We start from the raw sequence: 57,671 nt of genomic DNA, 5'->3' as shown, positions 1-57,671 counted from the left end.
GATACGCCGCTCGTCGTCTCCGATCGGCAGATCGGCCTGGTGCTCGGGGTCGACCACAAGACGGTCGGGGCCGTGCGCGTCGAGCTGCTCGATGGTGGGGAAATTCCCCACCATGACTCGATCGTCGGCCGCGATGGCGTCGAGCAGCCGCGTACCAAGGCGAAGCCGGCCGCTGAACCGCAGCGCGCTCCTGCTCCCGCTCCAGCGCCGCTCCTGGAGAAACCGGCCGCGTCCGAGTCCCACAACCCGATCCCCGACGTGCATGCCATGTCCCAGGCCGAGCGCACTGCGCACCGTGCCTGCCGCCAACCAGGCGGAAGTGTCGCTGACGTCGACGCTTTGGGGTTTGCCCGTTCGGCTCGAATTCCGGGCCTACAGTCGCCGATCGCCCTAGCGTGCTATGCAGGTCTCACCCAACCCTCGATCGCTTCCTGGCGGCTCGATTCCGCTGACTGGCGGGTAGACCGCTGGCGCTGCTTGTCCCGATTTGCCTACCCAGGTTCGTCCGCCTCATCTGTAGATTCCGTACAGATTCCGTACTCGACATCGTTGGTTTTTCCAATCAAACCCCGAAAATCCTTATCTGGCGTGGGTTATAGGCCGAAAAAATCGCACAGAAAACTTGCCAAATTTTGTCCTAACAGGGGAGAAATCCATGCGCACAAGAAAAGCCCTCGGCTGGACAGCCGGGATGGTAGCGCTCGTCGCCGTGGCGGGATTGCACGGTTGCGGGAGCGACGACACCAACACCAATAGCAGCAACAACGGTAGCGGCAACGGCGGCACCACGCCACCTACGGTCACGCCGGCCGACGCGGCCACCGCGAGCGCCAACATCCAGGCCGCGTGGGTCGAGATCGGTGACAGCAACCAGGCCATCGCACGTGCGGTCACCAGCTATGTCGCGCCGGCCGACGCCGGGGCCAATGGCGTCTGCCCGATGCTGACCGTCGATGGCAAGGCAACGCGCATGACGCTGCGCGTGGGCCCCGCCACCGTGCCGCTGCGGACCACCGCGAGCGCGCCGGCCGATTCGAAGCCGTCCGAGTTCCCGGTATCGGTGTGCGAGGCCACCGTGGCTTCCAGCGCCACCAGCGCGGCCATCGGCACGCAGACACTGCCGCTGCCCAAGGCATTGCCGCAGCGCATCGTGGTGCTGGCCGACACGGGCTGCCGCCTGAAGAAGGCCGACAACGCATGGCAGGCGTGCAGCGACACCGACGCCTGGCCGCTCTCCACGGTGGCAACCACGGCAGCGGGCTTCAATCCCGACCTCGTGCTGCACATCGGCGACTACCACTATCGCGAGAACGCCTGCCCGCCGGACATCGCCGGTTGCCAGGGCAGCCCGTGGGGCTACGGCTGGGATACGTGGCAGGCTGACCTGTTCAAGCCCGCCGCGCCGCTGCTAGCCAAGGCGCCGTGGGTGGTGGTGCGCGGCAACCACGAGGAATGCGCGCGTGCCGGCCAGGGCTGGTCACGCTTCCTTGATCCACGCCCGTTCGACACCACGCGTTCGTGCGACGATCCCGTCAACGACAGCACCGGTAACTACGCCGACCCCTACGCGGTGTCGCTGGGCGCCGGTTCGCAGGTGATCGTGTTCGACTCGGCCAAGGCTGGCAAGGCAGCGTTGCCGACCACCGATCCGCAGTTCATCGCCTACCAGAAGCAGTTCCAGACCGTGGCCACGCTGGCTGCCAAGCCGGGCATGACCACCACGATCTTCACGAATCACCATCCGATCCTCGGCTTCGCCCCGATAGCCGGCGCAAATCCGGCGCCGGGCAACCTGGCGTTGCAGTCGGTGATGTCGAACCTGAATGCGCAGGCGTACTACCCGACTGGCATTCACGTGGCGCTGCACGGTCACGTGCATGACTTCCAGGCGATCAACTTCGCGTCGGCGCATCCGGCGACGATCGTGACCGGTAACGGCGGCGACAACCTCGACGTCGCGCTACCCGATCCGTTGCCTGCCGGCAGCGTGCCGGCCCCGGGCACGACGATCGATCGGATCACGCACCATGCCAGCTTCGGCTTCCTGGTGATGGACCGCAAGGCCTCGCCGGCCACCGGGTGGACCTTCAAGGCCTACGCGAAGGACGGCAAGCTGATGGCCACCTGCAACCAGACCGGCAACACGGTGACGTGCGACAAGACCGGCTTTATCGCACCTTGATCGCACCTTGATGACACCAGCAAGACCTGCCGTCGCCGCCCTTGCACTCTGGGCGGTGACAGGCCACGCCGGCGCGGTGGGCACCGTGCTGCTGCCCGGCGCACTGCCCGCGCGGGTGGTGGCGACCATCGGCAATGGCACGCCCAAGGTGACCGCGAAGGTCGATGCCACTACCGGCATCTTTCGGCCAGATCCGGCGTTGGTGGCGCTCGGCAAGCGCGCGTTCTTCGACCCGCGCCTGTCGATGCCGCGCGGGCAGTCGTGCGCAAGCTGCCATGACCCGACGCGCGCGTTCTCGCCCACGCTGCCAGACGGTGGAAAGCGTGACCCCGGCGTGCCGCAAGGCAGTCGCCCGGGGCACTTCAGCCTGCGCAATCCACCTTCGTTGCTATACGTGCGCTACGTGCCGCGCCGGCATTTCTATCAGGACGACGATGCCCCTGCGGCATCACCGTTCGGTGGCCTGTTCGCCGACGGCCGCGCAGACACGCTTGCCGAGCAGGTACGCGGCCCGCTGCTCGATCCGAACGAGATGAACAACGGCAGCCCGGCCCGGCTGCTGCGCAACGTCAACGACACCGATCTGGCGCCGGCAATGGCCGCGCAGTTCGGCCCGGCGGTGCGCAAGGACCCGCAGGCAATGCTCCGCGCCCTGGGCGCAGCGCTGCAGGCGTACATGCAAAGCGACGAGATGGCGCCGTTCACGTCACGCTTTGACGACTACCTGCGCCGCCGCACACCGCTGGCGCCGCAGGAGATGCGCGGACTGGCACTATTCAAGAACCCTGACAAGGGCAACTGCATGAGTTGCCATACGCTGTCTGATACCGCGAGCCGGCCGGAGCGGTCGCTGTTCACGGACTTCGGCTACGACGCGATCGCCGTGCCGCGCAACCGCGCCCTGCCCGCCAACCGCGATCCCAGGCACTTCGACAACGGCCTCTGCGCCACCGCGCGCACGTTGCGCTGGCCCGATCCCGACCAGTGGTGCGGGTACATACGCACACCCGGCCTGCGCAACGTGGCCGTTCGTCAGCGCTTCATGCACAACGGAGTGTTCACGACGCTGCGCGATGCCGTGGCGTTCTACAACACGCGATCGATCGATCCGGGCAAGTGGTATGCCAGCGGCAGGACGTTCGACGATGTGCCCGCTGCCTATCGCGACAACATCAACGTCAACTCGCCGCCGATGAACCGGCGGCCAGACATGCCGGCCGCGCTGACGGAAGGCGAGATCGACGACATCGTCGCCTTCCTGCGCACGCTTACGGACGCGGCTTACGTGAACACGATGCCGGCAGTCCGCTGACCCACAACGGCGCGGTGCGCGTCATGAAGGCGCCCGCCGCCCGATGGCAGCTTGAAGAACGCCACAGCATCGTCCAGCGACCGGCTCTGCTCCTCAAGCGCCTTCGACGCTTCCGCAGCCTCGTGCACCAGCGAGGCATTCTGCTGCGTGACCTGATCGATCTGCACGATCGCCTGATTCACCTGCTCGATGCCACGGTTCTGCTCGGCGGACGCGGTGGCAATCTCGTCGACGATATTGGTGACGCGAGCCACGGCCTGCGTGACGTCGGTCATGGTCTTGCCCGCTTCGCTGGCCAACGACGAGCCAGCCTGCACCTGGGCAACCGATGCGTCGATCAACTCCTTGATTTCCTTGGCCGCACTCGACGACCGCTGTGCGAGCCCACGCACCTCGCTGGCCACCACGGCAAACCCGCGCCCCTGCTCGCCGGCACGCGCAGCTTCCACTGCGGCGTTGAGCGCCAGGATATTGGTCTGGAATGCAATGCCTTCGATGATGCCGGTGATCTCCGCGATCTTGGTCGAGCTTGCACTGATGCCTTCCATCGTATCGACCACGCGGCCCACGGTGCTGCTGCCCTGTTGGGCCACTTCGGTGGCGTTGCGGGCCAGTTCGCTGGCTTGTCGGGCGTTCTCGGTGTTGTGGCGGACCGTCGCCGCCAGTTCCTCGATGCTCGCCGCGGTTTCCTCCAGTGACGCCGCCTGCTGCTCGGTACGGCTCGACAGGTCCATGTTGCCCTCGGCGATCTGGCCTGTGGCCACCGCGATGCTCGAACTGCCCTCGCGCACGCGCGCCACCGTTTCGCTCAAGCGCTCGTTCATGTCACGCAATGCGCCGAGCAGCCGGCCGGTCTCGTCGGTGGAATTCACCTCGATGCGCATGCCAAGCTCGCCGCGCGCGACGGTGCTGGCCACGCCCACGGCGCGCTCTATCGGCCCGGTGATCGCGCGGGTCAGCAACATGCCGCCGGTCATGGCAAAGGCCACCGCGGCTAGCGACACGATGATCAGCAGATTGCGCTGCGCGACATAGTCGTCCTGCAGCTTCCGGATCATTTCGTCCTGGCGCTCCTTGGTGAAGCTGGCATAGGTGTTGGTCGCCTTGATCAGCTCGGCCAGCAGTGGGCGGCATTCGTTGTTCATTTTCTCGATGGCGGCGTCACGCTTGCCCTCGAGCGCCAGGGCGACGATGGCCGTGGCCACGGGACCGTAACGCGCCTCGATGCGGTCGACCTCGGCCACCAGATTTCGGGCGGTCTCGCTTACACCCTCGGCTTTGATCATCTCGTTAAGCTGGCCCAGCCGCGCCTTCACGTCGTCGTGCGCCTTGAGCACCGCTTCCTTTTCCAGACTGATGTCTGCCGGCGTGGTGACCAGCACGAGATTGCGCGCGGCGATGGCGCGACGATCGACTGACGTGCGCACCTTGGACGCCATCTCGCCACGGGCGTTGAGCCCGTTGATGTAGGCACTGAACCCGTCGGTCGCCTGACTCAGCGCACGCAAAGACAGCCCCGAAACCACCAGCACGATGAGTGCCAGCGCGCCAAACCCCGCAAGGAGCCTGGTCTTGATCGACAGATCGCGGATTTTCACAGCTACCCCCAGTTGCCGATTCCTCGGCGATATGGATGTTGTTGCATCACAGTGTGATGCATTGAGCACTGAAAATCCCCGTATCACGCGTTACAGGTGTCGTCCGCGCCATCACGCCAACGCCCTGCATGTGTTGTTTGCTGGCTAACGGCTGTGGGCCCCTCGATTTCGCCCTACTCCGGTAGGGGGGCGGGGTAACAGCGCCTAGGGATTTGCACTCATGCAACCCGACGCATGACATCCGAAGTTTTAAATTGCATTTCAGATGCATGTTTCATAGAATCGATTGCGTCACGCGCACCTTCCCCTCCGATCATGTCAGTCCTGCTGCAAATCTCCCCACCCTCCCGCTCCCAGGCCGGCTATCGCGGATTGCCCGTGCTCGCGCTGGGTTTTCGCCCGTTTTATCTGCTGGCCGCCGCATTCGGCGCCCTGGCCGTGGTGGCCTGGGTCGCCATGTACCTTGGCTGGTGGACGCCGGCCAGCCAGCCGTGGGCCGGCACCATGGTCTGGCACGCGCATGAGATGGTGTTTGGTTTCTCGGCAGCGGTAGTGGTCGGCTTTCTGTTCACCGCCGGCAAGAACTGGACCGGACTGCAAACGCCGCAGGGGGCCTGGCTCGGCGCATTGGTCGGCGTGTGGCTGCTGGCCCGTGTGCTGATGTGGAGCGGCCCGGCATGGGCGGCCATCACGGTCGATGTGCTGTTTCTGCCACTGTGCAGCCTGAGCTTCTACCGCATCCTCCGGCGCGCCAAGAGCCAGCGCAACTATGGCCTGGCCATCGCGCTCGGCGTGATGGGGGCCTTCAACATCGGCTTCCACGCCGCCGTGCTGAGCGGCCGGATCGACTGGGCACTGCACGCGTCAGAAGCCGCGATCGGGCTCGTCGCCATCTTTGTCACGGTGATCGGTGGCCGCGTGATTCCAATGTTCACCGCCAATGCGATTCCCGGTATCCGCATTCGCCGCTGGGCGTGGGTCGAACGCTGCGTGATCCCGCTGACGCTGCTGGCGGCGCTGGCCAGCGCAGTGCTGGCACCTGCGATCATCCTGGCGCCGCTGGCGCTCGCCGCCGCCATCGCGCAGGGCGTCCGTCTGGCCGGATGGGATTCGCTGCGCACGGTACGCAAGCCGATCGTCAGCATCCTGCACGCCGCCTATGCATTCCTGCCGATAGGTTTCCTCTTGATCGCCGCAGCGTCGCTGGGCTGGGTGGACCGTTCCACCGCGCTCCATGCGCTGACCGTCGGCGTGATCGGGGGCGCCATCATCGCGATGGTGACACGCACGGCGCTGGGCCATTCCGGCCGCCGCCTGGAAACGGGCCGCATGGAACACCTGGCCTACCTGTGCATGGCGCTGGCCGCCATTGCGCGGGTGGCCGGTCCGATCGCCCTGCCGGCGCTGAAGCCCGAGGCCATCGCCGCGTCGGGCGTCCTGTGGGCGCTGTCCCTCGTGCTCTACCTTGTCAAATACACGCCTTACCTGACGCGCGCACGCATCGACGGCAAGGAGGGTTGAGCGGGGGCTGGGTGTTATCAGGCACTAAGAAGCCGTTTCAAAATGAAGCGAAGCGGTTCGGGCTAGACGCGGGGCCGCAGACAGTACAAGTCGTACGGCAAGACCCCGCAACGACGCCAGAATCGTTTTGACACGGCTTCTACAGTCAAAGGGGGCGATCAACAGTGCTCGATCGCCCCCTTTCTTCCTTCCTTCAGCTTCCTGCCGTCGTATCAACCGCTTCGTCCGCCTTGGTCATCTTAGTCAAAAAGCTCGTTCAGCCAGGACTTCCTGCGTTTATTGCCGTGATGGCCATTGCGACTGCCATAACCGTCATGACCACCGCGCCCGTGGTCATCACCGTGGTAGGCAGGTGATGTCGGCCGTTCGCGCGGCGCCGAGGCCTGTGACACTGGCGTGGCCATTGCAGAGCGCTCCAGGATCTTGTCCAGCTCGCCACGGTCCAGCCAGACGCCCCGGCATCGCGGACAGTAGTCGATCTCCACACCTTGTCGATCCGCCATGATCAGTACCGAGTCGGGGCAGGTTGGGCATTTCATTTGGGGCTCCTTGCAGTGGGGTGCGCGCATGGCGCGTTGCGGCCCATTCTATGGCGCACCCCTGCCACCAAGCGCTGCATGACAGCAATGTCATCTCGGTGTCATCCGCCGTTTATGCACGGGTGCCTCGCACGGCACCGGCCTCCTCCCGCCCCGCGGATCAAGGGCGCGTCGCGCTCCCCAGAACTGGCAGCCGGAACGTGAACACCGTGCCACCGCCATCGCGCGGCGCCGCATCGAGCTCGCCCCCGTGGGCCTCGACGATCGACTTGCAGATGGCAAGCCCCATGCCCATGCCGCTCTGCTTGCTGGTGATGAACGGGTCGAAAAGCCGCTGACGCATGGCGTCGGGAATGCCGTGGCCGGCGTCCTCGACCCGGATCACGACGTCGGCATTCTCCAGCGCCGAAGCAATCACCAGATCGCGCGCATCCGGCGGCGTCGTCGCCATTGCGTCGATAGCATTGGTGATCAGGTTCAGCATCACCTGCTGCAACTGCACGCGATCTGCCGCCACCAGCGCGCCGCCCGTGGACAAGCTCGTCGAGACCCGCACGCCGTGTCCGGCGATTTCCATACGCACCATATCGAGCACTTCGCTCAGAACCTCGTCTGGCTGCAGCGGTGTCATCACCGATGGGGTCTGCCTGGCCAGCGCGCGCAAGGCACGAATGATCTCGGCTGCGCGCAGGCCATTCTTGCGGATATGCGCGAGCCCGTCCTGAACCTCGCCGAGATTTGGTGTGGCGCGGTTGAGCCAGCGCAGGCTGGCATCGACCGACGCCACGATCGCCGTCAGCGGCTGGTTCACCTCATGGGCGATGGAGGCCGCCAGCGTGCCCATCACCGTCAGATGAGAGGTCCGCGCAAGCTCGGCACGGGCCGAACGCAGGCCCATCTCGGCTGCCAGGCGGCGATCGTTCTCGTCGATCAACTGCTCGTAGAGCCGCGCAGTCTCCAGCGCAATCGCCACCTGCGGCGCCAGCACCTCCAGTTCGGCAATCCGGCCAGCACCGAACACGCCCGGCGCCAGGTTGTTTTCAAGGTAGTACGCGCCGATCAACGTGCCGCCGCGCACCAGCGGCAGGCACAACAGCGAGCGCAACCGCCGCCCGGACGCGCCGCGCATCCGGATCGACGGCGCATCGGCCGAGGCATCAGCCAGCGCGAAGGTCTGACGCGTGCGCAGGACGCTGTTGAGGACGGTAAGCGGCAGAAGGTCGTCGTTCGGCTCTACGGCGCCAAGCGTGGTGGAAACGGCGCCATCGACCACGCGCGCGGACGCCTCGATCATCGGACGATCGCCACGCATCAGCAGCAGCAACCCGTACTGCGCACCGGCATGGACCACCACATCGGCCATTAGCGACTCAATCAGCCGATCCATGACGCGCTCGCTGCTCATGGCCTGGGCGGCCCGCATGCCGAGTTCCCAGCCGGCTGCCACCCGCGCCGGCTCGGCTGGCACCGGCTCCGGGCCACCCGCACCGGCATCACCAAGCTCGGGATACTGGCAGCAGAGCTGGTCCGCCTTGTGGTGAGCACCCCAGCGGCGATACGCGTCGCGTGCCGAATGCAGATGGTGCAGCCCTGAGTCCGGCAGCCCGTTGGCCAGACACAGCGCACCCGCCAGCTCGCAAGCGAGCGCCTGCTCGTGCACGAACCCCGATGCCGCCGCGACCCGCGCCGACTGCTCGTAACTCGCCAGCGCCCGCATGGCATCGCCTTGCAGACGCAGCATTTCCGCGTCGATCAGCAGCAGCTTGTTCCGGAACGTCAGCGGATTCAGCGCAGTCCAGCGCGCAAAGCGGTCCCGGTGACCGGCCAGCGCGGCGAGGACTACGGCACGATCGAGACCCTCGACACCATCGACACCATCGACATCGGCCGGCGCGGCATGTGCCAGCGCCAATGCCAGGTACAAGCGGCAATCGGCCACGTTGATATGGGCCGGCGCCGACCATGCCAGCGCTTCCGCCTGCCGCAGGCTGCCGAGCGCGTGCATCCATTGGCCACGGTATGCCCACGCCATGCCGTCTTGGAGCCAGACCCAGAAGCGCGTCGAGAAAGAGGTCGCGTCATCGGCCCGCTGCGCGACCGTCGATGCCGGGCCATCGCCACCGTCGCGCAGGCTGCGCAGGAAGAGCCGCTGTGCAGCCAGAATCCGCTCGATATCGGCATAGCGAACCAGCCGTGTCAGGCCCACGCCACGTTCGATCTCTTCATCGACAAGTGCAAGCGGCTCGCCCATCGCCAGCAAATCCGAGACGATGTGATTGCAGGCATAGCAGGCCATGCCGATATCGCCCGACTCCCGCCCCAGTGCCACGGCCTCCTGGGCAAGTCCGAGCGCGAACGCCAGCGGGCGGGTCCAGACGCTGACCTGGTCCACCGCCACCAACGTGGCAATTTGCTCGGCCTGAAACCCATGCCGCTCCACCAGCGCCATCGCCGCCAGCCCAAAGGCGAGGCCGTCTTCGTACGCGTCATAAAGGCTGGCGATAAAGACGCCGAACCAGGAAAGGCCATAGGGCGTCTCGGGTGTCGCGCCATGCGCGAGCGAGAGTTCCACCATCGTCGCCACATGAAGGAAGCTGATCCCATCGCGCACGAACTGCGAAGAAATCAGCGTCGATAGCAACCCCATGACCGTGTGCATCCGCGCGTCGGCCGTGACGGGAAGCTCGCCAAGACTGTCGATGGACCTTTCGCCAAGCAACACCATGACCGATTCGTAGGCCTCCCGCATTCGCGCGGGCGACGGGTGTCGTTCGAGATGCACGTCCACCAGCGCCAGCCCTGAAAGCGCGGCATTGATCGCCCCTTCGTAGTCGGACCGTACGGTCTGCAGCGTAGCCAGCAGGCGATACACGGCGGCCTTGTCGACCGCCGGCATCGCGCGTTGCAGCAAGGTGTCGATCTCCCGCGCGGCGCGGTCGAGATCGGCCTGCGCCAGCAGGCACTCGCAGCGCAACAGATGCGCGTCGCGCGCCAGCGGGTAGTGGGTGTCCCACCAGGTTGCATCCATCAACGTGAACGCCAAATCCACATGGCTGGCCGCGCGCGTCAGCACGGCCGCACGCTTGGCCCGTCTCGCCGAGTCATTGAGCGCCCGCACGAACATCACCCGCTCGGGCTCGGATAGCGCCTGCCCCGCAGTCCGCTCGATCTGGCTGCCGATCTCGAACGCGTGGTCCGCCGCGTGCTCGCCCCAGTGTTCGATCATGACGCGTGCCACACGTGCATGCGCGGCCGGGCGCGCCTCCGGTTCCACCAACGAATAGGCGGCTTCCAGCACGCGGTCATGCTGGAACGCGAAGCCCTCCGGCACCTCGACGATCATCCCGGCATCGATGAACGGACGCAGCCCGTGGGCCAGTTCATCCGGCCCGACGCCGGCCACGCGGGCCTGCAACGCCGCTTCACCGCGAATGCCCACGCATGCCAGATGCTGCAGCAGCGCGGTGCCCGACTTCGGCAGCCGCGCGAAGCGCCGTAGCATCAGTTCGATCACGTTGTCCGAGTAGCGCCGGTGCGCCAGCGCGGCATCGTCCCAGGCCCAGCCGGCTTCGCCACGCGCAAGCACGCCGTCGTCAATCAGCGCCCGCAGCAGCTGCACGCAGAAGAGCGGATTGCCGCCGGTTCTGGCGTGGATCGCACGGGCAAGTGGCGCCACCTGCGCCACCGGCGCATCGAGCGCGGTGGCCACCAGATCGGCCACGGCCCGCCCGGGCAGTGACTGGAGCGCAATGCTCGACACCGGCAATCCACCGCTACGACTGCCCTGCTGCAACCACGCCAGGCGCTGCGCCATTTCGTGGCCGGGCTCGCGATAGGCTGCGATCAGCAGGATGTTGGCGGGGCGATGTGCCGCGAACGCCTCGAGCAGGCCAAGCGTGGAAGCATCGGCCCATTGCAGGTCATCAATGAACAGCACCAGCGGCTCACCGGGTGCGGCGAACGCAGCAAACGTACGCAGTACCGCGCTTTCGATCCGCGCCTGAGCCTGACGGGCCGGCACTTCCGAGAGCGGCACGGTGGCGCCCAGTACGTACTCGACGACGGGCGCCAGTTCGGCGACCGCGCGCCCCTGCCCGGTCAGCCGATCGAGCCAGCGCAGGCGCACCTGCTGCAACGACGCATCGTCCTGGCCGAGCAACGTCATGGTCAGCGATGTGATGGCCTGCACCACCGGCGCATAGGGAATATCGCGCTGCAACTGATCGCTCTTGCCCGCCGCGAAGCGGGCCCCGGTCTGGTCCGCGTGCCCGCACAGCCATTCGGCCAATGCCGACTTTCCCACACCGGCCGCACCGGCGAGTAGTACCAGTTCCGATACCCCGGTCGCACGGACACGTGCCAACGCGCCATGCAGCACCTCCATCTCCCTGGCGCGGCCGGACAGCCGCCCCTGAAGGCCCGACCCCGTCCCTGGCAACGGCAGCGTGCCCGGCATGTCGAGGCAGAACGGTTCGATACGCCCGCGCTGCAGCCACTCGGCACGGACACGTAGCAGGTCCGCCAGCAGCGCCGCCGCCGAGGTATAGCGGCTACCGGCATCCTTGGCCATCAGCTTGATGACGATCTGGCCAAGCACGGCAGGCAAATCGGGCCGACGCGACTGCGGCGGGGCCGGCTCGATGGCCATATGCGCGTGCTGCCATCCGGACGGCGAGTCCGCAACGAACGGCAGTTCGCCGGTCAGTAGCTTGTATAGCGTGACACCGAGCGCGTAGAGATCGGCACCGACGCTCGGACGCGCGCCATCCTGCCGCATCAGCTCCGGTGCCAGATACGGCAAGACGGTATCGGCCGGATGCCGCAGCGCGGCGCAGGGTTCCTCAACGGCCACGGCATATCCGAACCCCGTGAGCCGCATGCGCCCATCGTCGTCGAGCAGGAAGCTTTCTGGCCGGATCACACCTTGCAGCAGGCCGCGCCCATGCATGGCCGCCACGGCCCTGACCGCGCCGATTGCCAGTTCCAGGCGGGCGGCGATCGGGACGTCTTCGCGCTCGCTGGCGTTCACCATGCCGAATTGGGTGGAGGCCTCGGCGTCGCTGATCAGCACAAGCCGGTCAGGCGTCCAGATCGTGGCCGCCGGTATCGCCGCCCACGATGACTCCATGCGCGTGGCAAGCCGCGCCGCGTTCCGCAGGCGCTCGCACACGGCCGTGGCCGTCAGCGGCGCGCTTTGGGCAAACCAGTGGGTCTGCGAGACCGGGTCAAACAGTCGGCAGGACTGGACGTGATTTCCCGTCAGCAGCACGGTCGATTCGACCCGCGCAAGCCAGACAGGGTCGAAGGCCGGCACGGGAGCATGTTCGATGCGGGAGAGGGAGGTCATGCTGGTGGCGATGGGCTGGCTCGTGGGGGGCGAGTGCGTCGTCACGCATTCTAGCCGTGCCCCGCAATACGTGTATTGCGCGTGTGGTGGTCAACTGCTATGCGTCGGCGAACTGGCGTGCCCGCCGCGCGGCATCCCTGTAAAGGCCGAGTTCCTGACCCATCAGCACGAGATCCGCAAAGGAGCGCGCGTTCATCTTGCGCATGGCCTGGCCCCGGTGAATCTTGACCGTCACTTCGCTGATGCCGATCTCGCCAGCGATCTGCTTGTTCAGCAGGCCGGACACCGCCATGCCCATGACTTCCGCCTCGCGTGGTGTCAGCGTGGCAAAGCCGCGACGGATCGCATCGGTCCTGCGCATCCCACGCCGCCGCGACCTGTCCCTGTCAAGGGCGGCGGACACGGCGGCAATCAGCGACGTCTCCAGAATCGGCTTGGTCAGGAAATCCACCGCGCCCGCCTTCATTGCGGCCGCCGTCATCGCCACATCGCCATACCCCGTCATGAAGATGATCGGCATCCCCACGCCGGACTGGCCGAGCCGCGACTGCAGGTCGAGCCCGCTGGCGCCGCCCAGCCTGACGTCTAGCAGCAGGCAGCACGGCGTATCGGGAAGCGGATAGGCCATCAGCTCGGCTTCCGATGCGAACAGCGCCACATCCATGTCCAGCGAGCGAAAGAGGCCGCCGAGCGCGTCGAGCACCATGGCGTCGTCGTCCAGCACGAGTACCGTGCCAGGTTCGTACTCGGCACTTGCGGCGGGTTCCAGGCAAGTAGAAGTCACGGCAATGTCACAGGAAGTTCATGGTCCATGCGCCGGCGCGCCAATGCGGTGCATTTCAGCATAGCGCCCGGATGCGTGCCACCCATACCAATGTCGTAGTTGCCAGCCCGCCGCTGCCCTCCCCCCCGACCGATGCCGTCCACCTATACGAAAGGTGTATGGCGTAGCCTCCCCGCGGCACCTACGCTGCGCACTGCCTCTTGCGGATGGGGCGGGTGGAGCCGATGGGCGGAACAGCCGATGCGAAGGCACGCGGCCAGCACATCCTCCGCCCGCGCCCCTTCGCCAACCCCGCTACCCAAGGAGCGACCCCATGTCCAACCCCAAGCTCGAAGTCCTGACCCCGCAGAACAGCCAGCTCATCATCATCGACCATCAACCGCAGATGGCCTTCGGCGTGCAGTCGATGGACCGCCAGGCGATGAAGAACAACGTGGTGGGTCTGGCCAAGGCGGCAAAGATCTTCAATATCCCGACCACCATCACCACGGTGGAGAGCGAGTCGTTCTCGGGCTTCACCTACCCGGAACTGCTGGACGTTTTCCCCAACACCAAGACGCTCGAGCGCACCTCGATGAACTCGTGGGACGACCAGAAGGTACGTGACGCGCTAAAGGCCAACGGCCGCAACAAGGTCGTGGTGGCCGGTCTGTGGACCGAGGTGTGCAACACCACGTTCGCGCTGTGCGCAATGCTCGAAGGCAACTACGAGATCTACATGGTGGGTGATGCGTCGGGCGGCACCAGCAAGGAAGCGCACGACTACGCGATGCAACGCATGGTGCAGGCCGGCGCGGTGCCCGTGACCTGGCAGCAGGTGTTGCTCGAATGGCAGCGCGACTGGGCCCACCGCGACACGTATGACGCCGTGATGAAGCTGGTCAAGGAACACTCGGGCGCGTACGGCATGGGCGTCGACTACGCCTACACGATGGTCCACAAGGCAGCGCAGCGCACCGCCACGACGCACGAGTCCCTGGCGCCGGTCCCGGCCCGCTGATCCGCGCCGCAGAGGGACATCCAGGCATCCACCTACCCTTCTCTCCAGGAACAGACCATGAGCTACATCACCGCTGAGGACGGCACGCAGATCTTCTACAAGGACTGGGGCTCCGGCCGGCCGGTCGTGTTCTCGCACGGCTGGCCGCTCAATGCCGACGCGTGGGATGCCCAGATGCTGTTCCTGGTGCAGAAGGGCTTTCGTGTGATCGCGCATGACCGCCGCGGCCACGGCCGCTCGGACCAGCCCGCGCAGGGCAACGACATGGACACGTATGCCGACGATCTGGCTGCGCTGCTCGTGGCGCTGGACATCAAGGGCGCCACGCTGGTCGGCCACTCCACCGGCGGCGGCGAAGTGGCGCGCTACATTGGCCGGCACGGCACGCAGCGCGTGGCCAAGGCCGTGCTGATCGGCGCGGTGCCGCCGATTATGGCCAAGACCGCGTCCAATCCCAACGGGTTGCCGATCGACGTGTTCGACGGTATCCGCAAAGGCGTAGCCGACAACCGTTCGCAGTTCTACAAGGACCTGGCCGTGCCGTTCTTCGGCTTCAACCGTCCCGGCGCCAAGGTCTCGCAAGGCACCATCGACACATTCTGGGCGCAGGGCATGGCGGGCGGCATCGTCGGCGAGTACGCCTGCATCCACGAGTTCTCGGAAGTGGACTACACCGAGGATCTGAAGAAGATCGACGTGCCCACGCTGGTCCTGCACGGTGACGACGACCAGATCGTGCCGATCGACAACGCCGGCCGCCTCTCTGCCAAGCTGGTGAAGAACGCCACGCTCAAGGTGTACCCGGGCGCGTCGCACGGCATGTGCGTGGTCAATGCCGACGCGGTCAATGCGGATCTGCTGGCCTTCCTGAATACTTAGGCCAACGCCACCCAACCCTCTACCCGCGGGCAACACATCGCCCCGACCGCCGCCATCGTGCGGCGGCCTCTTTGGAGCTTTTCACCATGTCATCGACCCCCGACCTCATCCTCGTCAACGGCAAGTTCACCACGCTCGACAAGTCCAACCCGCAAGCCGACGCGGTAGCCATCCAGGACGGGCGCTTCACCAGCGTGGGGACGCGCGACGACATCATGAAGCTCGCGGGCGCGCAGACGACGGTGATCGACCTGAACGGCCGGCGAGCGATCCCCGGCCTGATCGACAGCCACATGCACATCATCCGTGGCGGCCTGAACTACAACATGGAACTGCGCTGGGATGGCGTGCGCTCCCTGGCCGATGCGATGCGGATGCTCAAGGACCAGGTGGACCGCACCCCCGCGCCGCAATGGGTGCGCGTGGTAGGCGGCTTCACCGAGCACCAGTTCGCCGAGAAACGGCTGCCGACCATCGACGAACTGAACGCCGTGGCGCCGGACACCCCTGTGTTTATCCTGCACCTGTACGACCGCGCGATCCTGAACGGCGCGGCGCTGCGCACGGTTGGTTATACGAAGGACACCCCCAATCCGCCGGGCGGCGAGATCGTGCGCGATGCCAGCGGCAACCCCACTGGCCTGCTGCTGGCCAAACCCAACGCCACCATCCTCTACGCCACGCTGGCCAAGGGGCCAAAGCTGCCGCTCGAGTACCAGAAGAACTCGACGCGCCATTTCATGCGCGAGGTGAACCGGCTGGGTGTGACTGGCGTGATCGATGCCGGCGGCGGCTTCCAGAATTACCCCGAGGACTACAGCGTCATCGAGGATCTGCACAAGGAAGGCAACCTGACGGTGCGCCTGGCCTACAACCTGTTCACGCAGAAGCCGAAGGCCGAGCTGAACGACTTCACCACTTGGACGTCCACCGTCAAGCCGGGCCAGGGCGATGACCTGTATCGGCACAACGGCGCTGGCGAGATGCTCGTCTACACCGCCGCCGACTTCGAGGACTTTCGCGTCGAGCGGCCCGACATGCCACCGTCGATGGAAGCCGATCTGGAACCGGTGATCCGTCTTCTGGCCGAGAAGCGCTGGCCGTGGCGCCTGCACGCCACCTACGACGAGACGATCACGCGCGCGCTCGATGTCTACGAGAAGGTGGCGCGCGACATTCCGTTCACCGGCCTGAACTGGTTCTTCGATCACGCCGAGACGATCTCCGATCGCAATATCGACCGCATCGCCGCGCTCGGTGGCGGCATCGCCGTGCAGCACCGCATGGCCTACCAGGGCGAGTACTTCGTCGAACGTTATGGCGCGAAAGCCGCCGAGGCCACGCCGCCGATCCGCAAGATGCTCGACAAGGGGGTCAAGGTGGGCGCAGGCACCGATGCGACGCGCGTGGCGTCCTACAACCCGTGGGTGTCGCTGTACTGGCTAACCACGGGCAAGACCGTGGGCGGCATGTCGATGTACCCCCAAGCCAATCTGCTCGATCGCGAAACCGCATTGCGCCTGTGGACCGAGGCCAATACCTGGTTCTCGTCCGAGGAAGGCAAGAAAGGGCAGATCAAGGCCGGCCAGCTCGCCGACCTCGCGGTGCTGTCTGCCGACTATTTCTCGGTGCCCGGTGACGACATCCAGGACATCACGTCCGTGATGACCGTGCTCGGCGGCAAGGTGGTCTACGGCGACGGCGAGTTCGGCAAGCATTCGCCGGAGATTCCGCCCGCGATGCCCGACTGGTCGCCAGCCCGCTACGGCAGCCAGTATCAGCCGCGGCCAACCGCCAAAGCAAAGACGCTGGCGATGAACACCGCCTGCGGCTGCGCGTCGTCATGCGGCGTGCACGGCCATGCGCACGCGAAGGCGTGGACATCGAACATGCCGACGTCCGACGAGAGCGGATTCTGGGGCGCGCTCGGCTGTTCGTGCTGGGCGTTCTGAACCACGGGCCACTTGCCACGTGCCAATCTGAACGGAGACCGGTCATGCCTTCCTCGATGCCTTCGCTGTCATCCGCCGGCGATAGCCCTCACCGGCTGCCGCGCTGGCTGCACTGGGTCGCGTTGTTGCTGCTGTGCGCGGCCTACCTGCAGGGCGGACTGGTCAAGCTGTTCGACTTTCCCAGCGCGATGGCCGAGATGCAGCACTTCGGCCTGTCGCCGGCTGGCCCGCTGGCGGCGGGAACCATCGCGCTGGAACTGGGCGCATCGGCCATGATCCTGAGCGGACGCGGCCGTTGGCTCGGCGCGCTGGCGCTGGCCGCATTCACACTGGCAGCGACATTCCTGGCCAACAGCTTCTGGAACGCTCCGCCCGATGCCCGTTTCGGCATGGCCAATGCATTCTTCGAGCACCTGGGTCTGGTCGGCGGCTTCGTGCTGGTGGCCTGGCATGACCTGCGAGCGTAGAGACGACAGATAGTCCACATGACGCAATCCGCCTCGACGGCAAACGCTCCCGCCTCCACAGGTACCTTCGCGCCGCTTGCGCAATCGACCTTCGCGGTCCTGTGGGTAGCGACGATCCTCGGCAATATCGGCAGCTTCATGCGCGACGTGGCCAGCGCATGGCTGGCCACCGACCTGTCGACCTCGCCGGCTGCGGTGGCCACCATCCAGGCCGCATCGACGCTACCGGTGTTCCTGCTTGCGATTCCCGCCGGTGTGCTGTCCGACATCCTTGACCGCCGCCGCTTCCTGATCGTGATCCAGCTCTGTCTGGCCTTGGTCAGCGGCTCGCTGATGCTGCTGGCATGGCGACAGTCGCTGACGATCGAACTCCTGATCGCGCTGGCGTTCGCCGGCGGCATCGGTTCGGCGATGATGGGGCCGACCTGGCAGTCGATCGTGCCGGAACTGGTTCCCGCCAACACGCTGCGGCAGGCCGTGGCGCTCAACTCGCTTGGCGTGAACATCGCGCGCGCCATCGGGCCGGCCACCGGCGGCCTGCTGCTGGCTGCGTTCGGCGCGGCCGCAACTTATGGAGCGGACCTGCTCAGCTACGTGTTCGTGGTTGCCGCATTGATCTGGTGGCATCGGCCCCAGCGACCGGTCGACCCGCTACGCGAGCACTTCTTCAGCGCGGCCCGCGCCGGGCTGCGTTTCACGCGGGCGCACAGCAAGCTCCATGTCGTGCTGGCCCGTACCGCCGTGCATTTCGCGTTCGGCAGCAGTGTGTGGGCACTGTTGCCGCTCGTGGCGCGCAAGCTGCTCCATGGCAGCGCGGGGCTCTACGGCGTGATGCTCGGGGCGGTCGGGCTGGGCGCAATTCTTGGCGCGTTGCTCATGCCGCGTCTGCAGAAGCGGCTCGACGCCGACGGGATGGTGCTGCTGTCCGCCATCGTCACGGCCGTCGTGATGGCCGCGCTCTCCGTCGCGCCACCCGTCTGGCTGGCGCTGGTGCTGCTGTTGCTGTTGGGCGCGGCATGGATCATGGCGCTGACCACGTTCGGCGGCGTGGCGCAAGCCATCCTGCCCAACTGGGTGCGTGGCCGCGCGCTGGCGGTCTACCAGATGGTCTTCAACGGCGCGCTGGCCGGTGGCAGCCTGCTCTGGGGCTTCGTGGCGCAGGCGCTCGGCACGCCCCCCGCGCTGCTGATCGCCGGCTCGGGCCTGGTAGTCGCCGCGCTGGCGCTGCACCGGCTGCGTCTGCCGCACGGCGAAGACGACCTTGGCCCGGCCGGCCACTGGCCCGAGCCCGAAATGGCCGACGAGATCGCGCACGATCGCGGCCCGGTGATGATCCTGATCGAGTACCTGATTGCCCCGGCCAACCGGGACGGCTTCCTGCACGCCGTGCACCGGCTCTCCGAAGAGCGGCTGCGCGATGGCGCATTCAGTTGGGGCGTGATGGAAGACCCCACCAATCCCGAATTGATGACCGAGTGGTTTCTGGTCGAGTCATGGGCCGAGCACCTGCGGCAACACCGCCGCGTGCCGAACGCCGATGCCGACCTGCAGCGAGAAGTGACCGCGTTCCATGGTGGCACGACGCCACCGCGTGTGCGGCATCTGCTGGGCGTGGGACTGCCACCGAACAAGCGATGACGCACCTGCCGCCCCCCCCTGTTTCCTATGACCCGTTTCGTATTGCGACATATCGTGAGGCTCGCATGAAGCTCTATCTGATCTCATTGGGCGCCGGCATCCTGGTCGGCATCATCTACGCGCTGATGCAGGTCCGCTCGCCCGCCCCGCCAGCGGTGGCCCTGATCGGCCTGCTCGGTATGCTTATCGGCGAGCAGGTAGTACCGCCGATCAAGCGCATGATCGCGGGGGAGCCCGTCACCGTGGCGTGGTTCCACCAGGAATGCATGCCGAAGATCACGGGCACGCCCGGCCCGACACTGGCCGCGGCCGACACCAAGGAGAGCAAGCCGGAGCAATGAGGGCCCCATTGAGGCCAATGTCCGGAGCACCGTGTGACTGCCCTTCCCCTAATCGCGATCGTTGACGATGACGCCTCCGTCAGGGACGCCATGGGGCAACTGGTGCGTTCGTTCGACCTGGCCGTGGAACTCTACGCCAGCGGGCAGGCACTGCTGCAGTCCGCTTCGATCGGGCGTATCCGGTGCGTGGTCTGCGACGTGCGAATGCCGGGCATCGACGGGTTCGCGCTCTGCACGGCGCTGCGCGCGCTCGGGCTCGATGTGCCGGTCATCCTCATGACCGCCTATGCCCAGGATGGCGAGGAACAGCGCGCCCTTGACGTGGGCGCCACCGGATTCCTCGGCAAGCCGTTTCAGGAGAGAGAATTGCTCCGGTGCCTGGCGCGTGCGCTGGCCAGCGGCGAGAGTGGGTCGGGGATCTGACGCGCGGGCTATCCGGCGTCGTCCTGCACCAGCCCGAGAGACTGGGCCATGATGACCAGTTCGGCGAAAGTGCGGGCCTGCATCTTGCGCATGGCGTGACCGCGATAGATCTTGACCGTGGCCTCGCTGATGCCGAGGTCGTCGGCGATCTGCTTGTTCATCAGGCCACGCGCCGCCAGTTGCATGACTTCCTGCTCCCGGCCGGTCAGGGTGTCGAAATGGTCGCGAAGCTGCCGGCTCTGCGCCTCGGCCTCGCGCTGCGCCCGGTCGCGCTGCAAAGCCTCGTCAACGGCGTCGAGCAGGTCCTGGTCGCGGAATGGCTTGGCGATGAAGTTGACGGCGCCGGCCTTCATGGCCGCCACCGTCATCGGGACGTCACCTCGGCCGGAGATGAATACGATCGACGCATGGCGGCCCGCCCGGTTGAGCGTGGCCTGCAGGTCGAGGCCGCTCGCGCCATGCAGATGCACATCGAGCACGATGCAGGTGGGCCGATCCGGAATGCCGTGCGCGAGCAACTCCTCGGCCGAGGCGAACGACTCCGCCGCTAGTCCCGCCGAGCGGAACAGGCTGGATAGCGCCACGCGCACATCCTGATCGTCATCGACGACCAGCACCGCGCTTTCTTCACTTTCACCACCCTCTTCGATCCTGTCGCGCATCATGGCGATCCTGGGGGCATTTGTTCCGGGAAGTGGGATTATCGGCGCTTTGCCCTGAAATGCAAGCGGCCACGCGATCCGCCCCGGGTGTTCTGCCCCGGGACGCATCGACGTGGCCGTTGCGTGTCACCAGCTACCGGCGAGAAGCCGGTCTGAGGTCTACGGTCAGGTCTCCTTCTTGCCGATGAACACCATGCGTAGCGCCGGCACGATCACCAGCAGCATGATCGGCCCGATCAACATGCCGCCCACCACCACGGTGGCCAGCGGACGCTGCACCTGGCTGCCGATTCCGGTGGAGATGGCCGCCGGCAGCAAGCCGATACATGCCGAAAGCGCTGTCATCAGCATCGGGCGCATCCGCTGCTGGGCCGCCTGCGACATCGCCGCTTCGGACTTCAGCCCCTGTTCACGCAACTGGTTGTAGTAGGTGATCATCAGGATGCCGTCCATGACCGATACCCCGAACAGCGAGACGAAGCCGATGGCCGCCGAGATACTGAAATCCAGACCGGTCACGAACAGCGCGATCACGCCCCCGGCGATGGCGAACGGAATGCCCGCGAGCGTCATGACGCTGTCCCGCAGCGAGTTGAACAGACCGTACAGCAGCACCATGATCATCACGATGCTGATCGGCACGATCAGCGCAAGCCGCTTCTTCGCCAGTTCCAGTTGCTCGAACTCGCCCGCCCACTGGATGCGGTAGCCCTCGGGTAGCTTGATCTTGCTGGCGATACGCGCCTGCGCTTCCGCCACCGTGCTGCCCAGGTCGCGGTCACGCACGCTGAACTTGATCGGGATGTATCGCTGGTTGCGCTCGTGATAGATGTACGACGCCCCGGTATCCAGTGATATGTCCGCCAACGCGCTCAACGGAATATAGGCATTCGCGCCATCCGCTGTCTGGTACGCCACCTTGATGTTGCGGATCGCGTCGATACTGCCGCGATACTCGGGCGCCATACGCACCGTCAGCGAGAACTGCCGGTCGCCTTCGAGCACGGTCGTCGCCTGCGTGCCACCCAGCGCGGCCTCCACCACCGAGTTGACATCGCCGGTGTTAAGCCCGTAACGCGCCGCCGCCTCGCGGTTGATCTTGATGTTCAGGTTGGGCTGACCCAGCACGCGGAACACGCCAAGGTCCGACACGCCCCGGATCTCCTTCATCTCGTGCAGCACCTGGTCGGCCAGCTTCTCGAGCGTGGGCAGGTCGCGGCCGACGATCTTCACCGAGTTCGCGCCCTTCACGCCGGAAAGGCCTTCCTGGACATTGTCCTGGATGTACTGCGAGAAATTCAGCGAGATCCCTGTGAACTCGTTGGCGAACTCCTTCTGCACCTGCGCGACCAGCTTGTCCTTGGTCATGCCCGCCGGCCATTCATCCATCGGCTTGAGCGGTACGAAGAACTCCGCGTTGAAGAAGCCCGCCGCATCGCTGCCATCGTCTGGACGGCCATGCTGGGACACCACCGTCGCCACTTCAGGATGCGACAGCAGGATCTTGCGCATTCGCGCCACTGACGGCACGCCGGCCTCCAGCGAAACGGTTGGCGGCATGGTGGCGCGAATCCAGAGGTTGCCCTCTTCCAACGCCGGCAGGAACTCGGTGCCCAGCAGCGGCATCAACGCCCCCGTCACCGCCAGCACGCCGGCGCCAATCGCCACCGACAGCTTCTTGTTGCCAAGCGACCATTTGAGCGCGGGCTCATAGATACGATGCAGCCAGCGCACCAGGATGGTTTCCTTCTCCTCGATGTGCTTGGGCAGCAGATAGGTGCACAGCACCGGCGTCACCGTGAACGTGGCGATCAGCGCGCCCAGCAGCGCATAGCCATAGGTACGCGCCATCGGCCCGAAGATCTGCCCTTCCACACCCTGCATCGTGAACAGCGGGACGAACGCCGCCACCGTGATGGCCGCCGAGAAAAACACCGCCTTGTCCACCTGCAGCGCGCTCACGAAGATCATGCGGATGCGGTCCGTGATACCCGCGCCCTTGCCGATCGCCCGCGCGTCCCGACTCATCAGCAGTCGCTGCTGATCCGCCAGCGGCATCTGGAAGTTCCGGAATATGTTCTCCACCAGAATCACCGAGGAGTCCACGATGATCCCGAAGTCGACCGCCCCCACCGACAAGAGGTTGGCGGATTCTCCCAGCATCACCAGGATCATGATGCTGAAGAAGAGCGCGAACGGTATGTTGACGCTGACGATCACCGCGCTGCGCAGATCGCCCAGGAATACCCACTGGATGAAGAACACCAGCAGACAGCCGAACAGCAGGCTGTGCAGCACCGTGTGCGTGGTGACCGAGACCAGCGTCGAACGGTCGTAGTACGGCTCCATCTTCACGCCGGCAGGCAGCGTGCCGTCGCTGTTGATCTTGTCGATCTCGGCCTTGACGCGCGCCACCACCTCGTTGGTTTGCAGCGTCCGGTTCATCACGACGATGGCAGTGACCACGTCGTCCTGGTTGTCACGCCCGGAGCGACCCAGGCGCGGCGTGAAGCCGATCTTGACCTTGGCGACGTCCTTGACCTGCACGGGCACGCCATTGTGCTGTGTCAGCACCACCTGTTCGATGTCCTTGGTGTCCTCGATCAGGCCTACGCCACGTATGTTGACCGACTGCTGTCCAAGGTTGATGGTCCGGCCGCCAACGTTGATGTTGGCGTTACCCAGCGCGGAGATCATCTGCTGCAGCGTGATGTTGTACGCGTCGAGCTTGTGCAGGTCGGCCTCGACGTCGTACTCCTTGGTCGTGCCACCCCAGCTCACCACCTGCGCCACGCCCGGCACCGTCTTCAGTCGCCGTTCGAGCACCCAGTCCTGCAGCGTGCGCAGATTTGTCAGCCCGAAGTGCGCCGGCCCCCTGAGCTGGTAGCGGTAGATTTCACCGACCAGGCTCGACGCCTGGATCTGCGGCTGCACGTTGTTCGGCAGGCTGACGTTCTGCTGCAGGTTGAGCGCGGCCTGCGTATAGGCGAAGTAGTAGTCGACGCCGTACTTGAACGTCACCCGCACGAACGACAGGCCGTAAAACGAGGTCGAGCGGATGCTTTCCACGCCCGGCGTGGCGGCCAGCCCCACTTCCATGGGCACCGTGTAGTAGCGCTCCATCTCCTCGGCGGACAAGCCCGGCGCCTGCGCGGTGATCTCGAGAATCACCGGTGCGGGGTTCGGATAGGCTTCGATGTTCAGCTTCGAGTAGGCGAACAAGCCGGCCCCGGCAAATACCAGGAGGAAAAGCAGAATGAGCGGCCGTCGCGTCAGCGACAACCGAAGTACGTTCCTGAGCACGGAGGCCTCGTCTTCGAATTCTTCGGGATGACTGGGGAGCGGTCGATACGCTTACTGAGCGGCCAGTGCCGCGGCATTGCTCAGGAACAATGCCCCTTCGCTCGCCACAAGCTCGCCCGGCGCAAGGCCGCTGAGAATCTGCACCAGACCGTCCTGGGTCTGTCCGACCGTGACCACGCGGCGCTCGAAGCGGCGCTGATCCGTGGTCGTCCATACGGTCATCGTGCCGTCGCCTTCGCGCACCAGACCATCGGCGGCGACCGCCGCGGAATGATCTGGCTCACCGGTGCGTATCGAGAAGGATGTGATCATCCCCGGCCGCAGTTCGTGCTTCGGGTCCTTGACCTCGGAACGGACCATCAGACGGTGCGTGGCGGAGTCGATGGACGCACCCGTCGTCGTGATGGTTCCGGCGAACTCCCGCCCCGGAAAGGCCATCGCATGGACCTTGACTGCCTGTCCCACCTTCAGCAGCGGGCTGTCTGCTTCGGTCACGAATGCCTGCATCCAGACCGTGGAGATATCGGAAACCGTGATTGGTGCCGGGCTGTTGCCGGGCTGGACCAGCAGGCCCGGCTGTGCATTGCGCGCCGTCACGCGGCCCGCTATCGGGCTGAACACGGTCAGGACCGGATCGGTGCGACGTTGTTCGATGATGCGATCCATTTCGGACGCGCTCTTGCCGAAGATGGCGACGGCGTCGCGCGCTGCCTTGTAGGCGGCTTCCGCGGCCTGCTGATCGGAGATGGCCTGGTCGAGATCCTTCTGCGCGATACCCTGGATCTCAAAGAGCTGATGCGCGCGCTCCAGCGCCTTGGCATTGAGCTTGCGCGCGCCGGCTGCGGAGATCAGCGTCGATTCGGCCTGGACCAGATCCGGGCTCTCGATATCGAACAACGGTGCTCCCTTGGCCACGTCTTCGCCAACCTTGACGAACACGTTGCGGACCTTGCCCTGGTAGGCCGTGAACACCTGGACCGAGCGGTCCTGATTGAAGTCGATATTACCGACGGCTTCACGCTGGTTGGCGAACGCATAGTCTTGCACCGACACGACCTTGACCGTACCCATCTGGGTCTGGGTCAGCGTGACGGACGACCCGCGCGGCGCCACCTTGGGCGCCGACGGACCGCCCTGACCAAAGCCTTTCTCCGGGCCGTAGAGCGGGCTGGGCTGCGTCCACGCGTTGAATGCGAACATCAACCCCACCAGGACCACAGCGGTGGCGCCCCCGCCCAGGATGGCGGACTTGGCATCGAAACGCATGGACTAACCCTCTGGATTCTGAAAACTTGGGCAAATGATGAGAGTTCGCCGCGTCACGGTCTACTGTGATTAATGACAGTGGCCTGGCCGGCGCATCGCTCATAGAATCCGCCCAGCGCTACCAATAGCTCTACCAACAGCACCAGCCATCGCTTTGAGGTCACGGCCCATGCTGCCAGATCACCGCAGCCCTTCCATTCGTTCGAGAATCCCATTCGCCGGCACGGCTTGCGCCCTGGCCGTTTGCGGCGTTCTGACGGCGTGCGCCGTCGGCCCCAATTTCCAGACGCCCAAGGCGCCTGATGCCACCGCGTACACACCCAAGCCGCTGCCCACCGAGACGGCATCCGCGCCGGTGCAAGGCGGCGAAGCCCAGCGCTTCGTGGAAGGCATGCAGATCCCCGAGCAGTGGTGGAGCATGTTGCACTCGGAAAAGCTCGACCGCTTTATCGCGGCAGCGATGAAGGCCAATCCGACGGTGACGGCCGCGCAAGCAGCGCTGCGGCAGGCCCAGGCGCAAGTGCGCGCGCAGCAGGGCTTCTTCTTCCCGACCATCTCGGGTTCCTATTCGCCATCGCGGCAGCGCAATGCGGTAGGAACGATCTCGCCGACGCTGACGTCTGGCGATCCGCTCTTCAACCTGCACACGGCGGAACTGTCGATCAGCTACGCGCCCGATGTGTTCGGCCTGAACCGCCGACGGGTGGAATCGCTGCAGGCGCTCGAGGATGCGCAGCGTTTCGAGGTGGAGGCTACCTACCTGACGCTGGCATCGAACATCAGCCTGGCCGCTATCGAGGAAGCTTCGTTGCGCGCCCAGATCGACGCGCAACAACGCATCGTCGCCATCGAGACCAAGCTGTACAACCTGCTGCAGAAGCAATTCACGCTCGGGTTCGTCAGCGGTCTCGAAGTGGCCGCGGCCCGGGCCCAGCTTGCGCAAGCCGAGCAGGCATTGCCAGGACTGCGCAAGCAACTGGCCCTGCAGCGCGACCTGCTGGCTGCGCTGGCCGGCAAGCTGCCGGCCGATCCGCTCGACGCCGAGTTCACGTTCGACGATTTCAAGTTGCCGGCGGAACTTCCGGTGTCGCTGCCGTCTGAACTGGTGCGGCAGCGCCCGGACGTGCGCGCGGCCGAAGCCCAACTGCATTCGGCCACGGCGGAAGTCGGCGTGGCTATCGCCAACATGCTGCCGCAGCTCACCATCACTGGCTCATACGGCGGCACGGCCACCATGTTCAACCAGATGTTCAGCGCCGGCAACGTCTTCTGGAGCCTGGCGGGCAACGTCGCGCAAACCTTCTTCGCGGGCGGCACGATGCTGGCGCTCAAGCACGGCGCCGATGCCGCGCTCGTGCAGGCGGAGGCCCAGTACCGCAGCACCGTCATCAACGCGTTCCAGAACGTGGCCGATACGCTGCACGCGATCGACGCCGATGCGGAAACGCTGCGTGCGGCCATCACCTCGGAGCAGGCCGCGCGCACGACGCTGGAGATCACCGAGAAGCAACTGTCGAGCGGCTACGTCAATGTGCTGGCAGTGCTCAACGCCGAACAGACGATGCGCACGGCCACGCAGGCCACGGCACAGGCGCAGGCCGCGCGCTTCACGGATACCGTGGCGCTCTACCAGTCTCTGGGTGGCGGCTGGTGGAATCGCCAGGCCGAAGGTACGCAGGTGGGTGACGCGGGCAAGCCGGCCCGCGCCGAAGTCGCTACGCGCTGAGCGGCGCTGGCGCTGGCGCTTCTGGCAGCCTGAGCAAGAAGCGCGAGCCCGTGCCTTCCGCGCTTCGCACCGACACCGTGCCGCCATGCAATTCGGCGGCCAGCCGGACGATATAGAGACCCACGCCCGCGCCGGCGGTGCCGGTCACGTTGGCGCCACGCACATATCGCTCGAACACGTGGCCGAGATCCTTCTCCGGAATGCCGATGCCCTGGTCCGCGACGCAAATCAGGATCGCGCCCGATTCCATCGATACATCCACGCTGACCGGCGTCTTCGGCGGCGAGTACTTGACGGCATTCCCGATCAGATTGCTCACGGCCTGGAACAGCAAACGTGCATCGCCATGGAAAACCTCGGGTACGTCGGCGTGCCACTGCTCGACAATCTGCGCATCCGGCGAACTTTCGCGATGCATCTCGCAGACCTCGTGCACAAGCAGGTGTAACGAGAACTCCGTGCGTTGAAACGCCCCCGGTGTTGCCAGGTCAAGCACCTGCGATGCCCCGAGCATATCTTCGATCAGCGCGGTCATCCGCCGCACCGCCGCTCGGATTCTGCTCGAACGATCCTGCACCGCCTCAAGCGACAGCGGCGGCTTGATATGGCTCAGGCGCTGCGCGTAGCCGTCGATCACGGTCAACGGGGTACGGAATTCGTGCGACACCATCGACACGAAGTTGCGCTGCAGCTCCGCCATGCGCCGCTCGTTGGCCAGCGTGATTTCCAGCGTGCGGGCCTGCTCGGCCAGCGTGGCGCGGCTTTGCGCCAGCGCCACCGTGTTATCGCGGAACCGGACCACGGCGCGAGCGATCTCGCCCACTTCGTCGGGGCGCTCGGTCGATGGGATGTCGATCTCGGTTTCGTTGTCGGAGATCCGGTGCATCCGGTCAACCAGTTCCGCGATTGGATTGGTCACAGCCGTGACGAAGTAAAGCACGCCGGCAATCATCAGCAGCGCCGCCACGATGATCGCGTTCACGATCAGGTCCCTGGCATGCCGGTAGGCTACGGCCTCCGCCTGGGTAGCCTCGTTCGCACCGGTGACGTTGCGCTCGGTCAGCGTGGCCAGCGTGGCATTGGCCACAGTGAAGGCGCGTCGGGACTCCTGGTAGTAAAGCGCGATGGCGTCGGTCTTGTCATCGCGCTGGGAAAGCACCAGCACTCGGTTGGCCAGTTCGCGATATGCCCGCCACTGCTCGCTGAACTGCCGGTAGAGGTCCAGTTCGATGGGGTCATGCTCGATCGTTTCGTAGCGCCGTTTGGCATCCGCGATTTCTTCATCGAGTACCGCGAGCGAACCTTCCGCGCGCCCCCGATCCTTGCCGCGACGCGCGGTCAGCAGTTCACCCTCGGTAGCACGGAAGTCCGAGATGCTGTTGTTGAGATCGCCTGCGATGCGGTTGCTCAGCAGCCAGCGGCCACTGATCTCGGCCGCGACGTTGTGAAAGGCGCTGAGCCGGTTGATGCTGAAAGCGCCCAGCCCGATTACGAGCAGCAGGAACAGGACGAACACCAGCGACAGACGCACGCGCAATCGATTGAGCTGTGCCAGCGGGGCTACGGAAAGCCTGCCCACCGCTATCTTTCCCTCTGCGCTAGACAAGTGGCGCATACATTACCCTGAAGTTGCAAGATGCCGTTCGATTGACGGGTTGCGGCCCGCTCCCCTACAGTAGTGCCCCTACATGGTCACATCCGCAGACAATACTCCCCACCAGATTCTATGCATCGAAGACGATGCAGAGACCGCTACGCTCATCGCGGAAGAACTGACCGAGCGAGGCTTCGCCGTGACCGTCGCCCATGACGGCCAGGAAGGCTTTGCCGCCATTCTGCGCATGCCACCCGATCTTGTCCTGTGCGATGTGGGCATGCCTGTCATGGACGGCTTCGAGGTGCTCGCGAAACTGCGCGCGCTGGCCCCGCGCTATGCTGAAGTGCCTTTCGTTTTCCTAACCGCACTGGCCCAGCGCGATGCCGAACTCAAGGGACGCCGTCTGGGCGCGGACGACTACGTCGCCAAACCCGTGGATTTTGACATCCTTGAGAGCATTATCGAAGCGCGGCTGTCGCGCGCTGTCAAACCGCAACAACGCACCCCGCAGAACGTCACGCTGAGCGAGCGCGAGATCGAGGCGCTTTCATGGTCCGCGCGCGGCAAGACGTCGGGCGAGATCGCGACGATCCTGGGGCTGTCGAAGCGGACGGTCGATTTCCATATCGACCGCGCCAGGGAGAAACTGGGCGTGGCCACGCGGGTCGAAGCCGTGGTGCGCGCGGCCACCGAGGGGTTCATCAAACCGTAGGCGCCGATCAGTCGTCGTCGTGCCAGCGGTGCCATTCACGACGGCGGTACTCGTGCTCGCGCCATTCGTGCTCGCGCCACTCCCGGCCGCGCCAGCCATCGTAGTAGCCCGGCGCCACCACGACCGGCCGCGGTGCCACATAGACCGGAGGCGGCGGCGCGACATACACCGGGGCCGGTTGGTAGTAGACCGGCGCCGCCGGTGCCACAACGACACCGGGAATGCCGATGCCAATCCCTACATCCACGCGAGCCAGCGCGCTGCCCGATGCCAGTGCCGCCACGCCGGCCACGATGCCGGCAATCATGATTCGTTTCATATGCAGTACCTCCTGCGTGCAAGTCTATGAGCGCCCGGGTTCGTCTTGTCTTTGCGAACTGTTAGCGCGGTTATGACGTGTAACGGAGATATCCATCGAACGTTGACGAATCAGACACATCCTTGGCCGGAAGCTTTGTAAGGGATTGTTGCCGCGTTGCGCACTATGGCTACGCTAAGTCTTGTACGAAAGAATGGCTTCTCGTTTTCGCAGCGCCGCTGCTTAATGAAGACTTAATGCGGCCCTTGTACAACCTTAGCGCACGCACCGCGGCTTAATCCAGCCTTAAGACAACGAACATGCGATGAACACTTCCACCACACATCACGCACTCAGCAAGGTGCCCGAGATCACGCTGGGCTTCTGGCTCATCAAGATCGCCGCCACCACGCTTGGGGAAACCGGCGGCGATGCCTTGTCGATGTCGCTGAATCTCGGCTACCTCGTCAGCACGGCGATATTCGCGGTGGTATTCCTTGCCGCCGTTTCCGCGCAGATCCGCGCGCGCGCTTTCCGGCCCGCGCTGTACTGGTTGACCATCGTCGCCACGACCACCGTCGGCACCACGCTCGCGGACTTCGCGGACCGCTCGCTCGGCATCGGCTATGCCGGAGGCAGCGCACTGCTGCTGGCGCTGCTCCTGCTGTCGCTGGCCGCGTGGTATCGCTCGATGGGAACGGTGTCGGTGGACACGGTCAACTCGCCGAAGGCCGAGCTGTTCTACTGGGTGACGATCATGTTCTCGCAGACACTCGGCACGGCGCTGGGCGACTGGACCGCCGACACCATCGGCCTGGGCTATCTGGGCGGAATGCTCGTTTTCGTCACGCTGCTCGCGGCGCTTGCCGCGGCCTACTACTGGACCAGCATCTCGCGCACCCTGCTGTTCTGGGCCGCCTTTATCCTGACCCGTCCGCTCGGTGCCGTGGTCGGCGACTTTCTTGACAAGCCGCTGCAATCGGGTGGGCTGGCGCTGAGCCGCTTCTCGGCGTCGGCCGTGCTGGTCTCGTTCATGGTGATCTGCATCCTGCTGCTGCCCCAGCGGGCGGCGGCCCGCGCAAGCCATTGAGCGGCGCTATGATGCGTGATGTCGGACACCGTTGGCATGGAGAACGCGATGCGGGTGCTGCTGGTCGAGGATGACCGCATGATCGGACAGGTGGTGCAGGACGCCCTGAAGGACGCCTCCTGCGCCGCCGACTGTGTCGAGGATGGACAGGCCGCACTGGACGCGCTGGATCGCCAACACTATGACGTGGTCTTGCTGGATCTGGGCCTGCCACGCAAGAGCGGCCATGCGGTGCTGACTTCGCTGCGCGCGCGTGGCAGCGCCGTGCCGGTGCTGATCCTCACGGCGCGGGACGCACTCGAAGACCGCATCGGCGGGCTCGATGCGGGCGCCGACGATTATCTGGTCAAGCCATTCGAGATGGATGAACTGCTCGCGCGAATGCGGGCTGTGTGGCGCCGGAGAAGTGGTCTGGCGTCATCGGTGCTCGGCAATGGCCGCGTCTCGCTGGATCTGTCGACCCGGCAGGCCACCCTGACGGGCGGCGCGCCCCAGCAACTCACGAATCGCGAGTTCGCGCTGCTGCAGGCGTTGCTGGCACGCCCAGGCGCAATCCTGTCGCGTGCCGAGCTTGAAGAGCGCATCTATGGCTGGGGCGATGAAGTGGAAAGCAATGCGGTCGAGTTCCTGATCCACGGCCTGCGCAGGAAGCTTGGCAGCACCATCATCAGAAACGTCAGGGGGGTGGGATGGCAGGTGCCGAAGGAAGGCTGAAACACGCCGGGCCAAAGCACTCGGTCCAGCAACGGCTATCCCTCTGGGTATCGCTGGCGATCCTCGCGGTGGCGCTCATCGGCGGCATCTTTTCGTTTGCCTCCGCGTTCCGCGAAGCCAACATCATGCAGGACGACCTGCTGCGGCAGGTGTCGATGCTGTTCGACGCGCAGCATCTGCCCGCGCCCCATCTGGCGGACGCTGGCAGACTGCCGCACAGCGACGAGGAAGCCCGCGTCATTGTGCAGACCCTGTCACCGGGCGGTGACAGCGCCCGGCAGATACTGGCATTGCCCGCCAGCGCGCCCGATGGTCTCGGCACCTTCGAAGTCGACCACGAGTCCTACCGCGTGCTGATCCGGACGCTGCCGACCGGCCAACGCATTGCCGTTGCCCAGGAAACCGGCATGCGCGACGAGATCGCGCGCAACAGCGCACAAGTTACTGTGTTGCCGTTTCTGGTGCTCGTACCGGTGCTGCTGCTGATCGTGGCCTATCTGGTCCGCCAGATGTTCCGCCCCATCTCCACCCTTTCCACTGACATCGACCAGCGCGGCGAGCACGAACTGTATCCACTGCCGGAAGACGAGCTTCCCGCCGAAGTCCGTCCTTTCGTGGTGGCCATCAACCGGCTGCTGGCCCGTATCGCGCAGGCCATGGAGATGCAGCGCCGCTTCGTCGCCGACGCGGCGCACGAACTGCGCTCGCCGATGACCGCGCTATCGCTGCAGGCCGAACGGCTCGAACGCACCGAGATGCCCGAGGCGGCGCGCACCCGGCTGGCCACCCTGCGGCGCGGCATCGAACGCAGCCGCGCCCTGCTGGAACAGTTGCTGAGTCTCGCACGTGCCCAATCGGCAACCGCCGCGCCAGCGCCAGAGGAAAGCATCTCCGTGCGGCACGCCTTCCGGCGCGTGCTGGAAGACCTGATGCCACTGGCCGATTCGCGTCACATCGACATTGGCGCGGTTGGCGACACCGACGCGCAGGTGCCAATTCAGGAGGTGGAGCTGATCACGCTGCTCAAGAACCTCGTGGACAACGCCATCCGCTACACGCCCGAACACGGCCGCGTCGATCTGTCGGTGGAGACTTCCCCCAATGCGGTGGCGATGATCGTGACCGATTCCGGACCCGGCATCAGCGCGGAGGAACGAAGCAGGATCTTTGATCCGTTCTACCGGATTCCGGGCAACGACGCGCCCGGCTCCGGCCTTGGTCTCTCCATCGTCCGGGTCATTGCCGAGCGGGTGGGTGCCACGGTCGAGATCGACTACGCCGACGCGGCCGCGCGCCACGGCACGCGCGTGACGGTGCGCGTGCCGTGTGGTGACAACTGTGGTGGCAACTACGGTACCAACGAGAGCGGCGTCCGTCGGCAGCACGCGGCTGCCACCACGGATCAGCCGTTACCCTGAGCCTTGCCGACGGCCTCCGGCGCTGCGGCCGGCTTGCTGTCCGACTGGTTCTCCGGCGTCTTGCCCGGTTCATCCTCCCAGCTTCCGCCCAGCGCCTGCATCAGGCCCACGGTATCGGAGTACCGGCTCGCGCGCGCCTGTACCAGCGTGATCGCCGACTGCCGATACGTCTGCTCGGCCAGCATCACGGCCGGGTAACCGATCTGTCCGGCCTTCCACTGCGCCTGGGCGATGTTGAAGCTCCGGTACGCGGCACGCTCGGCATCCGATGCAGTGCGCAGTCCCCGCGCATCGGCCTCGATCGCATGCAGCGCGTCGGCCACCCCCTGATAGGCGGTCAGCACCGTGCTGCGGTACTGCGCAGATGCCTGCTTGTAGGCCGCCTCGGCCGCGCGCTGCTGGTGCAGCAGCATCCCTCCCTTGAAGATCGGCTGCATCAGGCCCGCGGAGATTCCCCAGAAGCCGGTGCCGGCCGTGAAGAGATCCCCAATCGCCTGCGACGAGCTACCGAGCGCGGCAGTCAGCGTGATATTGGGCAGGCGGGCCGCAGTGGCCACGCCGATCTGGGCGCTGGCCGCGTGCATCTGCGCTTCCGCCGCGCGAATATCGGGGCGCTGGCCAACCAGCCTCGACGGCAGGCTCAGCGGCAATGTCCCGGGCAGCGTCAGCGCTTCGAACTCGAACTGCTGCGGCACGGCATCGCTCGGCAACCGGCCCGTCAATGCCGCGAGCAGGTTGCGCTGCTGGGCGAGTTGCCGGTCCAGCGGCGGCAATGCCGCTTCCGCCTGCGCCAGCGTGGCTTCCTGTGCGGCGACCTCGGCGGCGCCGACCTGCCCTATGCGCTGCTGCTTGCGCACGGCCTCGAGCTGGCGCGTGGATAGCGCGATGACGTCTTGCGTCGCGCGGATCTGGGCGCGCAGCGAGGCTTCCTGGATCGCCGCATTGACGACGTTCGACGTCAGCGTCAGGTACGCGGCCTGCCACTGGAACCGCACAACATCGGCCTGCGCCACGCCTGACTCCACCTGCCGGCGCGTGCCGCCGAAGACGTCAGGCACATACGAGACACTCAACTGCGCCGTGTGCAGCGTGAACAGATCGCTGTTATCGGACAGCGGGCTCGCGATAATCTGGGCGATCTTCTGGCGCGACGGCGTGTACGACGCGTCAACGCTCGGAAAGAACGCGCCACGCTGCGCCGCCACGTTCTCCTGGGCCACGCGCAGCGCGGCCTCCATCGCCTGCAGGTCCGGGTTCGCGCGCAATGCGGCGTCCACCAGCGCGTTGAGTTCGCTGGAGCCAAACATCGTCCACCACTGCGCCGGTACATCCTGCCCCGGCGCGAAGCGCTGCGCCTGCCCATCCGGCGTGGATGCCGATGCGGTCTCCGCGGGCAATGTCGTCGCCGTGTAGCGATCGATCTCGGGCGCGGCCGGGCGCTGGAAGTCCGGGCCCACCGCGCAACCCGCGGTGGCCAGCGCCAGCAGCGTCGCCACGCTGATCGAAGTGATTCTAGCCATTACAAATCCCCTTCACTGGTGGGGCCGAACTGTACCGGCGGCTCCTCGCGCACCTGCTTCGCCGCGCGTGTCTCGATCAGGTAATACAACGCGGGCAACAGCACCAGCGTCAGCGCGGTTGCCGTGATCAGCCCGCCCACCACCACCGTGGCCAGCGGACGCTGCACGTCGCTGCCCAGCCCGTGCGCAAGCGCCGCCGGAATCAGGCCCAGCGCTGCCACGGTCGCAGTCATCAGCACCGGCCGCATCCGCTCGCCCGCGCCACGCACCACCGCTTCCTTCAGGCTCACGCCAGAGGTATCGCGCCACCGGTTCAGGTTGGCGATCATGATGATCGCGTTCAATTCCGCCACGCCGAACAGCGCGATGAAGCCAACCGCCGACGACACGTTCAGCGTCATCCCGCGCAGATGCAGCGCCACCAATCCGCCCAACGTTGCCAGCGGCACCGCCATCAGGATCAGCGCGGGCTGCCGCAGGTTCTTGAACTCGCCGAACAGCAGCACGAACATCAGCGCCAGCACCATCGGCAGGATCACCGCCAGACGTGCCTGGGCGCGCTGCTGGTTCTCGAACTGACCGCCCCATGCCACCTGGATATGGGTACGGTCGTACGGTACTTCCTTGTCGATACGCATCCGCGCCTCTTCAAGGAACGTCGACAGATCGCGGCCGCGCAGATTCAGGCGCACCGTCAGGTGCCGCTTGTTCATCTCGCGCGTGATCGTGGTCTCGCCTTCGGCCAGACGAATATGCGCCACCTGGGCCAGCGCCACATGCGCGCCATTGGCGGCCGTGAGCGTCAGGTTGCCGATTGCCTCGGGGTCGTTGCGCGAGCTGCCGATGAAGCGCGCCACCACGTTGTAGCTGCGGTCCTCGACAAACACCTGCGTGACGGGGCTGCCACCGATCCCTGTCTGGATCAGCGCCATCACGTCGGCCACATTGATGCCCAGCCGCGCGGCGGCGGCGCGATCGACATCGATACGCACCTGCGGCAGCGGCGGCTCCTGATCGATGATCACGTCCTGCGCGCCCGGCACCGTCTTCAGCAGCCGCGTGATCGCGGTGGCCACCTGCCGGGTCTCGGCGAAGTCGTTGCCGTACACCTTGACCACCAGGTCGCTGTGCGCGCCCGCCAGCTTGTCGAGCACACCGTCGATCATCGGCTGGGAGAAACCCACCTGAGTACCCGGCAGATCGCGGAAGCGCGTGGCCATGGCCTCGATCAGTTGCTGCTTGTCGCGGCCGGAGGTCCAGGTGCTATACGGGTGCAGCGTCACCGCGGTCTCGATATGTGACGGCGAGAACGGATCGGTACCCTCGTCGTTGCGGCCCACCTGCGTCACCACGTGTTCCACCTCCGGGAACTCCATCGTCGCGGCACGCAGGTTGTCGGCCATCTGGCCAGCCTTTTCGAGCGAGATGCCCGGCGGGAGCGTCACCTGCAGCCATATCGAGCCTTCGTCCAGATACGGCAGGAAGTCCCGCCCGATCGTCGCGCCGAGGATCATCACGCCGACCAGTGTGGCCACCGCGATGCCGATTGCCGTGCGCGTGCTGCCCACCAGCCGGTTCAGCACCGATTCATAGCGCGGCGCGAGCCAGACCAGCGCCGGGTTGTGAAACACCTTGCGCGGCTTGCGATAGGCCCAGTACGCCAGCCCCGGAATCAGCAGCAGCGCCACCAGCAACGCCCCGAACAGCGCGAAGCCCACGGCGAAGGCCATTGGCGAGAACAGCTTGTACTCGATGCGCTGGAACGCGAACAACGGCAGGTAGGCCGTGATGATCACGATCATGCCGAAGAAGATCGGGCGCGCCACCTGCAGCACCGACTGCATGATGTCTCGGCCATGCAGTTCTTTCTCCGCGTCCTCCTCGCGCCGGCGCAGGATGTTCTCCATCACCACGATGGCACCGTCCACGATGATGCCGAAGTCGATCGCGCCGAGCGAAAGCAGGTTCGCCGGGATCTTGAAGTGATGCATCAGGATAAACGCCATCAACAGCGACAGCGGGATCGTGACGGCCACGATGATCGCCGCGCGCGGGCTGCCCAGGAACAGCAGCAGCACCAGCGACACCAGGAACATGCCTTCCATCAGCGTCTTGCCCACGGTATGCACCGTGGCATCGACGAGATTGCTCCGGTCGATATACGGCACCACCTTGACGTCCTTGGGCAGGATGTTGTCGTTCAGGTCACGCACGGCGGCATGAACACCCTCCATCACGACCGACGGATTCTCGTTCTTGAGCAACAGCGTGATGCCCTGGATCGTGTCCGGATTGCGGTCCATGCCCAGGATGCCATGGCGCTGCGGGTTGCCGAGCACCACACGGCCAAGATCCTTCACCAGCACGGGCACGCCATTCTTCTGGGTGACAACGATGTTGCCCAGATCGTCCAGATTACGGATCAGGCCCACGCCGCGCACCACGAGCCCTTGCTCGCCACGATTCAGGATACTGCCGCCGGCGTTGGCATTGTTCTCGGAGATCGCCTGCGTGATCTGGTTCAGCGAGATGTTGTACTTCGACAGCATCACCGGATCGAACTCGAGCATGAACTGCGTGGTCAGGCCGCCGAAGTTGGCCACGTCCACCACGCCCGCCACCTGCTTCAGGCGCGGAATCACCTTCCAGAACTGGAGTTCCGACAGCTCGCGCAGATCGCGTGTCTTCGAGACGAGTGTGTAGCGGTAGATTTCACCGATCGGCGACGTCAGTGGGTCAAGCGACGGCTGCGCGCCGTACGGCAGTGAAACGCCGTTGATGCGCTCCTGCAGGCGCTGGCGCGACCAGTAGTCCTCCGCGCCGTCCTTGAACACCACGGTGATCAGGGACAGGCCGAACGTGCTCTTGGAGCGCATCACGTGCATGCCGGGCACGCCCATGATTTCGCGCTCGAGCGGGATTGTGATCTGCTGCTCGACTTCCTCGGCGGCCAGTCCGTTGACCTGCGTGACCACCTGCGAGGTGGTGTCGGCAATGTCCGGATACGCTTCCAGGGGCAGTTGCTTCCACGCGTACCAGCCGTACAGCGCGACCATCGCGAACACCAGCGCGACGATGCCGCGCCGGTTGAAGCACAGGGTAACAAGGCGCTCAATCATTCAGCAGCACCCCTTCCTTCACCACCACACGGTCTCCCGCGGACAGGCCCGACTTCACTTCCATACGGTCGCCGATTTGCGCGCCGAGCTTGATCACACGGGGCTCGAACTGCCACGGCGCCACTTCGACGAATGCGCGGGTGTAGAAGCCGCTCTGCACGATGGCCGACATCGGCACGACGATGCCTTCATGCGGCTGGGACAGGAACGTAGCCTGCGCGAACATGCCGGGACGGAGCCGTCCGTCGGGGTTGTCGAACACCATGCGCACCTTGGTCGTGCGCGTGTCCGCATCAAGGATCTGCCCGACATAGCGCACCTTGCCCGGCTGCGGATCGTCATAGGCGTCGAACTTGACGGTGGCCGACTGGCCGACATACACGTGGCCCAGATCCTTTTCCTGCGCGTTGGCCGTGACAAACACGTGCGAGAGATCGGCAACGGTCATCAGGGAGGCCGTGGTGTCGTTCCAATACGCGCCGGTCGCGGCATTGAGATCGACCACGCGCCCGTTGATCGGCGATCGCACGGTCAGGATGTGGCCGCCGCCCGCCTGCAACGTGCCGCCACCCTTGGCGCCAAGCTGCGCCAGACGCGCATCGGCGCGCTGGGATTCGCTGGCAGCCTGGTCATAGTCGCTCTGGGCCTGCTCGAAGTCGCGCTTTGCGGCGATCTCTGACTTGTCCAGTTCCCGCTGACGATCCAGGTTGCGGCGTGCCATTGTCATGGCCGCGCGGGCCTTGGCGGCGTCGCTGTTGGCCTGCGCGAGATCGGCCGAATCGATCGTGAACAGCACGTCGCCAGCCTTGACCTCGTCGCCAAGCTGCTTGTTCAGGCTGACGATACGGCCGGCCAGCGGCGGCAGCACTTTCACGAGCTTGGCCGGATCGGCGTCGACCATGGCCGGCAGATTGAACGGTGCAGCCACGGTTTCGCGCGTGGCGGGCGCGACGGCCAAGGTGCGGCGCAATGGCGACTCGGCCGGGACTACCAGGCGCTCGCCTTCATGACGCAGGGCGACGGGCGGGTCCGCGCGCTTCTGTTCGGCCTTGGCGCGCATCGTCCAGACACCAGCACCGCCGAGACCCAGTATGACCGCCGCGGCAAGCCAGTAGACAACGCGCCCGGGAAAGGCTGGCTTGTTTTTCATCATTCACTCCGATGCTGATGTTTCAAAAGATATGGAATCGCCACATGCGGGAATTTGCCGCCAATGGTACGCACGCAAGCCCCCGTGCACTCTGAATTCTTCTTCAGGCAGGGCCGTATGCGTAACATGCGGAAAAGTCGGCTGATAGAATCAGACCCGACCCGGAAAGGCGAACCCATGAGGATCCTATTGGTAGATGACGACCAGAAGGCAGCGCGACTGCTGGCCCGTGGTCTGCAAGAAGAAGGTTATGACGTGGAGACCGCCCATTCGGTTGACGTGGCGGCGGCTCACAATTGTTACGCGTTCAGTCTGCTGATTCTCGACTGGATGCTCCCGGGCAAAAGTGGCGTCGAGTTCTGCCGGGAATTGCGCGAGCAGGGCGTGCGCACGCCGATCCTGATGCTGACGGCGCGCGATGCAATCAATGACCGCATCACCGGGCTGGACACGGGCGCCGACGACTATCTGACCAAACCCTTCGTCTTTGAGGAACTGCTCGCGCACGTGCGGGCCCTGCTGCGGCGTGTGGAGCTGGCCCAACCCGCCCCGATCACGCTGGACGACCTTGTCATCGACCCGCAGACCCGTGGCGTCACGCGGGCCGGCGCGCGGCTCGATCTCACGCCGAAGGAGTACGCGATCCTCATCCTGCTGGTGACGCACGCCGGGGAGATCGTCAGCCGGGCACAGCTTGCGGAACACATCTGGCACGCGGACCTGATCGCCATCGACAACCTGATCGACGTGCACATGAAGAACCTGCGCCGCAAGCTCGACCCACCGGGCATGGCGGCGCTGATCCAGACCGTGCGGGGCCAGGGCTTCCGCATCTCGCCATCGGGGGCCCTCTGACGTGCTGAACTTCCGGCAGCGGCTGGTCCTGACCCACTGGACCGTCATCGTGGTGATCGTGGCCTGCTCGGCGTTGGCCGGGTGGTGGCAGCTATCGCGCCTGGTGCACGGGCAGCTCGACGCGGCGCTGCTGACACTGGCCGATACCGAGGCCGGCATGCAGGTGGAGAGCCACGGGCAACCGGTCCGCGTGCACGAGCGCCCGCCCGGGTCAGCCCCGCCATCGCTAGTGCGCCTGGACCGGCTGGTGCAGATCGTCAATGCCAGGGGCGAAATCCTGGCCCGCAGCTCAAACCTGGGCGACGCCATGCTGCCCGCTCCGCCCGCGCTGCTCGACGAACTCGCGTCCGGGGGGCAGGCGGTCTTTCAGACGCTGCCGAGCTTTGGGGAAGAGCCGCTGCGCATGGTGTCCCTACCCGCCGTGGCAAACGGCAAGCCCGTGGTGATCCAGGTGGCGGGATCGCTGGACGATGTGCACAACGTGCTGGAGTCGGCCACGATCCTGTTCGGCATCATGGCCGCCGCACTGCTGGCCGCCGTGGGCGCCGCCGGCAGCGTGCTGACGCGGCGCGCGTTCCGTGGCATCAACGACGTGGTGAAGCAAGCCCGGCTCATCGGCGATGCCAACCTTGGCGAACGCCTGCCGCACCCCGGCACAACGGACGAAATCGGCCAGCTCGTCGATACGCTGAACGCGATGCTGGACCGGCTCGAGCAGGCTTTCGACCAGCAGCGGCGCTTCACGGCCGACGCCTCGCACGAACTGCGCTCGCCGCTTTCCCGCCTGCGCACCGAGATCGAAGTGACGTTGCGGCGGCCGCGCGAGAGCCAGGAGTACGTGGACACGCTGCGCTCCTGCCTGGATGAAGTGGGCCGCCTGACCCGGCTGATCGAGGAACTGCTGATGCTGGCCCGCTTCGACGCGGGGCAGGATCGCCAGGCTGGCGAGCCACAGGCACTGGATGCGCTGATCGCGGAAACGCTGTTGCGCGCCGGCCCAGCCGCCCGTGAACGGCAGGTCGAACTGGTGGCACGCAGCGAAGCGGTGGGCGGCGCCAAGGTGCCGCACGGATCGGTGGGGCTGGTGCTGGCCAATCTGGTGGACAACGCGCTCAAGTTCTCGCCACAGGGCAGCAAGATCGTGGTGGACTGCGCCGCCGACGCGCACCAGGCCACATTGCGCGTCACCGACGAAGGCCCCGGCATCCCTCCGGACGAGTTGCCCTTCCTGTTCGACCGCTTCTTCCGTGGCGCTGGCGCGCGCGCGTCCGAGAACGAGGGAGTGGGTCTTGGCCTGGCCCTGTCGCAATCGATCATCCATGCCCAGGGCGGGCATATCGAGGCCGCCAACGGGCCCGACGGCGGCGCGGTGTTCACGGTCAGGATTCCGCTGGCGCCGCGTGAAGCCGGTTCCTGAAGAAGAATTCAGTGTACGGAGCAGCACCCCGTCGATACACTGCGTCCCATCAAAGCTCGCCTGGGGAGGACCCTCAAATGGACTGTTGTTCTAGTCGATATCCAACACAAGGTTAAGCAGGCCACCCACATCCATTTTGTCGCTGGCTTGCATCGATCCATCGCAAGTCACGCAGCGGCAATCACGGGCGCCCCAGCCCGCCGCGCGCCACTCGCACGCGCCTGCCCCGGCAGGCACCATGCTGTTCCGCCATGGTCGGCAGGACAGCGAAGGAGTCGGAAATGCGCAAGTTCCTCGCATCCACCACCCGGACCTCCGCGCTCACAGAGCGTCTGGTCTCCCCATTCCTGCGCGCCCAGACGCAGTCGAACACTTCGACCTCGACCACGAACTCGAAATCACCCGGCCAGGCCGGCCGCACGGACGCCCCGAGATCCGATCGGGAATACGCCGACGCGGCCATCCGGTTCTGCCGCACGCTCTGGTAAGACGCGTCCGCGATCCGCACGCCAGTTGCACGCCACGGCACGCACGTGCCGTGTCCCGCCACATGCCAGCCACGGCTGCCATGTGGCGTCATGATTGCCACATCCGTCGAGCATGTCCATCGAAGCCATCCAGAACATCAACCTAGAGTCGCTCCTCGACACCTGCATCAGCCTGGTTACCGCCTTCGTGCTTGGCGGGGTCATCGGCTATGAACGCCAGTACCGCCAGCGCACCGCCGGCCTGCGCACCAACGTGCTGGTCGCCGTGGGCGCGGCCATTTTCGTCGACATGGCCAACCGGCTGGCCGGCCACGACGGCGCGGTGCGCGTGGTGGCCTACGTGGTATCCGGCATCGGCTTTCTTGGTGCGGGCGTGATCATGCGCGAGGAAGGCAATGTGCGCGGCCTGAACACCGCTGCCACGCTGTGGGGCTCCGCCGCGGTCGGCGCCAGCGCGGGCGCGGACCTCATCATCGAGGCCGGCTTGGGCAGCATGTTCGTGCTGGCCGCCAACACGCTGCTGCGTCCCGTGGTCAATCGCATCAACCAGCAGCCGATCGACACGCCTGCGGTCGAGGTGACCAACACGGTCTACGTGATCACGCCGCGCCATCGCCAGAAAGAGGCATTGCGGCTGCTGTCGGACATGCTGGAAGCCAGCAACCATCCCACGCGCGATCTGGTGGTTCACGCATTCGGCGCGAACGACATCGAGATCGAAGCCGTGCTCATGGCCACTTCAGTCGATGGCGAGGAGCTGGATGCCGTGGTGGCGCGGCTTTCGGCATGTGAAGCGGTAACCCAGGCGTTCTGGAGTCCGAGCACCACGGAATAGCGGCGCCCGAAGGCGCCGCCAGAGTGAACCCCGCCCCGTTCAGCGATCGTTGCGGATCGGCCCGTACTCGACGGGCACCCATGTATAGCCGACCTGCTCGCGCCGCACATGGCCGATGCCCGGGAACGGCAGGTGCGCGCCGCCTACCCAGAGCTTGTCGCGGGCGGCGTCGGCCAGCACGCGGTTACGCGTAATCACGGCCTGATGGCTGTCGGTATCGAACTCGATCGCCACCTGCGGGCTGCGGAACTGCACCGCGTGGCTATGGATGACATCGCCCCACAGCAGCAGCTTTTCCTTGCCGGACGTGAACAGATAGCCGACATGCCCCGGCGTGTGGCCAAACTCGGGCACCGCGCGCACGCCGGGCACGAGTTCGTCACCGGCGCCGGCACTGGCACTGGCACTGAACGTGCGGAACCGGCCGGCTGCCCGGTACGGCGCCACCGCGTCGCGTGCCATGGCAAACAGACCCTGCGCATCCTTGGGTGCTGCCGCAGCCTTCGACTCGTCGAGCCAGTAGTCCGCGTCGGCCTTGTCGGCATAGACAGTGGCGGCGGGAAACACCGCCGTGCCATTGGACAGCAGACCACAGGCGTGATCAGCGTGCAGATGGGTCAGCAGAATAGTGTCCACCTGTTCCGGCTCGTAGCCGGCGGCGTGCAGGTTTTCGCGAATGCGTCCCAGCGTCGGGCCGAAACATGCCGATGCGCCGGTATCGACCAGAATCAGATGGCTGCCGGTATTGATCAGATAGGCATTGACCGCAGTCTGCATGCCGGGCGTCGATTCGACGAACATGCGCGCGAGCAGCCGTTGCACCTCGCGCGCGCTGGTGTACTTGAACACCTTCGGATCGATATCGATATAGCCGTCGTACAGCGCGGTGACTTCAAACTGGCCGACCATCATGCGGTAGTAGCCGGGCACCTGCATCTTCTTTTGCGCGTGCGCGGGCGCCTGCGCGCGCGCATCGGTCGGCATCGCGGGCAGGACCAGTGCCGCGACCGCGAGCAGCGTGGCGGAAACCAGCGTCTGGAACACGCGCCTGCCGGACCCCATTCCGGCACGAAGCGGAGCTGAATGCAGCTTCATGAGAGAGTCCTTCTGAATGTAGATGTCGATGGAAACTGACGATGCCGCAGAACACGTGCCGGCGTGCTGCATCTGCGGCGACGCCGGCGCGGCGTAACGGCTATCTTAATCCACCCGGGATGCATCGGCTTGCATTCGAAGACGCGCGGCCTACCATTGACTGGATAGGCACCCATGCGGGAGAGCAAGTCATGGAACTCAGCGCGGTGCCGGTATCCAAGCCGGCAGACACCAACTTCATCTTCGGACAGTCACATTTCATCAAGACCGTCGAGGACCTGCACGAGGCACTCGTCGGCACGGTACCCGGCATCCGCTTCGGCATCGCCTTCTGTGAGGCGTCGGGCAAACGGCTCGTGCGCTGGTCTGGCACTGACGAGGCGATGATCGACCTGGCCTGCCAGAACGCCACCGCGATCGCGGCCGGTCATACCTTCCTGATCTTTCTTGGGGATGGGTTCTTTCCCGTCAACGTGCTCGGCGCCGTGCGCGCCGTGCCGGAGGTATGCCGCATTTACTGTGCCACCGCGAACCCGACTGAGGTCATCGTCGCGCAGACGGATCTTGGCCGGGCTGTGCTCGGCGTCGTCGACGGGGAACCGCCGCTGGGCATCGAGACCACCGCCGATATCGCCGACCGGAAGCAACTGCTGCGGCAGATTGGCTACAAGCTCTGAGTGGGAGGGAGCGATGGCCCGTATCGCGCGTATCGCTTGTATTGCCGGCATCGTCCTTGAGGCACCGCCACAACCCCGGATCACCGAGGTCGTTGCCTGACGATGTACGCCGCCTACCGTTAGTCCGACTGGTATTTCGGCGAACGCGGCCCGTACAGAATACCGGTGGGCTGACCCGCCGACAGCAACCGGTCGCTCGCGGCGCCAGCCACGCCGTAGCTGCGATCCACCGTGTGGTTGATCACCTGGGCAACGGCCGCGGCAATCAGCGCGCCAACCAGCCCGCCGCCGGCATTACCGGAGTCGTCGGTGGCCGCGGCGGCCGAACCGCTCCACAGCGCGTCGCCGGTCTTCAGATCCACCAGCTTCGCGCTCGCCGCCACGCGCGTTACACTGCTGAGCACCTGATACTTCGAACCGTACTCGCTCACGGTCACATATAGCGCGGCGTCGGCGCCGAAGATCTCGCGCAGCTTGGCCACCGGAACGGCGTGGATGTCACCCGGCACGGTCAACCCGTTCTGGCGGAACGTCTCGTCAACCAGCGCCACGGGCAGCACGTAGTAGCCCGATTCGGCCAACGGCGCCGTGGTCTGCGCCAGCATCGCGTAGGTTGCATTGATATCCGGCGACTCGTTCAACGGCGGCAGCACCACGATCGAACGCGGCCGGCTGGCCTTGTACGCCGAGTAGTCAATCTGCTTGGTCGGCACGGCACAGCCTGCGAACAGCGTCACCGCACCAAGGCCCGCGATATAGGTCAGGATTCGACGCATCATTTGGCGCTCCCGGTGGTGGCGTCGGACTTCGCTTCCGTCGTGTCAGCCTTGGCCGCAGCCCTGGTGTCGGGCCGCTTATCGGTCTTCACGTTGCGCATCAGGAAATCCATATAGGGTGTGGCTTCCGGGAACAGCGTCTTCTCGGTCTGGAACTCCTTCACCATCTGGTCGCCCTTGCCCAGATTCAGATACAACATGCCAAGCTGGGCGTGATACCCCGGCGGCGCCGAGCCACCCTTCGCCTTCATCTTGTCCAGCCCGCTTTCCAGCGCCAGCACCTGCTCCTCCTTCGCGCCATCCTTGAGGTACTGATAGACCTGGGTCTGATACCCCTCCCATTGATAGAGGGGCTTCGGCCCACTCGCACAACCGGCCAGCACGAGGCCGGCCGCCGACAAAAATGCTGCCTTGCGCAGCGTGACCATGCTCATCATTCTTTCTTCCCGTCGTACAAAGAACAGCGATTACTAAGAAGAGCGATTACTGCTGCGGCTTCCACACGCCGGATTCGATGGCGCCCACCAGGTTGTTCACCGCCTCGCGCATGGCCAGATCCATCACCTTGCCATTGAGCGTGGAGTCATAGCTCGCCGTGCCGCCAAAGCCGATCACCTCCCGGTTCGACAACTTGTACTCGCCCGCGCCCTGTGTCGAGTACACGACCTCGGAGGTACTGATGTTCACGATGTTCAGATTGACCTTGGCATAGGCCACCTGCTCCTTGCCGCGGCCCAGAATGCCGAACAGCTGCACGTCGCCGACTTCCTTGCGGCCAAACTCGGTGATGTCGCCGGTCACGACATAGTCGGCGCCCTTGAGCTTCTGCGCCTGATTCTTGATCGTCGCCTCGCGCTTCATCTCGTCCAGGTTCTCGCGCTCCAGCACATTGAATCGATTGGTCTGCTGGAGGTGGGTCACCAGACTGGTCTTCGCCTGGCCGCTCAGCCGATCGATGCCGTCCGAGAACACACCGCGCATATAGTTCGAGCGGTTATCGAACTTGCCCACGGCGATCGGCGTGCGCACGCCGTTGTAGGGGCGGCTGGCGCTTTCCACCTTCTGCACGGCCACCGCCGTGGACGTCTCGGTCGCGCATCCTGCCAACCCCAGCGCCGCCACGAAGCCCACCGCAGCATAGGTCTTGAATCGAATCACGTAATTTCTCCTGTTTGACTACGTTGATGAAAGCGGCGACAGCCGCCGGTATGAAAACTCAGTACTGGTACGCCACCTGCATCCCGCCGGTGACGCCAGACGTATGAAAGGCGGCGGGCTTGTACACGGGCAGGCCGACAAAGAAGTCATAGGACAGCCGCCCGAACTTCGAACCAAAGCCACCGCGCAGGCCCAGCACCGCGCCGATCAGTTGCGTACCAACCAGCCCGACCGTCGACGGCCCGAACACACGTCCGTAGTCCAGCCCCGCATACAGCGCCTGCCCGGTGTTGGCGACGGGTGCCTGCAGTTCGTTGCGCCAGTAGAAGCCACTATCGCCGGCCAACAGCATCTCACCGTCGAAGCCGCGCACCGTATAGCGGCTGCCGATGGTCATCATGTCCAGCGCATACAGGCGATCGCCGGTGTACTGGCCACGGAAGGTCGTCACGTAACGCAACATCTGGTCGCCGAGCCGGAAGGGCGCCGACAGATTGGCATCGGCCACGACCATGCTGTAGCGCCATGTCGGCCCGCCGTTCACAGCCAGCGTGTCGGCCTGCGAGCCGAATCCGCCGATGCCCTGGCGATACACGAGGCTGCCATCGAACTGCGCCGAGCCGAAGTAATGGCGATCGGTGAAGCCGGCCTCCACAAACGTGTTGTTGCGCCGCTGCTGGGGGATTGCCGTATCCTCGATGAAGCTCTCGCCAAAGCGGCGCGAGAGCCGGAACTGCAGACCCAGTACGTCGCTCTGGCTGCGGCGAATCACGCGCTGCAGCTTCATGTCCACCGTCTGCGAATTCCCGCTCGAGACAAAGGTCTGGTTGACGCCCGCAATCTGCTGGTAGTACGTGTTCGAGTACGCGGACAGCGTGCCCGTCCAGTAACCCCACGGCACCGAGTAGAAGCCGTTCCAGCCGTGCGTGCCGTGCTTCCGGTTGCCAAGCTCAACGTCCTGCATATAGCCGACGTTGAACAGATCGTTGAGACCCAGTGGGTTATCGATGCCCAGACTCAGATTGCCGAGCCATTTTCCCGTTGCCTCCGTGCCCGAGTTGTCAATCGACGCCACCACGGTCCACGCCTTCGCCCGCTTGACCGCGATGACCACATCGCTCACGCCCGGCACGGCAGTCGGCACGATCTGCATCTCGGCATCCTGACTGGCCACACGCTTCATTTGCTCCAGCCCCTGCTCCAGGTCGCGCAGATTCAGGAGATCGCCCGAACGTGCCGGAAACGCGGACTTCCATGTGCCACGCGTATCCGGTTCCGCAAAACGCAACTCGCCGATCACGCCGGGGATCAGCGCCAATCGCAAGGTCCCGGTGCTGAGGTCCTGCTGCGGCAGTAACACGCGCGTGGTGACATAGCCCCGACTCAGAATGGCCTGAGACACACCCATGGTCAGCATATCCAGGCCCTGCCTGCCGACACACGCACCCTGATAGTGATCGAGCCATGCTCGGGCAAAAGCAAACGGGTCCATCGGCAGCGTAGAAGCACCGTGTACCTGGACGCTATCGGGCAGATCGGCCGGGACTTCGAGCACGAAGCGGTCGATGCGGAAACATGGCGTCTCGGTCGGCAGCGTCGGATAGACGAGCGGCGTGATCTCCTGCGCGCGCACGCCGGGAGCCTCGATGGCCTGGGCGCGCTCGCGGGCTTCCTGTTGCTGGCGGGTGAGTTGTTGTTGATCGGCGGCGGTGGTGGCCGGGCTCCGGCCCGGGCCAGTCGGCTGCGCCTCCGCGCACGTGGACAGGCCGAGCAGCAGCAGGCTCGCATGAAGTGGGCGAGTCATCGCCATCGACTTGATTCTCATGGGTTAATGCTTCAATTCGACGCCAGTCATCGTGCCGCCCGTAGGCATGGCGGCGATACACGATGCGTCAAGTAGTGCCATGAGATTGCTTGCGACACCAGTGGCGCCGGTGGTCGTGCCACTGTCGGTACCGCCGCCACAGGCCGCAATGGCGGCAGCCATTGCGGGCAGGGAAAATGCGAGCGTCTTCTTCATGCAGTTATGCCCCTCATCGGAGAGTTGGTTTGGGGGGGGCGTTTGTCGGTCTGGTGCCGTTTTGGTTGGAGTAATTGATGACTACTGGCTCTGAAATCTGGCCGAAATGAAGATCAGTGGCCGGGAAGCTTTTTTCACGGCAGGGGCATTAGTCTTGCTCCCGGTAATTTTTACAATACAAGCAGTCCACCAGCGTTTTCCGACTATGAAAGCTACTGCATGCACGTCGCCTCCGTGAGGCGTTGTTGCATAAATCGAGATTGAAAACAGGGGCTCCTCGGTGAGGCTGAACTCAGGCGATACGAGCGGATTGCGGGTGCGCGAGCGAGCGCGACCATGCGGTTAAGCACTTCCGCACGGATGGCTACTTCGGTGGCCTGCGACCCGATTGCGCGTGTCCACAGACTGTGTCCCGTAAGCGTCTTGGCAAGAGCCTATTCCACCCCCTGTTCCTACCGGTGTCAAAATGCACTCTTCCACTGGCTATGCCTAGCCTGATTCCCATGCCTCATCGATTTCAGCGCTACTTGAATAGCCACACATAGGCTATCGAAGTAAATACCAATAAAATTACCAACCAGTAAGTGATCTTTGCTGTCTTTGACATCTTCTTATACTGCTCAGAGGTTGGCCCTGGAAAAGCTGCCATATCTAGCTCCCTCCTATCTCTTTCCTCAGTGCCTGGGATTGAGTATGTAAATATGGTATAGCGCCGGAAAACAGCCCTGATGCTACCAGCCCAATTTCAATGGCAGCGGGCCCGCCGTAGGCATGAGCAATAGATGTCTTATAGACGAATAACCCGGCTCGCAGCTGGGTAATTTCCTAGTCTAATAATCCGGCCTTACGCAGATACTTTGGGAGTAGAAGAACATGGACGACCAGCAGAACAACAAACGCCGGCAGACCAACCCAGAGAAAGCATGAACGCTCTTCTATACCAAGCAGTAGTCGTACACAACCAGCCAGCAAGAATGCATACAACCCACTAGAGGCAATGGCGATACTGCCCACCAGGATAATATTTCGCTCATTTGCGATCATCTTCCGCCAATTCATTGCGTTCCTGCCTTAGTTGCATCATTGACTAACGTAGCACCCTTGGCACCAGCACCAAATAGCAGAATTGTCTGCGAGGTTCCATTTGGTAATGCCTTGTTAATGACAGGAACTAGCGTTGGATTATTAAACCTTGGAACCGTAACATCAAACATGGAACTCGGGCGTCCAAGCCCATCTGCAACCCCCATCTTCAAAGGGACCTGCGCCCGCATCGCCCCAACACTGAAGAACAGGTTAAGGCCATCATAGGCCGTCGTTCCCCATGTCGGGCTCAATTGATCAAAACCATATCTAAGGATGTTAGTTCCTGGAGAGTTCATCCCATTGAATCGGTTGTAAAGACCACCGATCCCCTCTCCGGCATCACTGAGCCCAAATGCAACCATCCCACCGCCGCCAAGTACACATCCAATTCCGGTAGTGCCACATATGGTGGCTCCCGTTTTGGCCGTTACGCCGCCGATTACAATTTTGGCCGCATTCTTCGCTACGCCCAAGGGATCGCTTTGAATGGCATCCCCCGCCTTCTGCGTGGGAGTATAGGCAAACAGGTTCGCTTGTTGTTGCTGACGCACCCAATCCAGCTCGGGCCCAAGCTGCGATGCTTCAACCGCGCTCACGTAGTTCTTGTTGTAGGCATCGCTGCTGACGGGATATTCAGCCCAGCATTTCACTTCGTAACATGCCGCCTTGGTCAATCGTTCTTCTGCGACTTTGTCCCCATTCGCTTGCGCCTGTATCTTGGCCTTCTCATCCGGATGCAACTGCCGATTAAACCGATCCACATTCGCCGCTGTCGCAGCCCCCGATCCGCCTCCCACCGCCAACCCAATCCCGCCCGCTGCGACGTTCGACACCAGATTGCCAATCGCCTCGTTCAAATCGGCATTGCCGCTTCCCACGCTGCTGGCGATCGTCTGGCTCAGTTCGTTCAGCGTCTTGCCCGCCAGCGAAGCCGCGCCCGCACCTGCCGCACCCGCGACCGCATTGCCGCCGCCCAGCCCCACGATCAGCGCGCCGCCCGCGGCATGGAGTGCCGCGCGATTCGCTCCGCCCTCCTCCCATTGCGCCGCCTCATCCCGATACTGCTGCGCCAACGCCTGATTGCCCGCGTCACTGGCTTCCTTGGCCTTCGCGAGCGCGGCCCGCTCCTTGCTCCCCGCAATATCCCCTACCGTCTTCGCCACCGCCTCCCCAGCCGCCTGCGCCGCCGCCATCATGTCGGCCTGCTTGCCCAGCACGTTGGCCAGATCCGGGTTCTTACCCACCGTCGTGTTCGTGTTCGACGTCTCCCGGTTCAGCGTCGCCACGTCCTGCTTCTGGTTCGCCTCATCGTTAATGACGATCGTGCCCGCCGCGACACCCGATTGCGCCACGCCTCGCTGGCTGCCGCTCTCGTGCTGCGGAATCATCGGGCTCACGCCACCGGTGCTCCTGCCTGACGTCGGACCCGAGTTCTTGTCCTCCACCTTCGGCCCGAAGGTGAAGCCACCACTCACCCCTAACGACGTGGCGCTGTAGTCCGACTGGTTCTCCATGTCGCTCCAGGACAGCGTGCCCGTGGACAGCCGGTTCTTGTCCGGGCTGGCCGTGCTCGCGATCAACGCCCCCTTCAAGTCCGTGTTGCCCTTCACATCGAGATCGAAGCCGCCTTCGCCCGCCCGGATCCCCGTTTGCTCGTTCACGTTGGCGTACTTGCCGTCGCCCTTGCCCATCGACGCGGTGAACGATCCCGAGAGCCCAGCGCCCTGGCTCCACCCGATACCGCCACCCACGCTCTGCTGACGGGCCTCGCTGTCCTCGGTGTACTGACGGCTCGCGAGGTTCAGGTTGCCGCCGACATCGGCTGATACCTTGCCGCCGCTAACGACACCACCCAGAAGGTTGGTGTCCTTGCCCGATACGATCGACACGGACTCGCTGCCGCTCACGTGGCTGTTGACCTGCGTCGTGCCCGTGCCATCGGCATGGCCCTTGCTGGTCGAGGCCGATGCCGAGACCCCGAAGCCCGCCGCGCTGACCGACACCCCGATGCTCCCGCTGCTCGACTTGTTCGTGCTGCGGCTCTCGTACGTGTCAGTGGCCGACACGATGTTCACATCGCCCTTGGCGTCGAGCCCGACCTTGTTGGCCGCGATGTCCGAGCCAATGATGTCCAGATTGCCAGCGGTCTTGTTCCCCGCAGCATCCACGCCCGTGGCGATGAACGTGGCCGTGCCGCCTGCCTGTATGTTCGATCCTGTGTGCGTGGTGCTGTCCTGCGTCAGCGTCTGCTTGCTCTGGCTGGTGCCGAACGACAGCGTGAGCGCCGTGCCCGCCGGACCCTTCCCATCGGCCAGGCTCTTGACGGCATCCCCTGCACCCATCGCCGCGTCGTAGGCATCCCGCCCTGCCGCGATCCCCCAGAGCGCCGACGCGCGGCCGTCCTGGCTCTTCGTCGCGGCCCCCGCCTTCTGCCCCGCGTTAATGGCCGAACCGATCGCGCCGCCGCCCACGCCCAGCGTGAAGCCGGTCTGCTTCACTTCGTGGGTTTCGTCGTGGTGTGCCATGCCCCTGGCCGCTTCGATCACGACATCGGCACCCACCCCGCTCAGATCCTTCGCGGCGATCACCTGACTACCCGTCACGCGCAGCGTATTGCCGGCCTGCAGGCTGACATTGCCTTCTGTGCTGCCGACCAGGCTGCCGGTGTGCGTCACGGCGTTGTCGTTGACGGTGTCCTTGGTTTCGCGCTTGCCGTAGGAGATGCCTGCGCCGGCAGCGCCGAAGCCCGTGGATGTCGTGCGCTCGAAGCTGTGGCTCGAACTCGTGCTTTCCACCGTCGTAATCGTGAGATCGCGACCGGCGTCAAGGGTCAGGTCTTTCGTGGCAGCCATGGTAGAGCCACTGACTGTCAGGTCTCGCCCCGCGCTGCCCGTCACGGTCTCGGCTGAGACCACCGAGCCCACCGCGATACTTTCGCGCGAACTCGACTCGCGCGTGGTCTCCGATTTCGAGAGAAAGCCCGACGAGCGCGATTGCGACCAGCTGTCGGACGCGTGCGTCTCGTTGACCGTACCGATGTTGACGTCTCCCGTGGCGATCAGGCCCGCAGTCCCGCCGCCGCCATTGGCTGCGCCCGTGCTGACCGATGAGCCGAGCACGGTCAGGTTGCCTGTGCCACCCATCGCGTCGGCAGCGGGAGAGATGCCGTTGGCCTGCAGCACCTGATTCACCGTCGCCGACTGCCCGGCCCCGAGCGTCGCATTGTTGCCGGCCTGGACGGCACTGCCTCGCGCTGTCTCGTCGTACGACGATTGCGTGAATTGCGACTGCTTGTTGCTGAAGGCGCCGGAGTCATGGGTCTGCGTGTCCATGGCCGCGGTCACGGCAACATCGCGGCCCGCCAGCAGCGTGGCATTGCCGCCGGCGTCGATGAGTGAACCGGATAGCGTGGCGTCGCGGCCAGCGACGGCGGCCACATTGCTGCCGGCTTGCACCGAGCTACCGACGCCGGTTGTGGACTGGTTGCGCAGCCAGTCCTGTGCGCCATTCGCGGTGGCATCCTGAGTTGTACCCGTAGCCACAGTACGGAGGTTCAGGTCACGGCCAGCCACAAGCGACGCAGTGCTTCCCGCATTGACGTCGCCGCCGGCCATGTTGATATCTCGCCCTGCCAGAACCGCCACGTTGCTCGTGCCGCCGATGGAAGCCACGGAGCCGACGGCAGTAGCGCTTGCGCTGTTGCCATTGGCCAACGTGTTGGTGTTGGTGATCGTTTGCGAGGCGTTGATCACGTCTCGGCCAGCCGATACGAGCGTGTCGGTGCCGGTGATCCGTCCGCCAAGGTTGCGCACATCCTGCTGCGCAACGACGACCGTTGTACCCGTGCCGCCCACCACGCCCCGATTGACGATGTTCGCGCCAATCACCTGTGTCGCCAGATCGCCCACGATCCTGCCGCTGTTGGACAGGTCGCCAGTGGCGTTCATGCTCACCGTGTTGCCGCTGACCAGCGCGCCGGTGTCCTGCAGGTTCACCGTGCTTGCCTGCGCGAGATAGACCTTGGGCACCAGCACCGTCTGGCGCGTGCCATCGGGCAGCGTCACATCCTGGCTGACCAGCCACACCATGTCGGTCGTAAGCTGCGCCATTTGCGCGTCAGACAGGCCGATGCCGGGCGTCAGACTGAAGGATCTGGCGTACTGAACGCCGTTGTCCATCAGCCTCTGGTACTCGTCGAGGTTATTGCTGAAGCCGGCCAGATACGTACGGCCCGTCAGTTGCGTGACCTGGTTCCGGATCAGCTTCTCTTCATAGAGGCCATCACCGAGACGCTTTTGCGTCATCAGCGGATCCAGCCCGAGTTGACCGAGCATGTAGTCGCTGGAGATGAACCTGGCGTACTGCGTGAAGCGCGGATCAGTCGCAATCAGGTAGGTAGATCCTGGCGCGGGCTGGTATCGGTAAAGGCCGTTGGTTGGCAGCGTGAGGTTCGGGATACCGCCCTGCGCGGTGCCAAGGGTCTGCGTCGGCTTGCCCCGGCTACCCGACGCGCCACCGGCCTGCGTCCCCGTTGCGCCGCCGCCCTTTATGCCACCCGTTAGGCTGCTGCCTGTGACGGTCTGCCCCAGCGGATCGACGGTTGCAACATCGATGGTTTGCGCAGTGGTCTGTACGGCTTTGTTTGCCGAAGTAATGGCCGGCAGCACCTCGATTGTGGTCGAAGCGGCCGGCGTAGTCGGATAGGCCACAACCTGCGTATCACTATTCGGACCATTGGACTGGTGCCAGTAGAAGGTCGAGGTATCCTGCGTGGCCACGGTCTGCTGCAGCACCGTGCCCGTGTCCAGAATGGTGCCACCCACTGCGCTGCGTGTCAGGTCACCGCCAGCCGCTATGGTGGACGACTGGTTCAGGATGTCACCGCCGTTGCTATTGATGCGCATCGTGCCGCCCGACTGCATCAGGGCGGCGGGCGTGGCACTCACGAGCCGGTCCGTGGCGGTCGTGGTGGTGCTCGTGCGCGAGATCTCGTTGTAGTCGTGCCCGAAGTTCGCCTGACGCACCTGATCCGGCCGAATATTGATGCTCGGGTCCCAGTCCGGCCAGAAGGTGATGCTGTAGCTCGTGCCGTTGTCGGTGAGCGATTGGTAGTACTGCGTTGGGTTGCCGGTCAGCGCACGGGTACAAGGGCCCGGGGTGCATTCGGTCTGACCGATGATCGCCTCGGTAGGCGGGGTTGTAAACGACAGCGTTTGATTGGCCGTATTCAGGTTCGTCACGGTCGATTTTTCCACCGTGACCGTGAGGGGTGCGCGCAGGGCGTTGATCTGGTTCGTGAAGACCGGTGCCATCGAATTCGACCACGACCAGTCTGGGAAAGTCAGACTGATGTGAATCATCTGATCGATCCCGGTTAGCCCGGCGAACCACGTCGTCAGCGTCTTGCTGGCCGTGACCACGGGCGTCCCCGCCTCCGTCACGATGCGCGTGCGCTTGTTCACCACCTGATTGGCCGCGATGTCGATGTCGCCCTCGGCCTGGATCGTCGCCGAGCTGTTGATCAGCGTGTCCACCTGGTTGACCAGCATTCCCGAGACCGGATCGCGCGTGCCGTCCCGCGCGATCCGCAGGTTGCCCGCGCTGTACAGGTTCGCGCCATCGAGATTGCGCACCGAGCCGGTCGCGTAGACATTGAGCTGCTTGACGGCCGCCATCAGCGCCGATGCGCCTTCGTTCACGATGTCCTGGCCTTGCATCGTCACGGTGTTGCCGATGATGGTGCCGGTGTTGGTCGTCGTCGTGGCGTTGGTGCTGACCGAGTTGCCCTCGATGCGGCCGGCGTTAGTGAGCGTATCGGCGGCATTCACCTGCGTGGTCGCGCTGTTCATGCCCGCGCCGGCGGCGTTGACGATGTCGGCGCCCTTGACCGTCAGCCCGCCGGCGGCCGCCAGCGTGCCGGTGTTGGTAAGCGTGCCAGTGGCCGATACACGCATATCGCCATCGGCACGCAGGTTGTTCGCGGCATCATTGGTGTAGTCGCCGGTCACCTCGACCGACAGATCGCGCCCGGCCTGCACCGTGCCGCTACCAGAGAGGGCGCCGGTCACGGCGATGTCCTGGTTGGCATTGACCGCGCCACCGGCATTGGTCATCGACGCCGTGCCGAGCCTGACGTCCGTACCGCCGAGCACCTGCCCGCCGTCGTTGTTCAGTGTCACGCCAGCCTGATCGAGCGTCAGGCCCTTGCTGCCGGACAAGCTGCCGCCGCGATTGTCGACCTGACCCGACACCTTCAGATCGAGCGCGCCGCCTGCCGCTGTTGCTGCTCCGGCGCCATCGCCGGCCCCATCGGCATTGTTCGCGAATGTCGCCGCGCGCAAGCTCACGTCACCGTTGCCGCCAAGCTTGCCCGCCGTGTTGATCAGCGATGTCGTGGCCGTGATGGCCGTCGCGCCATCACCCGCGTTGACCATCTTGCCGCGCGTGTTGTCCACGCTGGCCGCCGCTATCGTGGCGTGCCCGTGGGCGCCGTTGGCCGCCACCGTGCCGCCCGTATTGGTCAGCGCCCCGGTGGCGGTGACCGACAGATCGCCAGCGGTTTGCGCCGAGCCGGTGGTGTTGTCCAGATTGCCGCCGCTGGTCAGCGTCAAGCCTGTCTGGCCATAGATGCTGCCCTGGCGATTGACGAGATCGCCCGCGCTCGCAAGTGTCGTGGCACGTTGTGCCGAGAGAATGCCTTGCGTGTTATCCAGCGACGCCGCCTGCATGCGCAAGTCGCCGTTGGTCTGGATCGCGGCCTGGGCATTGCGAAGTGCGCCATCGGCCTGCACGGTCAGAAGGCCCGCGCCAGCGTGCGAGATCTTGCCGCTGTCATTGACGAGCGTCCCGCCCTGAACGGTCAGGCTCTGGCCATTGGCCGCGATCGAGCCGCCCGTGTTGTCCAGCGTGCCACCCGCGGCGATGGTCGTATCGGTCTGCCCGAACTGATGGATCTTGCCGCCAAGGTTGAGCAGGTCTGCGCTCGTCCGCATCGCGAGCTGGTTGCCTTCAATCAGGCCCGCGCTATTGTCCAGCGACTGGGCGGCAAGGCTGGTACTCGCCCCGGAGATCGTGCCCTGTCGGTTGTTCAGGCTGCCTGCGATGGTTGCGTCGAGCGCGCCGCCCGCCGTGAGGCTGCCACTGCTGTTGTCGAGCGCGGCAGCCTGAAGCGATGCATCCCCTTGCGCGCTGATCTGGCCATGATTGACGAGGTCGCCGGCAACGACGCGCACGTTGCCATTCCCGCCGATCACTCCACCCTGCGCGCCGGTGGCGGTCGTGCCTGGCACGTTGGTCAGCGTCCCGGTGACGCCAACCGACAGGCCATCAGCGTTCAGCGATGCGATACGCCCGCCCGTATTGTCGAGCGATGCCGCCGAGGCGTTGAGTGCCCCACCTGCCTGCACCGTGCCCTGGCCATTGTTGATCACCCCCGCCGACTGAAGCGTCATCGCCCCCTGCGAAACGAGCTGGCCGCCTGCATTCGATACGCTGCCCGCCGTCAGGGTGGTCGCACCCCGACTCGACATCTGACCACGGTCGTTCACGACGGCGCCCGACGCATTGGCCGTCAATCCAGCGCCCGCCGTATTCGTAGCGCCCGTCAGGTCGAGATCGCCCGCCGAGGCCGTCAGATCCAGGTTGCCGCCCGCAGAAGTCTGACTGCCGGCCAAAGTCACGTTCCCCGCTCGAAGCGTGGCATTGCCGCTGGCCTGATTGCGCCCCGTGGCGGTCAACGCGTGGGTGGCCGACACCACCAGGTCCGCCGGCGCGGCCACCGTACCATCCTGATTCACGCCTGCCGCCAGCGTGCCCGTCGAGTCCACAGTGCCGCCCCTGGCATCGAGCCGCTGCTGCGCGGCGAGTGTGCCGGTGTTACTCAACACACCATCGGTATCGAGCGAGACGGCTTGCGTGGCGTAGGTGGTACCGTAATTGTCGATACCATCGCGCGCGTGGGCGGTGAGGTTGCCACTTGCATTGGTCTGACCGGCCAGCACCAGTTTGCCTTGCGTAGTCAAAGTCAGATCGCCCGCCTGCGCGGCGGCGATGCCACGCAGGGACACGCCTACGCCCTGCTCCGTCGAGGCGAGCAGGATCTTGTTGGCGTACATCCCACCCAGTTGCGCCACGTCGATACCCTGCGCTGGTGCGGGGCCTGCGCCAGCAATCGGCGTGATACCCAGCGTGTCGTGGTCCACCTGATTCGCACCGGCGATCACATTGAGCCGGTTGGCATACAGCGAGGCATTCGCCTGCACGGCACGTGCGATCAGATCCACCTGATCGACATTGGCGGCGTTCATGCCCGCGCCCTGCACCAGGATCTGGCCGCCCGTCACCCGGAATGCGTCGAGACTGCCACTGCCCCCGAATACCGGCGTGCCCGTCGTCAACGTCGCGCGGCTGGTATTGATGAAACCGAGGCCATTGACCATCAAGCCATTGGGATTGGCGATCACGACTTCCGATCTGGCGCCGGCAACCTCGACATAACCCTGCAAGTGACTTGGCATCGTGCCGGTCACCTGGTTCACGATAATGCGTGCACCCTGACCTGGCAGCAGATTCGCATTGCCGTTGATATAGCCGGCTTGTTGTGTCGCGATGATAGCTGGCGAATTGTTGAGAATGACGCCGGGCTTGTTGACGTCGAATTGCGAATATTGATTAAGAGAGACCCCTGCTGCGGAAGGACGCGTGATA

General features: G+C 65.0%; 40 protein-coding genes and 1 pseudogene (2 of these 41 running past the window's edge). 20 read left to right on the top strand and 21 right to left on the bottom strand.

The window, feature by feature from the left end:
- Nucleotides 1-264, bottom strand: the 5' end (the start) of a protein-coding gene (locus WD006_RS09920) for a hypothetical protein (protein ID WP_029307058.1). 609 nt of this gene lie to the left of the window's left edge; only the first 264 of its 873 coding nucleotides appear in the window; its start codon is at nucleotides 262-264; its stop codon lies off the left edge, out of view.
- 391 nt (nucleotides 265-655) lie between these two features.
- Between WD006_RS09920 and WD006_RS09915 the strand changes: the two genes are divergently transcribed.
- Together WD006_RS09915 and WD006_RS09910 are read left to right on the top strand one after the other, a co-directional pair.
- Nucleotides 656-2,182, top strand: a complete 1,527-nt coding sequence (locus tag WD006_RS09915; protein WP_029307057.1) for a metallophosphoesterase family protein — start codon at nucleotides 656-658, stop codon at nucleotides 2,180-2,182.
- Between the two features lie 10 nt (nucleotides 2,183-2,192).
- A complete protein-coding gene (locus tag WD006_RS09910) occupies nucleotides 2,193-3,494 on the top strand; it encodes a cytochrome-c peroxidase (protein WP_029307056.1) in 1,302 nt (433 codons plus the stop codon).
- Here the strand turns inward: WD006_RS09910 and WD006_RS09905 are convergent.
- The gene (locus WD006_RS09905; protein ID WP_035832331.1) at nucleotides 3,464-5,092 is read right to left on the bottom strand and encodes a methyl-accepting chemotaxis protein; all 1,629 of its coding nucleotides are present in this window, start codon (nucleotides 5,090-5,092) and stop codon (nucleotides 3,464-3,466) included. The genes WD006_RS09910 and WD006_RS09905 overlap by 31 nt on opposite strands.
- 315 nt (nucleotides 5,093-5,407) lie before the next feature.
- Here WD006_RS09905 and WD006_RS09900 point away from each other — a divergent pair, with 315 nt between their 5' ends.
- Nucleotides 5,408-6,613 carry an NnrS family protein gene (locus tag WD006_RS09900; RefSeq protein ID WP_011519712.1) on the top strand — a complete coding sequence of 402 codons (1,206 nt, stop codon included), beginning with the start codon at nucleotides 5,408-5,410 and terminating at the stop codon, nucleotides 6,611-6,613.
- Between the two features lie 239 nt (nucleotides 6,614-6,852).
- Here WD006_RS09900 and WD006_RS09895 read toward each other — a convergent pair whose 3' ends face one another.
- The 3 genes from WD006_RS09895 to WD006_RS09885 all read right to left on the bottom strand — a co-directional run bounded on the left by WD006_RS09895 (nucleotide 6,853) and on the right by WD006_RS09885 (nucleotide 13,283).
- The gene (locus WD006_RS09895) at nucleotides 6,853-7,152 is read right to left on the bottom strand and encodes a zf-TFIIB domain-containing protein (RefSeq protein WP_029307054.1); all 300 of its coding nucleotides are present in this window, start codon (nucleotides 7,150-7,152) and stop codon (nucleotides 6,853-6,855) included.
- A gap of 160 nt (nucleotides 7,153-7,312) precedes the next feature.
- Nucleotides 7,313-12,499 carry a trifunctional serine/threonine-protein kinase/ATP-binding protein/sensor histidine kinase gene (locus tag WD006_RS09890; protein WP_425648196.1) on the bottom strand — a complete coding sequence of 1,729 codons (5,187 nt, stop codon included), beginning with the start codon at nucleotides 12,497-12,499 and terminating at the stop codon, nucleotides 7,313-7,315.
- Nucleotides 12,500-12,596: 97 nt separating this feature from the next.
- Nucleotides 12,597-13,283: a response regulator transcription factor gene (locus WD006_RS09885; protein ID WP_011519714.1), complete on the bottom strand. Its 687-nt coding sequence runs from the start codon at nucleotides 13,281-13,283 to the stop codon at nucleotides 12,597-12,599.
- Between the two features lie 313 nt (nucleotides 13,284-13,596).
- On the opposite strand from WD006_RS09885, the gene WD006_RS09880 reads away from it, so the two are divergent.
- From WD006_RS09880 to WD006_RS09850, 7 genes are all read left to right on the top strand, one after another.
- Complete coding sequence (locus tag WD006_RS09880) at nucleotides 13,597-14,283, top strand: hydrolase (RefSeq protein ID WP_011519715.1); 687 nt, start codon at nucleotides 13,597-13,599, stop codon at nucleotides 14,281-14,283.
- A 57-nt stretch (nucleotides 14,284-14,340) separates the two neighbouring features.
- The gene (locus WD006_RS09875) at nucleotides 14,341-15,162 is read left to right on the top strand and encodes an alpha/beta fold hydrolase (protein WP_029307052.1); all 822 of its coding nucleotides are present in this window, start codon (nucleotides 14,341-14,343) and stop codon (nucleotides 15,160-15,162) included.
- Between the two features lie 86 nt (nucleotides 15,163-15,248).
- Nucleotides 15,249-17,114: an amidohydrolase gene (locus WD006_RS09870; RefSeq protein ID WP_017513591.1), complete on the top strand. Its 1,866-nt coding sequence runs from the start codon at nucleotides 15,249-15,251 to the stop codon at nucleotides 17,112-17,114.
- Between the two features lie 44 nt (nucleotides 17,115-17,158).
- Nucleotides 17,159-17,581, top strand: coding sequence for a DoxX family protein (locus tag WD006_RS09865; protein ID WP_008651870.1), 423 nt, complete (start codon nucleotides 17,159-17,161; stop codon nucleotides 17,579-17,581).
- A gap of 18 nt (nucleotides 17,582-17,599) precedes the next feature.
- The gene (locus WD006_RS09860) at nucleotides 17,600-19,219 is read left to right on the top strand and encodes an MFS transporter (protein WP_029307051.1); all 1,620 of its coding nucleotides are present in this window, start codon (nucleotides 17,600-17,602) and stop codon (nucleotides 19,217-19,219) included.
- Between the two features lie 65 nt (nucleotides 19,220-19,284).
- Nucleotides 19,285-19,560: a XapX domain-containing protein gene (locus tag WD006_RS09855; protein ID WP_008651867.1), complete on the top strand. Its 276-nt coding sequence runs from the start codon at nucleotides 19,285-19,287 to the stop codon at nucleotides 19,558-19,560.
- 33 nt (nucleotides 19,561-19,593) lie between these two features.
- On the top strand, nucleotides 19,594-19,983 hold the full coding sequence (locus WD006_RS09850) for a response regulator transcription factor (RefSeq protein ID WP_375198930.1): 390 nt from the start codon (nucleotides 19,594-19,596) through the stop codon (nucleotides 19,981-19,983).
- 8 nt (nucleotides 19,984-19,991) lie between these two features.
- On the opposite strand, the gene WD006_RS09845 is transcribed toward WD006_RS09850, so the two are convergent.
- The 3 genes from WD006_RS09845 to WD006_RS09835 all read right to left on the bottom strand — a co-directional run bounded on the left by WD006_RS09845 (nucleotide 19,992) and on the right by WD006_RS09835 (nucleotide 25,214).
- Nucleotides 19,992-20,648: a response regulator transcription factor gene (locus tag WD006_RS09845; protein ID WP_029307049.1), complete on the bottom strand. Its 657-nt coding sequence runs from the start codon at nucleotides 20,646-20,648 to the stop codon at nucleotides 19,992-19,994.
- A gap of 162 nt (nucleotides 20,649-20,810) precedes the next feature.
- Nucleotides 20,811-23,948, bottom strand: coding sequence for an efflux RND transporter permease subunit (locus WD006_RS09840; RefSeq protein WP_024570014.1), 3,138 nt, complete (start codon nucleotides 23,946-23,948; stop codon nucleotides 20,811-20,813).
- A gap of 51 nt (nucleotides 23,949-23,999) precedes the next feature.
- Nucleotides 24,000-25,214: an efflux RND transporter periplasmic adaptor subunit gene (locus tag WD006_RS09835; protein WP_011519723.1), complete on the bottom strand. Its 1,215-nt coding sequence runs from the start codon at nucleotides 25,212-25,214 to the stop codon at nucleotides 24,000-24,002.
- A 169-nt stretch (nucleotides 25,215-25,383) separates the two neighbouring features.
- Here WD006_RS09835 and WD006_RS09830 point away from each other — a divergent pair, with 169 nt between their 5' ends.
- Nucleotides 25,384-26,940, top strand: a complete 1,557-nt coding sequence (locus WD006_RS09830) for an efflux transporter outer membrane subunit (RefSeq protein WP_029307048.1) — start codon at nucleotides 25,384-25,386, stop codon at nucleotides 26,938-26,940.
- On the opposite strand, the gene WD006_RS09825 is transcribed toward WD006_RS09830, so the two are convergent.
- Nucleotides 26,930-28,555, bottom strand: coding sequence for a sensor histidine kinase (locus WD006_RS09825; RefSeq protein ID WP_049799810.1), 1,626 nt, complete (start codon nucleotides 28,553-28,555; stop codon nucleotides 26,930-26,932). The genes WD006_RS09830 and WD006_RS09825 overlap by 11 nt on opposite strands.
- 73 nt (nucleotides 28,556-28,628) lie before the next feature.
- Here WD006_RS09825 and WD006_RS09820 point away from each other — a divergent pair, with 73 nt between their 5' ends.
- Nucleotides 28,629-29,249 (top strand): response regulator transcription factor, encoded by a 621-nt coding sequence (locus WD006_RS09820; protein ID WP_011519726.1) that lies wholly within the window; start codon nucleotides 28,629-28,631, stop codon nucleotides 29,247-29,249.
- A 7-nt stretch (nucleotides 29,250-29,256) separates the two neighbouring features.
- Here the strand turns inward: WD006_RS09820 and WD006_RS09815 are convergent, their stop codons facing one another.
- Nucleotides 29,257-29,568, bottom strand: a complete 312-nt coding sequence (locus tag WD006_RS09815; RefSeq protein ID WP_008651852.1) for a hypothetical protein — start codon at nucleotides 29,566-29,568, stop codon at nucleotides 29,257-29,259.
- Nucleotides 29,569-29,872: 304 nt separating this feature from the next.
- On the opposite strand from WD006_RS09815, the gene WD006_RS09810 reads away from it, so the two are divergent.
- The 3 genes from WD006_RS09810 to WD006_RS09800 are packed head-to-tail and all read left to right on the top strand — an operon-like array spanning nucleotide 29,873 to nucleotide 32,769.
- Nucleotides 29,873-30,637, top strand: coding sequence for a COG4705 family protein (locus WD006_RS09810; RefSeq protein ID WP_029307047.1), 765 nt, complete (start codon nucleotides 29,873-29,875; stop codon nucleotides 30,635-30,637).
- 48 nt (nucleotides 30,638-30,685) lie between these two features.
- Entirely contained in the window at nucleotides 30,686-31,351 is a 666-nt protein-coding gene (locus WD006_RS09805) for a response regulator (protein WP_029307046.1), read from the top strand.
- A complete protein-coding gene (locus WD006_RS09800) occupies nucleotides 31,327-32,769 on the top strand; it encodes an ATP-binding protein (RefSeq protein WP_029307045.1) in 1,443 nt (480 codons plus the stop codon). Before WD006_RS09805 ends, WD006_RS09800 begins: the two co-directional genes overlap by 25 nt.
- Here the strand turns inward: WD006_RS09800 and WD006_RS09795 are convergent.
- The 3 genes from WD006_RS09795 to zneB are packed head-to-tail and all read right to left on the bottom strand — an operon-like array spanning nucleotide 32,754 to nucleotide 38,558.
- Nucleotides 32,754-34,289, bottom strand: coding sequence for an efflux transporter outer membrane subunit (locus WD006_RS09795; protein ID WP_035832327.1), 1,536 nt, complete (start codon nucleotides 34,287-34,289; stop codon nucleotides 32,754-32,756). The two genes, WD006_RS09800 and WD006_RS09795, sit on opposite strands and share 16 nt — an antisense overlap.
- A complete protein-coding gene (locus WD006_RS09790; protein WP_375198931.1) occupies nucleotides 34,289-37,408 on the bottom strand; it encodes an efflux RND transporter permease subunit in 3,120 nt (1,039 codons plus the stop codon). The genes WD006_RS09795 and WD006_RS09790 overlap by 1 nt, the downstream gene beginning before the upstream one ends.
- Entirely contained in the window at nucleotides 37,401-38,558 is a 1,158-nt protein-coding gene (gene zneB / locus WD006_RS09785) for a zinc efflux RND transporter periplasmic adaptor subunit ZneB (protein ID WP_029307043.1), read from the bottom strand. The genes WD006_RS09790 and zneB overlap by 8 nt, the downstream gene beginning before the upstream one ends.
- Before the next feature lie 177 nt (nucleotides 38,559-38,735).
- Here zneB and WD006_RS09780 point away from each other — a divergent pair, with 177 nt between their 5' ends.
- From WD006_RS09780 to WD006_RS09765, 4 genes are all read left to right on the top strand, one after another.
- Nucleotides 38,736-39,413: a response regulator transcription factor gene (locus tag WD006_RS09780; RefSeq protein ID WP_029307042.1), complete on the top strand. Its 678-nt coding sequence runs from the start codon at nucleotides 38,736-38,738 to the stop codon at nucleotides 39,411-39,413.
- A 1-nt stretch (nucleotide 39,414) separates the two neighbouring features.
- Entirely contained in the window at nucleotides 39,415-40,830 is a 1,416-nt protein-coding gene (locus WD006_RS09775; protein WP_029307041.1) for a sensor histidine kinase, read from the top strand.
- A 281-nt stretch (nucleotides 40,831-41,111) separates the two neighbouring features.
- A complete protein-coding gene (locus WD006_RS09770; protein ID WP_155714381.1) occupies nucleotides 41,112-41,318 on the top strand; it encodes a hypothetical protein in 207 nt (68 codons plus the stop codon).
- Between the two features lie 112 nt (nucleotides 41,319-41,430).
- The gene (locus WD006_RS09765; RefSeq protein ID WP_196765212.1) at nucleotides 41,431-42,153 is read left to right on the top strand and encodes an MgtC/SapB family protein; all 723 of its coding nucleotides are present in this window, start codon (nucleotides 41,431-41,433) and stop codon (nucleotides 42,151-42,153) included.
- A 39-nt stretch (nucleotides 42,154-42,192) separates the two neighbouring features.
- On the opposite strand, the gene WD006_RS09760 is transcribed toward WD006_RS09765, so the two are convergent.
- Nucleotides 42,193-43,248, bottom strand: coding sequence for an MBL fold metallo-hydrolase (locus WD006_RS09760; protein WP_029307038.1), 1,056 nt, complete (start codon nucleotides 43,246-43,248; stop codon nucleotides 42,193-42,195).
- A gap of 191 nt (nucleotides 43,249-43,439) precedes the next feature.
- On the opposite strand from WD006_RS09760, the gene WD006_RS09755 reads away from it, so the two are divergent.
- On the top strand, nucleotides 43,440-43,925 hold the full coding sequence (locus WD006_RS09755) for an adenosine-specific kinase (protein WP_029307037.1): 486 nt from the start codon (nucleotides 43,440-43,442) through the stop codon (nucleotides 43,923-43,925).
- A 119-nt stretch (nucleotides 43,926-44,044) separates the two neighbouring features.
- Here the strand turns inward: WD006_RS09755 and WD006_RS09750 are convergent, their stop codons facing one another.
- From WD006_RS09750 to WD006_RS09720, 7 genes and pseudogenes are all read right to left on the bottom strand, one after another.
- On the bottom strand, nucleotides 44,045-44,704 hold the full coding sequence (locus WD006_RS09750) for a DUF799 domain-containing protein (protein ID WP_011519739.1): 660 nt from the start codon (nucleotides 44,702-44,704) through the stop codon (nucleotides 44,045-44,047).
- The gene (locus WD006_RS09745) at nucleotides 44,701-45,129 is read right to left on the bottom strand and encodes a DUF4810 domain-containing protein (RefSeq protein WP_231108855.1); all 429 of its coding nucleotides are present in this window, start codon (nucleotides 45,127-45,129) and stop codon (nucleotides 44,701-44,703) included. The genes WD006_RS09750 and WD006_RS09745 overlap by 4 nt, the downstream gene beginning before the upstream one ends.
- Before the next feature lie 55 nt (nucleotides 45,130-45,184).
- Nucleotides 45,185-45,859 (bottom strand): CsgG/HfaB family protein, encoded by a 675-nt coding sequence (locus WD006_RS09740; RefSeq protein ID WP_035832321.1) that lies wholly within the window; start codon nucleotides 45,857-45,859, stop codon nucleotides 45,185-45,187.
- A 58-nt stretch (nucleotides 45,860-45,917) separates the two neighbouring features.
- Nucleotides 45,918-47,684 (bottom strand): ShlB/FhaC/HecB family hemolysin secretion/activation protein, encoded by a 1,767-nt coding sequence (locus tag WD006_RS09735; RefSeq protein WP_029307035.1) that lies wholly within the window; start codon nucleotides 47,682-47,684, stop codon nucleotides 45,918-45,920.
- A 3-nt stretch (nucleotides 47,685-47,687) separates the two neighbouring features.
- The gene (locus WD006_RS09730) at nucleotides 47,688-47,879 is read right to left on the bottom strand and encodes a hypothetical protein (RefSeq protein WP_011519743.1); all 192 of its coding nucleotides are present in this window, start codon (nucleotides 47,877-47,879) and stop codon (nucleotides 47,688-47,690) included.
- 305 nt (nucleotides 47,880-48,184) lie between these two features.
- Nucleotides 48,185-48,304: pseudogene (locus WD006_RS09725) on the bottom strand (IS5/IS1182 family transposase); the annotation flags it as partial.
- A 630-nt stretch (nucleotides 48,305-48,934) separates the two neighbouring features.
- Nucleotides 48,935-57,671 carry the 3' portion of a hemagglutinin repeat-containing protein gene (locus WD006_RS09720; RefSeq protein ID WP_035832318.1) on the bottom strand. 281 nt of this gene lie beyond the right edge of the window, so the window shows 8,737 of its 9,018 coding nt (coding positions 282-9,018); its start codon lies beyond the right edge, outside the window; its stop codon occupies nucleotides 48,935-48,937.

This window comes from Cupriavidus sp. Met-2, from assembly GCF_049843575.1.
Taxonomy (GTDB): Bacteria; Pseudomonadota; Gammaproteobacteria; order Burkholderiales; family Burkholderiaceae; genus Cupriavidus; species Cupriavidus metallidurans.
Note: the sequence above shows the minus strand (reverse complement) of the source record. Positions and strands in the feature narration are given on the sequence as shown.

Excerpts from the sequence above, each read along its gene's own strand:
- WD006_RS09915 (WP_029307057.1), top strand. The coding sequence starts at position 656 with ATGCGCACAAGAAAAGCCCTCGGCTGGACAGCCGGGATGGTAGCGCTC.
- WD006_RS09910 (WP_029307056.1), top strand. The coding sequence starts at position 2,193 with ATGACACCAGCAAGACCTGCCGTCGCCGCCCTTGCACTCTGGGCGGTG.
- WD006_RS09900 (WP_011519712.1), top strand. The coding sequence starts at position 5,408 with ATGTCAGTCCTGCTGCAAATCTCCCCACCCTCCCGCTCCCAGGCCGGC.
- WD006_RS09895 (WP_029307054.1), bottom strand. The coding sequence starts at position 7,152 with ATGAAATGCCCAACCTGCCCCGACTCGGTACTGATCATGGCGGATCGA.
- WD006_RS09890 (WP_425648196.1), bottom strand. The coding sequence starts at position 12,499 with ATGACCTCCCTCTCCCGCATCGAACATGCTCCCGTGCCGGCCTTCGAC.
- WD006_RS09880 (WP_011519715.1), top strand. The coding sequence starts at position 13,597 with ATGTCCAACCCCAAGCTCGAAGTCCTGACCCCGCAGAACAGCCAGCTC.
- WD006_RS09875 (WP_029307052.1), top strand. The coding sequence starts at position 14,341 with ATGAGCTACATCACCGCTGAGGACGGCACGCAGATCTTCTACAAGGAC.
- WD006_RS09870 (WP_017513591.1), top strand. The coding sequence starts at position 15,249 with ATGTCATCGACCCCCGACCTCATCCTCGTCAACGGCAAGTTCACCACG.
- WD006_RS09865 (WP_008651870.1), top strand. The coding sequence starts at position 17,159 with ATGCCTTCCTCGATGCCTTCGCTGTCATCCGCCGGCGATAGCCCTCAC.
- WD006_RS09860 (WP_029307051.1), top strand. The coding sequence starts at position 17,600 with ATGACGCAATCCGCCTCGACGGCAAACGCTCCCGCCTCCACAGGTACC.
- WD006_RS09855 (WP_008651867.1), top strand. The coding sequence starts at position 19,285 with ATGAAGCTCTATCTGATCTCATTGGGCGCCGGCATCCTGGTCGGCATC.
- WD006_RS09845 (WP_029307049.1), bottom strand. The coding sequence starts at position 20,648 with ATGATGCGCGACAGGATCGAAGAGGGTGGTGAAAGTGAAGAAAGCGCG.
- WD006_RS09835 (WP_011519723.1), bottom strand. The coding sequence starts at position 25,214 with ATGCGTTTCGATGCCAAGTCCGCCATCCTGGGCGGGGGCGCCACCGCT.
- WD006_RS09830 (WP_029307048.1), top strand. The coding sequence starts at position 25,384 with ATGCTGCCAGATCACCGCAGCCCTTCCATTCGTTCGAGAATCCCATTC.
- WD006_RS09825 (WP_049799810.1), bottom strand. The coding sequence starts at position 28,555 with ATGCGCCACTTGTCTAGCGCAGAGGGAAAGATAGCGGTGGGCAGGCTT.
- WD006_RS09820 (WP_011519726.1), top strand. The coding sequence starts at position 28,629 with ATGGTCACATCCGCAGACAATACTCCCCACCAGATTCTATGCATCGAA.
- WD006_RS09815 (WP_008651852.1), bottom strand. The coding sequence starts at position 29,568 with ATGAAACGAATCATGATTGCCGGCATCGTGGCCGGCGTGGCGGCACTG.
- WD006_RS09810 (WP_029307047.1), top strand. The coding sequence starts at position 29,873 with ATGAACACTTCCACCACACATCACGCACTCAGCAAGGTGCCCGAGATC.
- WD006_RS09805 (WP_029307046.1), top strand. The coding sequence starts at position 30,686 with ATGCGGGTGCTGCTGGTCGAGGATGACCGCATGATCGGACAGGTGGTG.
- WD006_RS09800 (WP_029307045.1), top strand. The coding sequence starts at position 31,327 with ATGGCAGGTGCCGAAGGAAGGCTGAAACACGCCGGGCCAAAGCACTCG.
- WD006_RS09795 (WP_035832327.1), bottom strand. The coding sequence starts at position 34,289 with ATGGCTAGAATCACTTCGATCAGCGTGGCGACGCTGCTGGCGCTGGCC.
- WD006_RS09790 (WP_375198931.1), bottom strand. The coding sequence starts at position 37,408 with ATGATTGAGCGCCTTGTTACCCTGTGCTTCAACCGGCGCGGCATCGTC.
- zneB (WP_029307043.1), bottom strand. The coding sequence starts at position 38,558 with ATGAAAAACAAGCCAGCCTTTCCCGGGCGCGTTGTCTACTGGCTTGCC.
- WD006_RS09780 (WP_029307042.1), top strand. The coding sequence starts at position 38,736 with ATGAGGATCCTATTGGTAGATGACGACCAGAAGGCAGCGCGACTGCTG.
- WD006_RS09770 (WP_155714381.1), top strand. The coding sequence starts at position 41,112 with ATGCGCAAGTTCCTCGCATCCACCACCCGGACCTCCGCGCTCACAGAG.
- WD006_RS09765 (WP_196765212.1), top strand. The coding sequence starts at position 41,431 with ATGTCCATCGAAGCCATCCAGAACATCAACCTAGAGTCGCTCCTCGAC.
- WD006_RS09760 (WP_029307038.1), bottom strand. The coding sequence starts at position 43,248 with ATGAAGCTGCATTCAGCTCCGCTTCGTGCCGGAATGGGGTCCGGCAGG.
- WD006_RS09755 (WP_029307037.1), top strand. The coding sequence starts at position 43,440 with ATGGAACTCAGCGCGGTGCCGGTATCCAAGCCGGCAGACACCAACTTC.
- WD006_RS09750 (WP_011519739.1), bottom strand. The coding sequence starts at position 44,704 with ATGATGCGTCGAATCCTGACCTATATCGCGGGCCTTGGTGCGGTGACG.
- WD006_RS09745 (WP_231108855.1), bottom strand. The coding sequence starts at position 45,129 with ATGGTCACGCTGCGCAAGGCAGCATTTTTGTCGGCGGCCGGCCTCGTG.
- WD006_RS09735 (WP_029307035.1), bottom strand. The coding sequence starts at position 47,684 with ATGAGAATCAAGTCGATGGCGATGACTCGCCCACTTCATGCGAGCCTG.
- WD006_RS09730 (WP_011519743.1), bottom strand. The coding sequence starts at position 47,879 with ATGAAGAAGACGCTCGCATTTTCCCTGCCCGCAATGGCTGCCGCCATT.